Consider the following 55,396-nt stretch of genomic DNA (forward strand, 5'->3'; position numbering starts at 1 on the left):
CTCGCTCGGGACCGCGCTGGTCTTCTGGCTCGGCCTCGCGCTCGGCATCCTCGTGAAGGGGCCGATGGTGCCGCTCTTCGCCGGGCTTGCCGCCCTCGTCCTCTCGATCCGCGAGGGTTCGGCCCGCTGGCTGCTCGATCTGCGCCCGCGCCTCGGCCTCGGCCTCACCCTGCTCGTCGTGGCGCCGTGGTTCCTGGCGATCGCCTGGAAGAGCGGCGGCGCCTTCTTCGGCGAGGCCGTCGGGCGCGACATGCTGGGCAAGGTCGGCTCCGGGGCCGAGAAGCACTGGGGCCCGCCCGGCGCCTACGCGCTCGCCTTCTTCGCCACCTTCTGGCCCGGGGCGGCCTTCGCGGCGCTCAGCATCCCCTTCGCCTGGGCGCGGCGGGGCGAGGATGCGGTGGCGCTGCTCATCGCCTGGATCGTGCCGATGTGGCTGATCTTCGAGGCGGTGCCGACCAAGCTCCCCCATTACGTCCTGCCCCTGATGCCGGCGGTGGCGATCCTCATCGTGCTGGCGCTCACCCGCGGCGGGCTCGATCCGCGCCGGAAGGGGGCGCGCTGGGTCGCGGGCCTCGTGGTGCTGATCCCGGTCGGGCTCACCCTCGGCCTGAGCTTCGCCGCGTGGCGCCTCGATCACGCGCTGCCGCTGGCCGCCCTGCCGCTGCTGCTGGCGGCTTGCGCCCTGGCCGTCCTCGCCTGGATCGCCTTTTCGCGCAGGGCCGGGGAGGGGGCGCAGGAGGGGGCTCTGACCCTCGCCGTCGCCGCCTCTGTGCTGCTCTCGGGCGCCGTGTTCGGCCTGACCCAGCCGGTGCTGCAGAGCCTCAAGGTCTCGCCGCGGCTGGCCGCGATCCGCGATGCCCTGCCCTGCGAGGCTCCTCGCGTCGCGAGCCTGGGGCTCCGCGAGCCGAGCCTCGTCTTCACCATCGGCACGGATCTGGCCATGCTGAATTCCGGCGCGGAGGCCGTCGCCTTCCTGCGCCGGGGGAGCCGCGAAGACGGCTGCCGCCTCGTCCTGGTCGAGGACCGGTTCGCGGCCGATTTCGCCGCCGCGCAAGGGGGGCAGCCCGCCGCGGCCGCCGGCCGGGTCACCGGGTTCAACATCAATGGCGGCAAGCCGGTCGGGGTCTCGGCCTATGTCGCGCTGCCGGGTGCCGCACCATGAGCCTGACGATGCAATCCGATCCGCCGCGCCTCAGCGTCGTGGTGCCGGTGAAGAACGAGGCCGGCAACATCGAGGCGCTGGTCGCCGAGATCGGCCATTCCTGCGCCGGTCTCGCGCCCTTCGAGGTCATCTACGTCGATGACGGCTCGACGGACGCCACCCTCGCCACCCTCCGGGCGCTGCAGGCCAGGAACCCCTGGCTCCGGGTGGTGCGCCATGCCGGTAGCGGCGGCCAGAGCGGAGCGGTGCGCAGCGGCGTGCTGCGCGCCCGCGCGCCGGTCGTCGCGACGCTGGACGGCGACGGCCAGAACGACCCGTCCTTCATCCCGATCCTCTACGCCGCCCTCGATCAGGGCGGCCCGGATGTGGGCCTCGCGCAGGGTCAGCGGATCGGCCGCAAGGGCGCCTGGAAGCAGTTCCAGTCGCGCATCGCCAACGGTGTGCGCGGAAAAATCCTGAAGGACGCCACCCGCGATACCGGCTGCGGGCTCAAGGTGTTCCGCCGCGAGGTCTACCTCGCGCTGCCCTATTTCGACGCGCTGCACCGCTTCATGCCGGCGCTCGTCACCCGCGAGGGCTTCGGCGTGGTCCACCGCGACGTGGTGGACCGGCCGCGCTTCACCGGCCGCTCGAATTACGGGATGTTCGACCGGCTCTGGGTCGGCATCCTCGATCTCGCCGGCGTCTGGTGGCTGATCCGGCGGCGGCGGCCGGCCCCGCGCGCCGAGGAAGTGGGCGGAACCCCGAGACAGAGCGAGGGCGCCTAGAGCCATGCTGATCCAGCTCGCCGAGGACCTGCCGGCCTATTTCTACGACGTGTTCGTCACCCGCTTCGATTTCTGGCTGGTGTTCGGCATCGGCGCGCAGCTCGTGTTCGGCTCGCGCTTCATCCTGCAATGGATCGCCAGCGAGCGGGCCGGCAAGAGCGTGATGCCGCTCTCGTTCTGGTTCCTGTCGATCCTGGGCGGGCTGATGACCCTGGTCTACGGCTTCGTGCGCCGGGAGCCGGTGATCATCATCGGCCAGGGGCTCTCGACCGTGATCTACCTGCGCAACCTCGCCCTGATCTTCAAAGAGCGGCGCCGCGCCCGCGCCAAGGCCTGAGGGCTCGGCGCGACGCATGTTCCCGAACGGCATGTTTCCGAACGGATCGGGCGCGGGCGACCCCGAGAGCATCGCCCACATCATCCAGGTGGCGCTCGCCCCGGCCTTCCTGCTCTCGGCGCTGGCGACCCTGCTCAACGTGTTCTCGACCCGCCTCGGCCGCGTCGCCGACAAGGTCGATGCCCTCTCCGCCGGCCTGCCGGGAGCGGATGAAGAGGCGCGGGCGACGCTCCTGCGCCGCCTCGCCTACCTGCGGCGGCGCTCGCTCCTGCTCGACGGCGCCGTGGTGCTGGCGAGCTTGGGGGCCGTGATGACGGGGGCGGCGGTGCTGACCCTGTTCGTCGGCGCGCTCCGGGACGCCTCCGCGGCCTCGGTGCTGTTCGCCTGCTTCGGCCTCGCGCTCGGCTGCACCATCCTGGCGATCCTGGCCTTCCTCGCCGAGATCCTGCTCGCGGGCCGGGGCGTGCGCCTGGAGGTGGAGCGCAAGCAGGACCGGGCGGGCTGAGCGCGCCGCCGGCCCCGCTCCCGCACGAAAGCTCTACGGCGACAGCTTCTCGATCAGCCCCTGGATCTTCCCCGGCAAGGGGCCGCCCTCCTGCCGGGCGTAGAGGTCGCGCAGCTGCCGGCCGATGTCGGACAGGCTCATCGAGCCCTTGATGATGAGCCGGTCGGCCTGGGCGCCCAGGCTCTCCTTCTCCGAGGGCGTGATCTCCTTGGCGGTGAGCACCACCACGGGGATGCTGTCGCCGTCCGGGCGTCCGCGCAGCGCCCGCAGGAAGGCGAAACCGTCCATCACCGGCATCATCAGGTCGAGCAGGATCAGGCTCGGGCGCTCCTGATCGAGTCTCTCCAGGGCGGCGGCGCCGTTCTCGGCCTCGCGCACCTGCCAGCCGTCGCGCTCCAGCGTGCGGCGGACGCGCTCGCGGGCATCCGCGTCGTCTTCGACCACGAGCACGCTGCCCTCGCGGTCCACCGGGCGGTAGCGCTCCATCGCGTCCTTGAGGGCGCCCCAGTCGATCGGCTTGACGATGTAGTCGGTGGCGCCGAGCACGTGGGCGAGGCTGAACTCGTTGACGACGCTGGTGATGATGACCGGCGTCTCGGCGATCTCAGGGTCCGTGCGGATCGCGTGCAGCACCGCCCAGCCGTCCATGCGCGGCATCTCGATGTCGAGCAGGATCGCCCGGGGCTTCAGGGCGCGGGCGAGCGTCAGCCCGGCGCGCCCGTCATTGGCCGTGCGCACCCGGAACCCTTCGCGCTCGAGGAAGCGCTGGAGCAGGTCGCGGGCGGCCGGGTCGTCGTCGACGAGCAGCACCACGTCGTGCAGGTGCGCCTCGCCGTCGGTGATCTCCTGGACGCGGGCGGCGACGCTTTCCGCCTCCACCTCCTCCTCGTGGGCGTCGATCTCGGCGGGCAGGCGGATCGTGAAGGTCGCGCCCTTGCCGAAGGTGCTCTCGACGCCGATCGTGCCGCCCATGCGCTCGATGAAGGCGCGGGTGATGGCAAGCCCGAGGCCGGTGCCGCCGAACTGGCGCGTGGTCGATTCGTCGGCCTGCGAGAAGCGCTCGAACAGCCGGCCGATCTGCTCCCCGGTCAGGCCGATGCCGGTATCGGAGACGGAAAAGCGCAGCCAGTCGGCCCCGTCCTGCCGTTCGCGCCGCACCGTGAGCGTGATCTCGCCCTCTTCCGAGAACTTGGCCGCGTTGCCGATCAGGTTGATCAGCGACTGGCGCAGCTTCAGCTGGTCCTGATGCATCGCGCCCAGATCGCCGTCGTGGTCGAGGCGGAAGCGGTTGCGCTTCTTCGTGATCAGGCTCTGCGTCGCGGCGGTGACGTCCTCGATCAGCGTGGCCACGTCGAAGGTCTCGGCCGCCAGCGTCAGGCGGCCGGCCTCGATCTTGGAGATGTCGAGCACGTCGTTGATGAGGCCGAGCAGGTGGCGGGCGGCCGACTCGATCTTGCGCAGGTCCGGCAGCAGCTCGGCCTGGCCCAGATCCTCCAGCTCCTCGCCCAGCATCTCGGAATAGCCGATCACCGCGGAGAGCGGCGTGCGCAGCTCGTGGCTCATATTGGCCAGGAACTGGCTTTTCGCGAGGTTGGCGGCCTCGGCGGCCCCGCGCGCCCGCTCGATCTCGGCCTCCGCCTCCTTGCGCGCGGTGATGTCGATGTTGAGCCCGACCCATTCGCGGATCGTGCCGTCCTCGGCGAGCACGGGCACGCCGCGCACCTCCATGTCGCGCCAGACGCCGTCGTGGCGGCGCAGGCGGTACTCGACCTCGAAGACCCTCACCCGCTCGACGCATTCCGCCCAGACCTCGGCGACCCGCGCCCGGTCGTCGGGATGGATCACGTCGATCCAGCCCCAACCCTGATAGGCCTCGTCGCTCTGGCCGGTATAGGCGGCCCAGCGCGGCTGGGGCGGCATCAGCTCGCCCTGCGCGGTCGTGCTCCAGATCACGGCCGCCGAGGCATCGACCAGCGCGCGGAAGCGCTGCTCGGAATGGCCGAGCGCGTCCTGGGCGAGGCGCGTCTCGGTGACGTCGGTGTTGGTGCCGTACCAGCGCACGACGGTGCCGTCCGGGCCGCGGACCGGCTCGGCCATCGACAGGAACCAGCGGTACCCGCCGTCCCGGCCCCGCAGGGGGAAGGTGTCCTGCCACGACTCGCCCGCCGCGATGCAGGCGGAGAAGCGCTTGGCCGCGCGCTCCAGGTGATCGGGGTGGTGCAGCTTGCGCCAGCCGTGATCGGCCATCTCGGCGGGCATCGTGCCGGTGTAGTCGTACCAGCGGCGATTGTACCAGACGATGTTGCCGTCGGCCTCCGCGATCCAGGCGAGCTGGGGCAGCGCGTCGGCGAGATTGCGGAAATCCGCCATGGTCGGCCCGGAGGCCGGCACCTTCCCGTCCTGTACGGTCACGGCGATGTCTCCCGTCATGGCAAGGTCGATGGCAACGTCGATGGCATCGTGGTCATGGCGATCCGCCCGACCGGTGTGGCCGGCTTTCGGGCGGATGCGAAATCAAAAGTCAGCGGCGCAGGCGGTTGCCGAGAACGAAGCCGAACAGCCCCATCAGCACGATGCCCGCCGCCCCCTGGAGCCCGACCAGCAGGTTGGTGACCCGGCCCAGCGGCTTCACGCCGATCTCCGGCGGATTGGCGGTCATCATGTTGAGCGCGCTGTAGCTCACGAGGTCGAGCGGATTGTAGGTCGGCACGTTCTCGCCCTCGTGGAAGAGGCCGCCGGTCGCCCCGTAGGCTCCCGCGAACAGGAAGATGCCGATGAGGAAGGCCCGGGCGATCCGCGACAGGCTCTCGCCGTAATCGCACAGCCACTCGACGAAGCGGTCGGCGATCCAGCGGTAACCGTGGCTCACCGTGCCCCGCAGGTCGCGGCCGGACAGAGCCTCGCGGGCGCGCACGCCGGCGTGGCGGCGGCCCATGCGGCGCCCGCGCTTGTAGGCCCAGCTCGCTCCCTCGGGACTGCCGATGCTCTGGAGATTGCGCTCCAGCGCGAGGTAGCTCGCCTGCGCCGCCTCGTACTCGCCCGCGATCTCCTCGCCGACCGCCCCGCCGATCTGCTCCACCGAGAGGCGCACGCCTTCCAGCCACGCGCCCGCGAAGCGCGCGTGACGCAGCTTGCACGAGGTCAGGTCGAGCCGCACGAGGCTGGTGCGGGAGAAGTCGGCCCCCGACAGGTCGGCCCCGTCGAGCCGCGCGCCGGTGAAGGTGGCGCCGCGCAGCCGCGAGCCGACGAGCCGCGCCTTCTTGAGGCTCGCGCCCTCGAAATCCGCGCCGGTCAGGTTGCAGTCGGAAAGGTTCGCCTCGTCGAGCCGGGCCCGGCGGAACACGGAATCGTCGGCATCCGCGCCCGTGAAGTCGGTGCCCCAGAGGTCGGCGCCCTCGAAGCGGGCGCCGTCGAGCAGCGCCTTGTCGAGCCGGGCAAAGCGCATGGTCGCGCCGGAGAAGTCGGCATCCTCCAGCATCGCCTCGCGGAAGGCGGCCTGCCCGCCGGTGATCCCGGCAAAGCGCGCTCCGCTGAGGTCGGCGCCGGAGAAATCCGCCTCCTCCAGGCAGGCCCCCTCGAACCGGGCCGAGCGGGCGAGCGCCCCGGCGAGCGAGGCGCGCCGCAGGTTGGCCCCCGACAGGTCCGTCTCCTCGAGCCGCCCGTCGGCGAGGTCGGCCCGGGCCAGATCGAGCCCGCCCGCCTCTTGCGCCCACCAGCGCGGGGGCGCCTGCGGGTCGATCCGCCGGCCCAGAGCCGTGCGGCCGAGGTCGAGCCCGGCCAGCTCGTCGCGCTCGCGCAGCGAGAACGGCGCGTCGCGCTCCGCGAGGCGCGCGAGCAGATCCGCGACGCGCGGATGGCCCGGCTCCGCATCGCCTTGTTGCACCGCACCGCCCCGCGCCATATCGAACTCCCGCTTCCCTTAAGCCGCTGCGCCCGAGCGAGACAAGGCGCGCCGATCGTTTCGGGAGAGCGCAGCGTTTGCGGCGGAGCCGATGCCACCGCAACGGCTTTCCGCGCGTTAGGTCGCGGAGCGCGTGTCGGCGCGAGGAAGAGGTTCGGGCGTGTCGGGAAAAATCCTGCTGGTGGAAGACCACGAGGAGATCTGGGACTTCCTCTCCCGCCGGCTCAAGCGCCGCGGCTACGAGGTGGTGCTCGCCCATGACGGCGAGGCGGGCGTGCAGCAGGCCCGGGCCGCCCAGCCCGACGTGATCCTGCTCGACATGAACCTGCCGATCCTCGACGGCTGGTCGACGGCCCGGGCACTCAAGGCCGCCGCCGACACCCGCGCCATCCCGATCATCGCGCTCACCGCCCACGCCATGTCGGGCGACCGCGACAAGGCGATCCAGGCGGGCTGCGACGACTACCATCCCAAGCCCATCGATTTCCCCAAGCTGCTCACGCAGATCGGCACGGCGATCGGGGCGGCCGACTGAGTGTCGCCCGGCCCGGCTCGGTTCCCCCTCGATGCCTCACCTGAACGGGCCGCGCTGCCCATGAGGACGCCATGACCACCGATCCGGTCACCACGCGGCTCCTGCGCCAAGCGCTGCCGGTGGTGACGACGCTCGCCTCGCTGCTGCTCGTGGTGACGCTCGCGAGCGCGCTCTATTTCGGCCGCGACATCCTTGTGCCGGTGGCGCTCGCCATCCTCCTGAGCTTCGTCCTGCTGCCGGCCGTGCGCGCCCTGCGGCGGCTGCGGGTGCCGCGGGCGGCGGCCGTGCTGCTCGTGGTGCTGCTCGCCTTCGGCATGCTCGGGGCGGTGGGCAGCCTGATCGCCCGCGAGGCGGCGCAGCTCGCCTCCGACCTGCCGCGCTACTCACTGACGCTGCGCGACAAGATCACGGCCCTGCGCACGGCCACGGCCGAGCGGGGCGGGCTCTCGGACACCTTCTCCGGCTTCTTCGACATGGCCGAGGAGATCGGCAAGGAGCTGCAGCCCCCCGTCGCCGAGACCGACACCGACACGCCGCTCGGCACGGCGGATCGGCCGATGCAGGTCGAGATCCACGCCCCCCGCTCCGGCCTCCTGAAGACGCTCGGCAGCGTGGCCGGCGGGGTGCTGCATCCCCTGGCCACGCTCGGCCTGATCCTGCTGTTCACGATCTTCATCCTGCTCCAGCGCGAGGATCTGCGGAACCGGGCGATCCGGCTCGCGGGATCGAGCGACCTGCGCCGCACCACCGCGGCGATCGACGACGCCACGAGCCGGCTGAGCCGGTTCTTCGTGGCCCAGCTCATCCTCAACGTCGCCTTCGGCCTCGTGATCGGCGTCGGCCTCTGGTTCATCGGCGTGCCGAGCCCGATCCTGTTCGGCGTCATCGCCGGCATCACCCGGTTCGTGCCCTATGTCGGCGCGGTCATCTCGGCGGTGCTGCCGCTGGCCATCGCGGTCGCGGTCGATCCCGGCTGGTCGATGGCGATCCAGGTCGCGATCCTGTTCGCCATCGTCGAGCCGATCGCCGGCCACGTGGTCGAGCCGCTGCTCTACGGCCACTCCACCGGCATCTCGCCGGTGGCGGTGATCCTGGCGGCGACGATCTGGACCTTCCTCTGGGGCCCGATCGGCCTCCTGCTCGCCACGCCGCTCACCGTCTGCCTCGTGGTGCTCGGGCGCCACGTCGAGCGGCTCTGGTTCCTCGACGTGATCCTCGGCGACCGGCCTGCGCTCGGGCCGCAGGAGATCTTCTACCAGCGCATGCTCGCGGGCGATCCGGCCGAGGCCATCGATCAGGGCCGGCTGTTCCTGAAGGAGCGGGCGCTCGTCACCTATTATGACGAGGTCGTGCTGCCGGGCCTGCGCATGGCGCAGGAGGATGCCGCCCGCGGCATGCTCGACCGGGAGCGGCAGGGCGAGGTCGGCGCCGGCTTCCGCGCCGTGGTCGAGGCGCTGGGGCAGGCGCGCAAGCGCGGCCTGCCGCGGCGCTCGCGCAAACCCGTCGGCGCCGAGGCCGAGGCCGCCTTCGCGGCGGTGGGGCCGGACCGCCGCGCGGCGGGCATCGTCCTGGGGCCGGAGGATCTCGCCCCTGCCTGGCGCGGTGGGACGCCGGTTCTGTGCGTGGCGAGCGGCGGCGCCTTCGACGAGGCGGCGACCCTGATGCTGGCCCAGACGCTCTCCCGCCACGGGCTCGGCGCGCGGGTGGCGGGAAGCGACGTCCTGCGCGACGGCCTTCCCGAAGGCGAGCGGCCGGCGATGATCTGCTTCTCCTATCTCGACCCGATCAGCCTCTCGCAGATCCGCCTCACCATCCGCCGGGCGCGCAAGGCGGTGCCGGGTGTGACGATCCTCGTCGGCTTCTGGCGCGAGCGTGACCCGGCCTCCCTCGGCCGCCTGCGCCGGGCGACCGCCGCCGACCTGCTCGTCACCTCGCTCAGCGACGCCCTCGACGCGGCCCTGGATCGGGCGAAAGCCGAGAAAGCCGCCCCGGTGCTGCGTGCGGCCGAGTAGCCGCCCCGCCTCAGAACAGGGCCACCAGCGCCACGCCCGCGATCATCAGTGCGCCGCCGGCGAGGCGCGCGGGGCTGGCGGCGTGAACGCGAAATCCCTCGAGACCGAAATGGTCGAGGGCGATCGAGGTGATGACGCCCGCGGTCACGAGGAGGCCGAGGAAGGCCGCGGCGCCGATGCGCTGGGCGACGAAGAGCTGGGAGAGGATGACTCCGGCCCCGAGCGCCCCGCCGCCCCAGGCCCACCAGGGCGTCGCGGCCACCTGCTGCAGGCTCGGCAGGTGCAGCCGGCCGCTCACGAGGCCGACGGCTAGCATGGTGGAGGTGCCGACCAGCATCGAGACGAGGCCCGCGGCGAAGGGCTGATCGCCGAAGGATTTGGCGAGCTGGGTGCTCTGGCCCGGCTGGACCGCGTTGGCGATGCCCGCGAGCAGGGCGATGCCGTAGAGGACGATCATCGGTGGGAACCTCGGAGCGTGGCGGGGGAGGCGAGTCCGAGGTGGAGGACGCCCGATGGTGTGACGGGCCGGCTCAGTTCTTCGGCACCTTCTCCTTGCCCTTGCCGGGGTTGGAGGTGTTCACGAGCTCCGGTGCGGCTTGCGCCGACAGGGTCTGCTTCTGCGCCGCGGTGTCGATGCGCCGCGCGCGGGTGAACGGCTCCAGCCGCACCGGGCCGCCGCTCTCCAGGGCCTTCAGGATGCCCTCGATCACCCGCACGTCGGCATAACCCTCCTCGCCGTCCGGCTCCGGGTCCGTGCCGTTCAGGATGCAATCCGAAAAGTATTTCAGCTCGCCGCCGAAATGGTCGGTGTTCTTGAAGCTCTCGTGGCTCTTGCTCTCGCCGAGCGTCACCGTGCGCTCCAGCGGCTTGCCGTACATGTAGGCCGGATTGACCTCGACGCTGCCCTTGGTGCCGACCACCGCGTAGGTGTCGAGCACGTTGCCGTAATAGGACAGCACGAACTGCGCGAGGCGATTGCCGGGAAAGCGCAGGGTGACGGCGACGGTGTCGTCGAAATCGCCCAGACCCGCCTCGGGGTGGCGCACGCCGACCGCCGAGACCACCTCGGTCGGCTCGTCGCCGAAGAGCATGCGGGCGGCGTTGATCGGGTAGGGGCCCATGTCGAAGATCGGTCCGGCCGCCACACCGCTCTTGGCCCGGTGGTTCTCGGGGGAGACCATCTGCGTGAAGGTCGAGGTGAAGGTCAGGATCTCGCCGAGATCGCCCGAGCGGATCAGGTCGATGGTGGCGAGCGTCGCCGGCTCGAAATGCAGCCGGTAGGCGGTCATCAGCTTGGCCGAGGAGCCGGCCTGCGCCGCCATGATCTCCCGGCATTTTTCGCCCGAGATTTCGAGCGGCTTTTCCGCCAGCACGTGGATGCCGGCCCTGAGCGCCGGCACGGCGAATTCCGCGTGGCGCCAGTTCGGCGTGGCGAGGTAGATCGCGTCGATCTTGCCCGAGGCCAGCAGCTCGCCGAACTGCTCGTAGCCGTAGGTGTCGGTGACGCCGTATCGCTCGCCGACCCGGCGCGCCTTCTCGGGATCGCCCGTGACGAAGGCCGTGACCTCGGAATTGCCGGTATGCGCCACCCCCGGCAGCATGGCCTCCTGCGAAATGTCGCCGAGCGCCACGACGGCGTAGCGGACCTTCTTACCCGAGGTCAGGCCGAGTGCGGACAGGACGCTCATGCGGACATCTCCTGGAAGCGCGAGCGCGCGGCCCGAATCGCTCGACCCGGGTCGTCACGGAGGATGGGAAGGGGAGGGTGGTCGGCGGCGCACCGGTCGCCCGATGCGCCGGACCCGCTCAGGCGGCGGCGCGCTCGGCGCTCTCGGCCAGCCGGCTGGCGACCTCGTCGACCCGGTAGATCTCGGAGACGGCGCTCTTGAGCCGGTTCTCCTGATCCGTCTTTCCGAGCGCCCGGGCGTAGGCCGCGGCCGAGCCGAAGCCGGCCAGCCCGTAATGCGACATGCGCTGGTACTGCGCGATGATCTGCACGTCGCGCAGGCGCCCGTCGCTCGGCGCCTCCTTGATGCCGTGCTTGAGCGCCTCGGCCACGAGGCCCTCCATGCCCTTGCAATGCTCGGGCGAGGTCTGGCCGCCGTTCTCCTCGATGAGGCTTTTGAGAACATCGGTGTGCTTGGCGATGCCGCCGACGGAATCCTGCAGCATCTGATTCAGCTTGGGGTCGCTGGCCTGCTCGCTGAGCTGCTGCACGGCGCGGCTCATCTGGTCGTTGGCCGACCAGAGATCCTTCATCTCGTCGAGATAGACGTCCTTGAGGCTATCGGGTGCCGACATGGGACTCTCCTTGGGTAGCGGGCCGCTTGCGGGATGCCCGGGAAACCGAGGGCTGCCGGCCCTGTTCCGTGGTCCGGGACCATCAGCCGCGGTTCATCGAGCGTGGCTTAGACGACGAGCCTCACGCCGCCCGGGCGCCGATTCCGGCCCCGTCCGGCGTTCCTGATCGGCCTTCCCCGGAGCCCGTCCGTGCCGCCCGTATCCCTCGACCCCGTACCGCCGGGGACCGCGCGTCCCGACACCGTGATCGCCATTCCCGTGCGCAACGAGGCGGAGCGGATCGCCCGCTGCCTGCGGGCGATCGACGCGCAGGCGGGCCTCGCGCCGGGGCGGCTCGGGCTCGTGCTGTTCCTCAACAACTGCACGGACGACACCGCCGGGATCGTCGCCCGCGTCGTGCCGGGGATGTCGATCCCCGTGCGGGTGATCGAGCAGACTTTCGCGGGGGCGCATGCGGGCTGGGCGCGCCGGCGGGCGATGGAGGCGGCCGGCATGTGGCTGGACGAGGCGGCGGTGGCCTCCGGCGCAGCCGGCACGCTCCTGACCACGGATGCCGACAGCCTCGTGCCGCCGAACTGGGTCGCGGCCAACCTCGCCGCCCTGGAGGCGGGGGCGGACGCCGTCGCCGGCCGGGTCGAGCTGATTCCGGAGGAGGCGGCCCTGCTGCCGCCCTCGCTCCCCGCGCGGGGCCGGCTGGAGGACAGCTACGACGCGCTGATCACCGAGATGGAGGCGCGCATCGATCCCGATCCGCACGATCCCTGGCCCTGCCACCGCACCACGATCGGTGCCTCGCTGGCCGTGCGGCTCGACGCCTACCGACAGGTCGGCGGCATGCCGGAGATCCCGCTCGGAGAGGACGGCGCTTTCGTCGGCGCCCTGCTCCAGCGGGGCTTTCGCGTGCGCCACGACCGCGCGGTGCTGGTGCTGATCTCGGCCCGGCTCACCGGCCGGGCGGCGGGCGGGGTCGCCGACACGATCCGCTCCCGCTGCGAGGAGCCCGACGCCCTGTGCGACGCCCGCATGGAGGCGGTGCCCCGGGCGCTCCACCGCTACGCCTGGCGCGCGCGCCTGCGCCGCCTGCACGGGGAGGGGCGGCTCGCCCGCGATCTCGCCTGGGCCCGCCGCCTCGGCATCCCGGAGGCGGAAGCCCTGCGCATCGCCGCCCTGCCGCGGGTCGGCGAGATCGTCGCCGCGGTCGATCGCGCCAGTCCGCGCCTCGCCTACCGCCCGCTGATGCCGCGGCAGTTGCCCGGCCAGATCCGCCTCGCGCGCCTCGTCCTACCGCTGTTGCGCGTGGGCCTGCGCCTGCGCCGGGCCGCGTCGACGCCGCCGCTCCCGGTCGTGCCGACGGCGACCGCCGACGCGTAAGTCCGGGTTCCCAAAGGGATCATCCCTTTGGCGGGGCATCGGGGCAGCGCCCCGATCTCCCTTCACCAGGGCTCCGCCCTGGACCCGCGAAAGGACGCGTCCTTTCGAAACCCAGACTTATGCCGCGATGCCCTACGGGGCCTCGTCGCGGGTGGGGCCGAAGATCGGCTCGAAGGCGGCGCGCAGCGCCATGTCGGTCTCGGGCAGGCTGACGATGCGGCCGAGATCGACCAAGCTCGTCACGCCGTGCCGGCGCACGCCGCAGGGCACGATGCCGGAGAAATGGGTGAGGTCCGGCTCCACGTTGAGGCTGAGGCCGTGCAGGCTCACCCAGCGCCGCACGCGGATGCCGATGGCCGCGATCTTGTCCTCGACGCCCTCGCCCTTCTCCGGCCTGCGCACCCAGACCCCGACCCGGTCCTCCCGGCGCTCGGCCCGGACGTTGAAGGCGTCCAGCGTCGCGATCAGCCACGCCTCCAGGCTCGCCACGTAGGCCCGCAGATCGGGCCGGCGCCGGTTGAGGTCGAGCATGACGTAGGCGATGCGCTGGCCCGGTCCGTGATAGGTGTATTGCCCACCCCGTCCCGTGCGGTGGACGGGGAAGCGGTCCGGCTCGACGAGGTCGGCCTCCCGCGCCGAGGTGCCCGCCGTGTAGAGCGGCGGATGCTCCAGCAGCCAGACCAGTTCGTCCGCCTCGCCCCGGGCGATGGCCGCGGCCCGGGCCTCCATCGCGGCCACCGCCTCGTCGTAGGCCACCAGCGCGTCGCTCACGCGCCACGCCACGGGCGGCGCGCCGTCCCGCGGCAGGAATGTCACGGGTGCGATCGAAAGCCGGGAGGCGGGCGCTTCGGAAGGTTCGTTTACCAAGGCTTCACCATCACGCGCGGAAGGTTTTCCGTGGGTTGAAAAACGGAGAGGCCACGCGTGGCGGTCCTGGACGAACTGCAGGTCGATCTCAAGGTCGTGCTGGGGCGCAGCCACATGCCGCTGCACATGCTGCTGCGCATGGGCCGCGGCGCCGTGATCGAACTGGAATCGACCGACACCGACATGGTCGAGATCCTCGCCAACGACCACCCCATCGCCCGCGGGCAGATCGTGGTGACCGGCAACCGCATCTCCGTGGAGGTGACCGAGCTGATCCGCAAGGCCGAGGTGGTGCGCACCCCCGGCGTGACGATCGGCGAGGGCGCCGTGCCGATCCTGGACAACGTGGACGCCGCCTGAAGCCCTTTCGGAGGCGGCAAAACGCGAAGAAGCGAATCCGGCGCTTGTGCCCGCCCCGGGCATCTGTTATCCGCTGCGCCGCCCACACAAGACACCGGCCGCGCACAGCGGCACGGCGGCAAGGGCGGCCATGGCGGAATTGGTAGACGCGCTAGCTTGAGGTGCTAGTCCCGCGAGGGGTGGAGGTTCGAGTCCTCTTGGCCGCACCAACCTACTTCCTGTTGGAAGTCAAAAGGTTGGTCCTGACGATGGGTTGGTGAAGACCGCACTTTCACACAGCGGTTTCACGTATGGTCCTCATGACAGCCCGACCGTGGAAGCACCCGAAGACCGGGATGCTCTCCCTATGTCACGGTGCAGCTCGGCAGCGCCATTCAGGCATTCCTTCTGACCTGGGACATCGCCGAAGCCCGTAAGAGTGCCTCACGAAACTCCCGATCACAGGCCGTTCTCGCTCTGACGACGACAGCGCAGCGGGAGTTTTGTGAAAGACACTAAGCCGCCACGCGGTCGCTGACGGGGCATGCCTGATGGGCCGGGGCCGTCCGGAGCCTGCGCAGAGGGGCTGCGCCGTCACGCGCAAGCTCGACAAAGGGGTCGGTCCCTCCGTGGCCGCGATGCTCCGCACGGAGTGAGGCTCAGAACCCCGACAATCCTCGGCAGCGAGAGAGACCGCTCCGCACAATCCCACCCCTGCCTCCCGCCAGTGCGCTTCGGAGGCATCGGGGGTGTCGGCAGCGTGACCGTTTGACGTGGCCGGGTCGGTTTGCTCTGTTTCGTATCCCGGCCACTGCCAAGGATGCCTTGATGCCCCGTCTTCTGCCCGTGATCCTCGCGGCTGCGCTGATTCCCCTCGGCATCGCGCGAGCCGATGAACTCACCATCGAAGGGGTCGGGATCAGCCGCGATGTGGACTGTCACGGGAAGGACGTGGGGGTCTACGGCGCGCAGAACGAGATCGCGTTGACAGGCACGTGCGGCCTCATCAGCGTGCACGGCTCGAACCACAAGGTCAGCTTCGAAGAGGGACGCGCGCTGTCCGTCTCCGGTATCGACAACACGGTGAAGGGCGGCAAAGCCCAGGACGTCACCGTCAGCGTAACGCAGAACACCGTCACGGCGACGCTGGGCGGCGGCACCGCACCCGGCCGGCTGGATACGTCCGGCGCAAACAACCGTGTCTCGCTCGTCCTCGCCGGCCCGACGCGGCTGGACGTGAACGGCGCGGACCACGTCGTGGAGTGGACGCGCAGCGAGGGCGCCCCGAACCCCGAGGTGACGGCATCGGGAGCCAAGAACGTCATCAAGAGGAAGCCGTAGGGCACGGTAGGCGTGCAGGGTTAGCTTCTGGCTTTCGGCACCATCGCCGATCTCGGCCGTTGATCCCTCGAAGCGCGGCGGACTGCCCGCGCACCAGATCCAGGAGCCAACCTCATGAAGCGGCTATTGCTCGTCTCTGCCCTCGTTCTCACCCCGCTCGCTCTGTCGGCCGGCGCACAGGCTCAAGGCACGGTCCGTGGCGCTGAGCGTGGCGTGGAAGACGGCAACCGCGCAGCCGGCCCGGTGGGCGGCGTTGTCGGTGGTGCCGTAGGGGCCGCAACCGGCACCGTGGGCGGCGTGCTCGGCGTCGATCCCGATCCCCGCCGCGAAGAGCGCATCGAGCGGCGCGAAGAGCGGACGATCGTCCGCGAGCGTCCGGCGCGGTAATCGAAATCGAGAGAGCCGGGAGTGATCGCCGCTCCCGGCGCCTTGAAGGGACCGCCCGGCGGCTCTGAGAGGCCCCTTGGTGGACCTCATGCCGACGTGAGAGCGCGCTCGCTGTCGGCTTCTCCGGTATACCGTTGCGCCCTTTCGTGAGTCTCGACGCGGCGGGAGCGGCCGGGCTCGGCACGCGCCCCCCTCCCGATATCCAGCTTCGGGGCGATGGCGCCCATGCGCAGGCCCTGTTCGGCAAGCGCCCCGATCTCTTCCGAGCACGCCCGGATGATCGGCTTGCGGCCCTGGTCCACGCCCTCCGCCATGGCCTTGGCGCGGTTCTCGCGCCGGCGCTCCAGTATCATCTCCTGTTCGAACTGAGCGACGCCGCTCAACACGTTAAGCATCATTCTTGCCGGTGGGCGTCGAGGTGTCCGCGCCCAGGTCCGGGCGTGCAGAGCCAGGCCCTTGCGCCTTCAAGAACTCGATGATCGTGCTCAGGTCGGCCTCAAGCCACCCCCGCGATTCCGGCGCGTGCCATCGCGAGGCCATTCCGCCGCCGCGGCGCCCGAGTCGCGGGCCTTCCTCCGCGAAATCCCTCAAGTTGCAGGGGACACTGTGAATATCCTTCGAGAATTGCATGTAAAGGCGCAGAGTAAATTGCCGAAACATCCCGGTCAATTTGCCTAAAACACTGAATCTCACGGATCTGTGATGGATTAAAGTTGCAAAATCGGCACACAGCTTTCCGATCGTGAGACGACTCTAAGTTCCCGGGCCAAGTGCGCGCCCTGATGGATTGTCGAGATCGCAAGTTCCCATCATGGCTAGTGCGTGACTGAAGCGAAGGTCGTGGAAGCCAAATCTCGAGACCGTGGGGCGGCCGAGATTCGAGCACTGACCTTGCAGCTCGTCGCAGGCATACGGCTCGGCGCAAATCATACGAGAGAACGCGTCGGCTGAACTCGGGAGGAAACCGCCATGGCTCTGCCGATTACGTTCAACAACACCATTTACCCGCCCGGCTTCCTCGGAACCGATGATGGCGGTGCATCCGGAAACTTCCAGGTCGATACGGCCTCGACCTATTCCGTCCGCATCACCGGCACCGTCAATGCCGTGGGTGATGCGGTCACGCTGACCTATGGCGCCGATGCTCCGGCCGGCTTTGCCAATACCTCCATTCAGTTGACCTCGACGCAGTTCGACAATTCGGGCCAGATCCTGTTCACGAGCCGGGCCATCCCGCCCGGGGAGACGGCGGTCGGCAACTATCGCTACCTCCTCTCGAACACCCAGGTCGTCGGCTCGAACCCGCCCGCCGGTTCCACCCGGACGCGCTTCCTTGCCGACGACAACGGCGCGGCCGGCGATTACAACGTGCAGGCGGCGCCCTGCTTCACGACCGGCACCCTGATCCGCACCGCGCGGGGCGAGGTCGCGGTCGAGGATCTGCGCGTCGGCGATCGGGCCGTCACCGCCTCGGGCCTGCTGCGCCCGATCACCTGGATCGGCAACCGCGATCTCGATGGCGAGGGGACGGCGCTGCCGCACGATCAGCAGCCCGTGCGCATCCGCGCCGGCGCCTTCGGTCCGGGCCTGCCCGCCCGGGACCTGCGCCTCTCGCACGGCCATCCGGTGCTCGTCGGAGCCGACGCGAACGGCGAGGGCGGGGCGCTCGTGCCGGTCATGTGCCTGATCAACGGCACCACCATCGTCCGCGAGCCGGCAACGCAGGTGACCTACTGGCACGTCGAGCTGGATGCCCACGACATCCTGCTGGCCGAGGGTCTGGCCGCCGAGAGCTACTACGACATGGGCAGCCGCGTGTGGTTCGCCGGCGAGAACGGCCCGCTGACCGATCCGGACTTCGTGCCGGCCGGCGCCTACGGCCGCTGCCGCCCGGTGGCGGTGGACGGCGCTCCGGTCGAGGCGGAACGGCGGCGGCTCGACGCCGTGTTCGCCGCCGAGCTCGACGGCCACGGCGCCTGGACCGACGGCCAGGACTGGCACGCCGCGTAAAGCGCGCCGATCCCGAACGAAACACGCCCCCGCCGAGATCCGGCGGGGGCGTGTTTCGTGTTCGCAAGAAGCCTACCCCTGGGATGAGCCTACCCCTGGGATGAGCACAACGCCGTGCCGCCGCGGGCCCGCGGCGCCTATATGAGGGCCGTCCCCTTCCGCGGAGATGGCTCATGCACCTCGACGTTTCGCTTCACATTGCCGGCCGCTGGCGCTCGGGGAGCGGCGGCGAGACGCTGGCCATCCTCAACCCGGCCACGGGCGAGCCGGTCGGGCAGGTGGCGGTCGCGACACGGGCCGATCTCGACGAGGCGCTGGCGGCGGTCGAACGCGGATTCTCCGCCTGGCGGCGCGTCTCCGCCTACGACCGCGCCAAGGTGCTGCGCCGGGCCGCCGCGCTGATGCGCGAGCGCGCGGACGACATCGCCCGCACCATGACCCTGGAACAGGGCAAGCCGCTCGCCGAGTCGCGGATCGAGACGGCGGTGGCCGCCGACATCATCGAGTGGTTCGCCGAAGAAGGCCGGCGCGCCTACGGCCGGGTCATCCCCGCCCGCGCCGAGGGCGTGCTGCAGATCGTCACCCGCGAGCCGGTCGGGCCCGTGGCGGCCTTCACGCCCTGGAACTTCCCGATCAACCAAGCGGTGCGCAAGGTCTCGGCGGCGCTCTGCACCGGCTGCCCGGTCATCCTCAAGGGCCCCGAGGACACCCCGGCCTCCTGCGCCGCGCTCGTGCGCGCCTTCCTCGACGCAGGCGTGCCGGGTGACGCGCTCGCCCTCGTCTACGGCGATCCCGCCGAAATCTCGGGCACCCTCATCCCGCACCCGGTGATCCGCAAGATCACCTTCACCGGCTCGACCGCGATCGGCAAGCAGCTCGCGGCTTTGGCGGGCCAGCACATGAAGCGGGCGACGATGGAGCTCGGCGGCCACGCCCCGGCCATCGTCTTCGACGACGCCGATGTCGAGACCGCCGTGCGGGTGCTGTCCGCCAACAAGTACCGCAATGCGGGCCAAGTCTGCGTCGCCCCGACCCGCTTCCTCGTGCAGGAGCGCGTCTACGACCGCTTCGTCGACGGCTTCGTGGCGGCCTCGAAGGCCCTCAAGGTCGGCGACGGGCTCGATCCCGAGACGCAGATGGGACCGCTGGTCCACGGCCGCCGGGTCGAGGCGATGGAGGCCTTCGTGTCCGATGCCGAGGCGGCGGGTGCGCGGCTCCTCACCGGCGGCAGCCGCATCGGCAACCGCGGCAACTTCTTCGAGCCGACCGTCTTCGCCGACGTGCCGCTCGATGCCCGCATCATGAACGAGGAGCCGTTCGGGCCGATCGCGGCGATCCGGCGCTTCTCCGACGACGAGGAGGCGCTGAGCGAGGCCAACCGCCTGCCCTACGGGCTCGCGGCCTACGCCTATACCCGTTCGGGGGCCCGCGCAGCCCGGATCGGGGCGGGGGTCGAGGCCGGCATGGTCTCGATCAACCACCACGGCATCGCGCTGCCCGAGACGCCCTTCGGCGGCGTCAAGGATTCCGGCTACGGCAGCGAGGGCGGCTCCGAGGCGATCGAGGCCTATCTCACGACGAAGTTCGTGACGCAGGCCAGCGCCTGACGCTCCGCGACGGGGCAAATCCGACGAGGGGAGGGGTGCGGCATCCGCCCCGCCCCACCTCCCGCCGGACCGGGGAGGGCGGGAACAGGCCAAGGCAGAGGTCGCGGCCAAGTCTGGCTTTGAAGAAGCTTCGTCCACAGCCCATCTTGGGCAAACGAAACCTTTTCTCATCCGGGGGAGTTTAGTCCCTCACCAACGGAAGAAAAGGACAGCTTGGTTCAAGCGAGCTGCTCCAGGAGAAGCGCTCGCATGCTGTATCCTCTTTACGAGGTCGGCCACTTCATGCTCGCACCGATGCGGCTGATGGCGGAGGCCACCCGGATCGCCTGCGAGAACCCGTTCAACCCCCTTGCCTACGCCCCCCAGAGCCGGGCGGTGGCGGCGGGCTGCGAGATGTTCGAGCGCACGACCCGCGTCTACGCCAAGCCGGCCTTCGGTCTCGGCGTGCCGGAGCGGATCGTCTGGGAGCGCCCGTTCTGCCGCGTCATCGCCTTCGGCGAACCCTCCGCCGAGCTGGAAGCCAAGCCCAAACTGCTGATCGTCGCGCCGATGTCGGGCCATTACGCCACGCTTCTGCGCGGCACGGTCGAGGGCTTCCTTCCCAGCCATCAGGTCTTCATCACCGACTGGACGGATGCCCGGCAGGTGCCGGCCTGCGCCGGCCGGTTCGGACTCGACGATTACATCGACACCTGCATCGCCCTGTTCGAGGCGCTGGGGCCGGACCTTCACGTCGCGGCCGTCTGCCAGCCCTCCGTGCCGGTGCTGGCCGCCATCGCCCGCATGGAAGCGGAGGACCGCCCCCTCGTGCCCCGCTCGGCCGTGCTGATGGGCGGCCCCGTCGATACCCGCCGCTCGCCGACCGCCGTCAACGCGCTCGCCCAGGAGAAGGGGTTCGCCTGGTTCGAGCGGCACTGCATCCATACCGTGCCCGGCGGCTATCCCGGCGCCGGCCGCTCGGTCTACCCGGGCTTCCTGCAGCTCGCCGGCTTCATGGGCATGAATTTCGACCGGCACGCGGATGCGCACCACGCCATGTTCGACCATCTCGTGCGGGGCGACGGCGATTCGGCGGCCCGGCACCGCGCCTTCTACGACGAGTATCTCGCGGTCATGGACCTGACCGCCGAGTTCTACCTCGAGACGATCGAGCGCGTCTTCGTGAACCACGACCTGCCGCGCGGCACCCTGCGCCACCACGGCCGGCCGGTCGATCTCGGCGCGATCCGCCGCTGCCACCTGATGGCGGTGGAGGGGGAGAAGGATGACATCACCGGCATCGGCCAGACCCGGGCCGCGCTCGAACTGGCCGTGAACCTGCCGGATTCGGCCAAGCGCTACCATCTCCAGCCGGGCGCCGGGCATTACGGCATCTTCAACGGCTCCCGCTTCCGCCAGGACATCGTGCCGCTGGTGCGGGACTTCATGGAGCACAGCCTGCGGCCCGCCGCCCTGCGGCAGGCGCCGGTCGTGCCGGTCGAGGAGCCGCATCCTATCCTGCTGCGCGAGCCCGCCGCCATCCAGCCCCCGCGCGCGGCGCCCACGCCGTCACCCATCGTGCTGCCCCTGGCCGCGATCCCGGATCGGCGGGCGCCTCAAGCGCCGATCCCGCAGCGCCTCGCCCTGTAGCGGCCAGACGCCCCACACTCCCGAGCGGCCGCCGATGGACAATCGGCGGCCGTTCTGTCGTGAGGGAGCCCTGCGGCTCCGCAGCGTTTGACCCGCCCGACGACAAGAATTATGAATTCAAAAAGGTCTCGATCCCGCTCAGGGCGAGGCCGGGGGCGGGAGATTCCACTTGGGCGCGAGCGCGAAACCGGCCGGGGCGGCGGGCGAGGCACCGGCTTCGAGCGCGCGGGCGAAGGCCCGCAACGATGCGGGGTTGCCGCGCAAGCTCGCCGAGGTGCTGCAGGGCGAGGCCCGCTTCGACGCCTTCACCCGCGGGCGCTACGCCACCGACGCCTCGATCTACCAGATCATGCCGGCCGGCGTCGTCTTCCCCAGGAGTGCGGCCGACATTGCCGCGACCCTGAAGGTCGCCGCTCAGTTCGACCTGCCCGTCATCATGCGCGGCGGCGGCACCTCGCAGAACGGCCAGCCGATCGGCTCAGGGCTTGTCGTCGATTGCTCGCGCCATTTCAACGGCGTCATCGCCTACGACGCCGAGGGCGGCACGGTCACCGTCGAGCCGGGCCACGTGCTGGAGCGCCTGAACGCGCGGGTGAAGGCCGACGGCTGGTTCTTCCCCGTCGAGCCCTCGACCGCGACCCGCTGCACCATCGGCGGCATGGCCGGCAACAATTCCTGCGGCGCCCGCTCGCTGCGCTACGGCAAGATGAGCGACAACGTCCTCGCCCTGGAAGCCCTGTTCCACGACGGCGCCGCCTTCGGCTTCGGCCTGACCGGCAACGAAGCGAGCGCCGTGACAGGCGGGGCGCGGGCGGACGACCTCGCCCGGCGCATGCTCGCCCTGGCTGCCGAGAACCGCGATGAAATCGAGAAGATGTATCCGCGGGTACAGCGGCGGGTCGGCGGCTACAACCTCGATTCGCTGATCGAGCCGCGTCCGAACCTCGCCCATCTGCTGGTGGGTTCGGAGGGGACGCTGGCGGCCACCACCGCGGTGACGCTCAAGCTATCGCGCCTGCCGGCCCACCGGGTGATGGGTGTGTGCCACTTCCCGTCGTTCCGCGCGGCGATGGAGACCACGCGCCACATCGTCGATCTCGACCCCGTGGCGGTCGAGCTTGTCGACAACAACGTGCTCGTGCTCGGCGCCGACATCCCGCTCTTCCGCACCACGCTGGCCGACATCACGCGGGGGCAGCCGAACTGCCTGCTGCTGGCCGAGTTCGCGGGCGACGATCTCGCGGCGCTGAAGCGCGACCTCAAGCGCCTCGACCAGTGCATGGCCGATCACGGTTTCTCCGACGCCGTGGTCGAGGTGGTGGAGCCCAACCGCCAGAAGGCGGTCTGGGAGGTGCGCGAGGCCTGCCTCAACATCATGATGTCGATGAAGGGGGACGCCAAGCCCGTCTCCTTCATCGAGGATTGCGCCGTCCCCCTGGAGCATCTGGCCGATTACACCGACGCGGTGACCGAGGTGTTCACGCGGCACGGCACCCGCGGCACGTGGTACGCCCACGCCTCCGTCGGCTGCCTGCACGTGCGCCCGATTCTCGACATGAAGCAGGGCGGCGACGTCAAGAAGATGCGCGCCATCGCCGAGGAGACGGCGGAACTGGTGCGCCGCCACAAGGGCTCCTATTCGGGCGAGCACGGCGACGGCATCTCGCGCTCCGAGTTCGTGGAGCCGCTGTTCGGTGCGAAACTCACCCGCGCCTTCGAAACGGTGAAGGACGGCTTCGACCCCGACAACCGCCTGAACCCGAACAAGATCGTCCGCCCGCTCAAGATGGACGACCGCTCGCTGATGCGCTTCGGCCCCGACTATGCCGTGAGCGAGCCGCGGAAGACGGCGCTCGACTGGTCCGATTGGGGCGGGTTCGGCCCGGCGGTCGAGATGTGCAACAACAACGGCACCTGCCGGAAGCTGGCCGGGGGCGCGATGTGCCCCTCCTACCGCGCCACCCGCGACGAGCAGCACCTCACCCGGGGCCGCGCCAACTCCCTGCGCCTCGCGATCTCGGGCCAGCTCGGCAAGGACGCGTTCCTGTCGCCTGAGATGAAGCGCACGATGGACCTGTGCGTGTCCTGCAAGGCCTGTCGCCGGGAATGCCCGACCGGCGTCGACATGGCCAAGATGAAGGTCGAGTTCCTGCACCACTACCACGCCCGGCACGGCCTGCCGCTGAAGGAGCGGCTGGTCGCCGAGATGCCGCGCTACGCCGGCCTCGCCGCCGCACTCGCGCCGCTGCTCAACCTGCGCAACCGCTATCCCGCACTCGCCCGCCTCGGCGAGACCTGGGCCGGCTTCTCGGCCCGCCGCTCCCTGCCCGAATGGCGCCGGCCCTGGCGCGAGGACGGCGAGACCGCCCATCCCGAGGACGTGACCGGGGACTTCCGCGACATCGTCCTGTTCGGCGACACCTTCAACCGCGCCTTCGAGCGCGAGAACCTGGAGGCGGCCGAGCGGGTGCTGCGGGCGGCCGGCTACCGCCTGCACCGCGTCTCGGCCCAGACGGGCCGCCGCCCGCTCTGCTGCGGCCGGACCTATCTCGCCTCAGGCCAGACCGACCGCGCCCGCGCGGAGGCGCGACGCACGCTCGACGCATTGTTGCCCTTCGTGCGGGCCGGCGCCCGGGTGGTGGGCCTGGAGCCCTCCTGCCTCTTCACCTTCCGCGACGAGTTCCTGTCGCTGCTGCCGAAGGAGGAGGCGGGTGAGCTGGCGGGGCAGGCCCTTCTGTTCGAGGAACTCCTCGCCGCCGATCTCGCGGCGGGCCGCATCAGCCTGCCGCTCCAGGACCAGGGGGGCCGCGTGGCGCATCTGCACGGCCATTGCCACCAGAAGAGCTTCGGGGCGATGGGCGCCGTCGAGACGGTGCTGCGCTCCGTGCCGGGGCTCGATCTGCGCGTCATCGAGTCGAGCTGCTGCGGCATGGCCGGGGCCTTCGGCTACGGCCGGGACACCATCGACGCCTCCTTCGCCATGGCCGAGCTGTCCCTGTTCCCGGCCCTGCGCAAGGCGGGCGCCGACGACCTCGTGGTCGCCGACGGCACCAGTTGCCGCCACCAGATCCACGACGGGCTCGGGCGCGACGCGATCCACGTCGCGCGGGTGCTCGACGCGGCCCTCGGGCCTGCGGGCTGACCGCGGCTCAGGGTCGCCACTTCGGAACGGCGGCCCTCGCATCCGGTTGTCGCGGCAATCCCCCAAAGGAGCCGTGATGACCGATCCGCTGACGAAGTATCCCCGCCCGCCCTTCGAGTCGCCGGGCCAAGGCTTTCCGGGCATGACCGACAGGATGGCGCCGGAGCCCGACCACGGCGAGGAGAGCTACAAGGGTTCGGGCCGGCTCGCCGGCAAGGCTGCCCTCGTCACCGGCGGCGACAGCGGCATCGGCCGGGCGGTGGCGATCGCCTATGCCCGCGAGGGCGCGGACGTGGCGATCTCCTACCTCCCCGACGAGCAGCGGGATGCCGAGACCGTCGGGGCCTGGATCGAGCGGGCGGGCCGGCGCGCCCTGCTGCTCCCCGGCGACATCAAGGACGCAGCCTACGCCCGCGAGATCGTCGAGCGCACCGTCAAGGAGTTCGGCCGGCTCGATATCCTGGTGAACAACGCGGCCTTCCAGCAGCCGAACCAGGGCGTCACCGACATCGACGACGCAATCTTCGAAAAGCACTTCCAGACCAACATCTTCGGCCCGTTCTACGCCACCAAGGCGGCGCTGTCGCATCTCAAGCCCGGCGCCTCGGTGATCTTCACCTCCTCGGTCAATTCCAAGCACCCGGTGCCGACGCTCTTCGCCTACAGCGCCACCAAGGGCGCGCTGAGCAACATGGTGCTCGGCCTCGCCCAATTGCTCGCCGACACCGGCATCCGCGTGAACGGCGTGCTGCCCGGCCCGATCTGGACGCCCTTCATCCCCGCCGGAATGAGCCAGGATTCGGTGAAGACCTTCGGCAGCCAAGTGCCCTTCAACCGCCCCGGCCAGCCAGCGGAACTCGCCTCCGCCTACGTGATGCTGGCGGCCGAGGAGAGCAGCTACACCTCCGGCGCGCTGATCACCGTCGCCGGCGGCATGCCGATCTTCTGAGGACGAGGTTTCGGAAGGACAGGTCCTTTCGCGGGTCCAGGGCAGAGCCCTGGTTGAGGGGAGATCGGGGCGCTGCCCCGATACTCCCGCCAAAAAGCTGATCCCTCTGGGATTCCTTGGATTACGAGCGGTAGGCTGCCATCCAGCCGAGGCCTGCCTGCGTGCCCGAGGCGGGCAGGTACTCGCAGCCGATGACGCCGTCGTAGCCGATGCGGTCGAGAGCGTCGAACGCGGCCGGGAAATCGATGGCGCCGCTGCCGGGTTCGTGCCGGCCGGGGGCGTCGGCGATCTGGACATGGGCGATGCGGGCGCGGTGCGCGCTCAGCGCCTCCGGCAGACCCTCGCCCATCCTCGCCATGTGGTAGAGGTCGGCCTGGATGAAGAGGTTGTCGGAGTTGACTGCCTCGATCACCGCCGCGGCGTCGGCGAGGCGGTTGAGGAAGAAGCCCGGCATGTCGCGGTCGTTGATCGGTTCGATCAGCAGGCGAAGGCCCGCCATTCTCAATTCATCGGCGGCGTAGGCGAGGTTTTCGGTCAGCGTCGCCAGAAGCCGCGCCCGCTCGATCCCCGCCGGCGCGAGCCCGGCGAGGCAGTTGATCTGGCGGCATCCGAGCGTTCCGGCATAGTCGATCGCCCGCGCCACCCCCTCGCGGAACTCGGGCACCCGGTCGGGCAGGATGGCGATGCCGCGCTCGCCCGCCGCCCAATCCCCCGGGGGCAGGTTGTGCAGGACGAGCGGCAGGCCCGCCTCGGCCCGGCGTGCAGCCAGCGTCCGCGCGTCCTCGGCATAGGGAAACTGCATCTCCACCGCCGCGAACCCGGCCGCGCGCGCGGCCGCGAAGCGGTCGAGCAGCGGAACCTCCGTGAACAGAAGGCTCAGATTCGCGGCGAAGCGGGGCATACCGGTGGGATTCGACCGTGAAAATTGCATTCAAAAATGGCGAGCAGCGGGAGCTTACGCAGTCTCCGCGGCCACGATCTCGCCGGGCGGGGTCACCGCCGCCTCCTGGCTCGCGGCGGCCTGTCGCTTGTTGCGCAGGTGGCGGAACAGGATGTCGCCGAGTTCGGCCCCGGCCCGGCGGCGCAGGGCGTCGAGGATCTCCTCGTGCTCGCGCATCGCCTCGCCCCAGCGGTCGCGGTTGTCGTCGAGATTGGCCGAGTAGCGCACGCGCCGCAGCCGCCCGGCAAAGCCCGCATAGGTGGCGCTCAGGGCGGCGTTGTCGGCCGCTCCGACGATGCGGTCGTGGATCGCCTGGTTGCAGGCGAAGTAGCCGTGCAGGTCCCGCCGCAGGTAGTGGCCGTACATCTCGTGATGGAGCCGCTCGATCTCGGCGAAGGCCGGATCGCTGATGCGCTCGCAGGCGAGCCGGCCGGCCAGCGCCTCCAGCCCGCCCATCACGTCGAACAGCTCCACGATCTCCCGCTCGCCGATCCGGCGCACCCGCGCGCCGCGATTGGGCAGAAGCTCGATCAGCCCTTCGGAGGCCAGCACCTTCAGGGCCTCGCGCAGGGGCGTGCGCGAGATGCCGAAGCGCTCGCAGAGCAGCCGCTCGGGCACCCGCGCGCCCGCGGCGAGATTGCCCTCGACGATGAACTCGCGAAGCCGCGCCAGCACCTCGTCGTGCAGCGAATGCACGAGGCTTTCGCGCGGCTTGGAGGGGAGGGGGATCGGGCCGTTCGCGGGGTCCGATTCACGTGTGGCGAGTGTCATGGATGAATCGTAGCAGCGAGCCCGGCCCGCGTCGACGGGATGAGTGAAGACATGATACCGCTTGTCTCATCCAATTTTGAATGCAATTTGACGAGCGAGACCGGGGCGACACGACCGGCCGCCGCATGGAGCGGCCGGCACACGGCCCGATGGGAGGGATCATGACGAGCCGCACCGGACGACATTTTCTGCACATCCCGGGGCCGAGCCCCGTGCCCGAGCGCGTGCTGCGCGCCATGGACCGGCAGGTGATCGACCATCGCGGGCCGGAATTCGGCGTGCTGGGCCGCGAGGTGCTGGAGGGCTGCCGCACCATCTTCCGCACCAAGGGCCCGGTGGTGATCTATCCCGGCTCCGGCACCGGCGCCTGGGAGGCGACCATCGTCAACACGCTCTCCTCCGGGGATCGCGTGCTGATGTTCGAGACCGGCCACTTCGCCACGCTCTGGCGGCAGATGGCGGCGCGCTGGGGCATCGAGGTCGATTTCGTGCCCGGGGACTGGCGCCGCGGCGTCGATCCGGCCGTGGTCGAGGCCAAGCTCGCCGAGGATCGCGGCCACGCGATCAAGGCGGTGATGGTGGTCCACAACGAGACCTCCACCGGCGTCACGAGCCGCATTCCGCCGATCCGCAAGGCGATCGACGCCGCCGGCCACCCGGCGCTGCTGCTCGTCGACACCATCTCCTCGCTGGGCTCGGTCGATTACCGCCACGACGAGTGGGGTGTGGACGTCACCGTCAGCGGCTCGCAGAAGGGACTGATGCTGCCGCCGGGCCTCGGCTTCACCGCGATCTCGGACAAGGCGCGGGCGGCTGCCAAGTCCAACAACCTCCCCCGCTCCTACTGGGATTGGGAGGAGATGCTGAAGCCCAACGCCAACGGCTACTTCCCCTACACGCCGGCCACCAACCTGCTCTACGGCCTGCGCGAGGCGGTGGCGATCCTGCTCGAGGAAGGGCTCGACAACGTCTTCGCCCGCCACCAGCGGCTCGCCGCCGCGACCCGCGCCGCGGTCGAGGCCTGGGGCCTGGAGGTGCTGTGCCAGAACCCGGACGAGCACTCGCCGGTGCTCACCGCCGTGATGATGCCCGAGGGCAGGGGGGCGGACGCCTTCCGGGCGCTCGTGCTGGAGAAGTTCGACATGTCCCTCGGCGCGGGCCTGTCGAAGCTCGCCGACAAGATCTTCCGCATCGGCCATCTCGGCGAGACCAACGACCTGACGCTGATGGGCGCCCTGTCCGGCGTCGAGATGGGATTGGCCGCCGCCGGCGTGCCGCACAAGAGCGGCGGCGTGCTCGCCGCCATGGCGCGCCTGCGCTCCGGCCTCGACGGCTGATCCCGTCGATCGCCCGCGCCCCGGGAAGCTGCGCATCAGACGCGGATTCGGGGCGCGGTGACCCAGAAGAAGAATATCGGAGGAGATTCCCGATGATCACGATCCCACGCCGCGTGACGGCGCCGGGCATGGTGCTGTTCCTGCTGTGCCTGATGTACTTCATCACCTATGTCGACCGGGTCAATGTCGGCACCGCCGGACCGGCCATCAAGGGCGAACTCGGGCTCAGCAACACCGAGCTCGGCCTCGTCTTCTCGGCCTTCGCCTACCCCTACGCGGTGTTCCAGATCGTCGGCGGCGCCATGGCCGACAAGTGGGGCGCGCGGCGCACCCTGCTCATCTGCGGCCTGATCTGGGCGGCGGCCACCGTGGCCACCGGCTTCGTCGGCGGCGTGGTCTCGCTGTTCCTCGCCCGCTTCGCTCTGGGCTTCGGCGAGGGTGCCACCTTCCCCACCGCGACGCGCGCGATGCAGTCCTGGGTGGCCAAGGACCAGCGCGGCTTCGCGCAGGGCATCACCCACTCCTTCGCCCGCTTCGGCAACGCGATCACGCCGCCGATGGTCGTGCTGATGATGGCCTATGTCGGCTGGCGCGGCGCCTTCGTGGTGCTCGGCATCGTCAGCTTCGTCTGGGTCCTGGTCTGGGCGTTCTACTACCGGGACGACCCGCGCGAGCATAAGGGCGTGACGAGCGAGGATCTGGAGCGGCTGGCGATCCACGACCGGGCGGCCGAGGCCACCGTCAAGCCCGCCGCCAAGCCTCCGGTGCCGTGGCGGCGCCTCATCCCGCGCATGGCGCCGGTGACGCTGACCTATTTCTGCTACGGCTGGTCGCTGTGGCTCTACCTCAACTGGCTGCCCTCCTTCTTCAAGGACGGCTACGGCCTCGACATCAAGAACTCGGCGCTGTTCGCCTCGGGCGTGTTCTTCGCGGGCGTGATCGGCGATACCCTGGGCGGCGTGGTCTCGGACCGCATCCTCAGGAAGACCGGCGACCTGCAGAAGGCGCGCCGCAACGTCATCAGCTTCGGCATGCTGGGGGCCGCGGCCTGCCTCGCGGGCGTGTTCTTCACCAAGGAACTCTCCCTGGTGGCGCTGCTGCTCAGCGGCGGGTTCTTCTTCCTCGAACTGGTGATCGGCCCGATCTGGTCGGTGCCGATGGACATCGCCCCGCACTATGCGGGCACCGCGAGCGGGCTGATGAATTTCGGCTCGGCGTTTGCCGCGATCGTCTCGCCGCTCACGTTCGGCCTGATCGTGGATCTCACCGGCAACTGGATCCTGCCCTTCGCCGGCTCGATCGGGCTGCTCCTGCTCGGCGCGGGCCTCGCCTTCACCATGCACCCGGAGCGTCCCTTCGAGGATCACCCCGAGGCGCCGGCGCCGCGGGCGATGGCGGCGGAGTGATCTCGTCTCCGGTCCATCGCCTCGGCGTTCACCCCTACTCCGTGACGACGGGAGAGACCGAAGCGATCAAGCGGAAATCGTACGAGAACCGCTTGCGCCGCCGCACAGGCGGTCAGGGGGAGGGGAACCGGTTCTGGAGGCGGGAGAGCATGTCGACCGCCTCCTGCGAGATGCCGGCCTCCCGCGCGGCCTTGAGGCTCTGATCCTCGGGTTCGGCGGCACGTCTCGCCGGCTCGAACTGGCGGCGGTGGGCCTGATCGAGGATCTCGGCGATCCGGTCGCCGACCGCGATGGCGATGGCGGTCGAGTCCGGCCCTTCCGAGCGGTGGACGTGCATGCGCTGGAGCGCGTCGGCGATCTGCCGCTCGAAGGCCTGGAACAGGGCCTCGGAGGCCTTCGGGTTCATGCGCATCAGGGCACCCGCGGCCGCGCAGTAGGTCTCCTTGAGCATGTAGAGGGTCAGGCGATCGATGGCCTGCTCGTCCTCGTCCACCGGCTTCGACATCGCGACGGGTCCTGAACGCTCGCGGCCCTCCGCCGGGCGGAGGGCCGGGGCCGTCCCGGCCGCGCGAGGCGGCGGGCCGGCCGGGGTTGGTGCCCTTTCGGGCAAAGGGCGGTCCGCGGCGGCTCAGCCGGCGGGTGGCGTGAGAATGACCTTGCCCTCGAACGGGTTGCTCCGGCTATTGGCGCCGGTGCAGCCGAAGGACTTCTCCCCTGCCGAGACGGTGCGCAGCCGCAGGGTGCCGCGCCCCTCCCGCTTGACCGTGTAGCCCTTCTCGCTCGCCACGTGCACGAGGTCGCCGTCGGCGTGCAGCACGCGGCCGTTCTCGAACTGCCCGGGCATGGTGATCGTCACGGGCTGGTCGGCCCGGCTGACGACGTTGAGCGCCACGTTGGTGTCGGCGGGCAGGCGCAGTTCGGCGGGCTGGCAGACGGGATGCCCGTCGCGCATCTCGACGGTCAGCTCGACCGGCGGCATCACGTCGCTCGCCGGCGGCGGCAGGGGCTTGCCCTGCGCCAGGGCGGCGGCGGGCAGGCCGAGCGCGGCGCCGGCCGCGAGCAGGAGGGCCGGGGCGAGACGGCGGGACGGGCGGTGACGCATGCGCAAGGTCCTTCGCGGAGGCTCGTGGCCTCGCCGGACGCGCCGGCCCCGCGCCCGGTCGGCGGGGGAAGGTGGGCGTCATCCGGCGGGGCAACGGTTCGCCGGGGGAAGGAGGCGGACACCCGCCGCGTTCCGCGCCGCGACGCCGCGCCGCGCATGGTGTCGCAAGGAGAGAGGCGGGTTGCCGGGCTTTCGCGGCACCGGCTCGGCGGTGTCCTCGGGGGTCGCCGGCCTCCCCGCCATCCGCAATGGGGATGGCGGGGGGGTTGTCGTTCGCACGACCGAGCCGATACGCAACGTGGCTCCCCATCAGAATGACCGGGGCCGGTTAGCCGACGGTCAATGGCGGCGCGCGTCCCGGTGCCGGAATGGGACGGACCTCACCCCTCCGGTCCCGCCGGACGCGCGGCGGGGGCGAAGACGAGGCGCTGGTAGACGAGGCCGATGGCGATGAGGCAGGCGCCGAGGCCCAGGAACGACAGGGCGCGCAGCGGTCCCTCCAGCCCGGAGAGGTCGAGCAGGAACACCTTGAGCGTCGCGAGCCCCACCAGCACGGCGGAGGCCAACCGCGCGGTCGCCGACCCGCGCAGGATGCCGTAGCCCAGGGCCAGGAGGCCGAGGCCGAGCCAAGCCGCGGAATAGGCGTACCACTCCGCCTGCCCCGTTTCCCGGTCGAGCCCGAGCCGCTCGCCCTGGAAGCCGTGCCGCACCGCGAGGCAGAGCGCGAGGAAGCTCAGGGCGAGACCGAGCGACGCCGCCGCGCGCACGAACCAGGCGGGCCGCACGGCCCGGCTCGCCCGGGCCAGCGCGAAGGCGGCAGCCGCCGGCAGGCCGTAGGCGAGCACGGCGTCGTTCAGGATGGGACCGCCCGCGACCGGCTCGTCCGTGAGCAGGGGGTTGGCGGCGAGCCCCAGGCCCAGCGCGCCCTGGAGGAGGCCGAGGCAGGCGAAGGCGAGCCCGCCGAAGCGGATCACCGGCGAGGCGGCGGAACCGGACATCCGCGTCAGCACGAGGGAGAAGCCCAGAGCGGTCAGGGTCGTGAGGCCCTGCTCCAGCACGGTGGTGCCGGGCGCGGCGAGGTCGCCGCCGTGGAGCGCGTGGCGGATCTCGAGGAAGACGAACAGGCCCGAGAGGAGAAGGGCCAGGGCCTGGGCCACCTGCTCGGGCACGTCCGCGCGGCGGCCGGGCAGGCGGATCGCCAGAGCCGCGAGGCCGAAGCAGAGGGCCGGCAGGCCGTAGGCGGTGATCAACCCGTTGAGGATCGGCGTGCGCGAGAGGCCCGCCTCCGTGAGCGCCGGGTCCCAGGCGAGGCGCGCGGCGACCACCGCGGCGAGACCGGCGACGCACCAGCGCAGGGCCGGGATGTCGAGGCGGCGCGCGATCAGGCCGGTGGCGAGCGCCGCCCCGGCCAGCGCCGGCGTCAGCGAACCGCCCGCGAGGGCGAAGACGAGGCCGAGGCACAGGCTCGCCACCGCCGCCGAGGCGAAGGCGCCGAGCCCGAGCGCCAGGGCGGGGGAGGGGGTGCGATCCCCCTGCCGCCGGCACAGGGCGGCGAGACCGCAGAATCCCGCCGCCAGGGCGCCCGCGGCGGCGGCGAAGCCCGGCGCGACCGCGCCGCCCGCGATTCGAAGATCCGTTAGCGCCAGGGCGGCCAGCGGCGCGAGGGTCGCGCCCGCGGCGAAACTCAGCGCCGTGGCGTAGGGCAGGCGGCTCCCGCCCAGGAGCCGCAGCGCCCCGAGCCCGGCCACCGTCAGCCCGCCGGCCGCAGCCAGGGCGAGCATGAGTCCCGGATTCTCCGCGCCGTACCAGAGCAGGAAGAAGGACGCGCTCAGCGGGTCTTGCGCCTCTGGCCAGAGCACGAGGGCGCCGGCGAGCGTCAGGGCCGCGACGGGCAGCCCCGCGGCGGCGGGCGCGGCGACGAAGCCGGCGAGGGCGGGCAGGACGATGGCCGCCAGCGCCGCGGCGGCCCAGCCCGTGCCGCCGCCCTCGGGCAGCGTCAGGCCGAGAACCGCCAGGGCGACGCCCGAGGCGGCGGCGAGCGCCAGGGCGGCGGCGCGGTCGAGGCGGGCCGCCTCGTCGGGCACGCCCTGCCCCGGCAGCACCGCGAGCGTGACGATCCAGAGCGCCAGCTGCAGCACGAGATGGACCTGCGCCGCCGTGGCGTCGCTTCCCTGCAGGGCCAGGATCAGGCCCCAGGCCGCGGCACCGACGCCGCCCGCCACCGCGAGCGCGCGCCAGCCCTTCGCCCAGGCGAAGGCGTAGGCGCTGCCGGCCACGACGGGCAGGTAGAGGGCGAGCGGCCACAGGCTCTTTCCCCCGCCTCCCACGAGGAGCGGCGTGGCGAGGGCCCCGACGAGACCGATTCCGGCAAGCGCCGGCCCGTGCAGCAGAGCCGCGACCATGGCGGCGAGGCCGGTGGCCGCCAGCCCGACGAAGGCCGGCGCCGGACCGACGAAACCGTAGAGGGCGTGCGCGGCGTAGACCGTGCCGAACAGGCCGACCGTTCCGGCGGCGGTGACCATGGCCGGGATGTCGGGCCAGGTCGCGGGCACGGGCTCGGCCCCGCGCAAGCGCCGCCGCAGCGCTTCGCCGAGGCCGACGAGACCGAAGGCGAGGGCGAAGCCGCCGACGATGCGCACGCCCGGACCGAACAGGCCGCGCTCGGCCGAGTAGCGCACCAGCAGCGCCGCGCCGAAGGCGAGGGCGAGGCCGCCGACCCAGACGGTCCAGCGCGTGCCGAAGCGCTCCTCGATGGAAGGCCGGGGCGGCCGAGGGACGGCCGCCGGGGCGACTGCCGGAACGGCGCCGCGCCGGGGCGGCTCGGACGAAGGGGAGGGCGCCGGAGGAACGGGAACCGGCGGCGCCTCGGTCGTCGGCTCCGGACGCGCGGGTTCCGGAGGTGGGGCAGCCGCCGATCCCGAGGCCGCGGGGCGGGAAGCCGAGGCCGCCTCGAGCAGGGCGAGGCGCCGCTCCAGCACGTGGATGCGCTGGCGCTGTCCCATCGACAGCAGCAATCCTGCGGGGCCGGCCAAGGTCAGAGCCAGGACGACCAGGGCCGCGAACAGAAAAAAAGAGTCGTCCATAGGCCGGCCGTCCGTTTCGGGAGCGGCGAGACTAGTCTCTGTTCCGGCTGCCGCGGGTGCGGGCCCTCACACGCCCGTGAGTCGTCGCCAGGGAGATCCGACAGATCGGCCGGCAATGCAAATCAGCGGCACGTCAGGTCCGACGAATGCCTGATCCGCTCCCCAGACCTGTCCGTCTCAACGGAGAAAGGCGAGGTGGAGACGGCTTCCCTCCCGTTCGACGACGGCACAGGGACAATCGATCTTCAGGCAGGCGACCGACAACCGAACCGAATCCGGGACGACGACATCTGGGCCGACTTCGACATCGACACCTTCGGGTGTTGTATCCCAAATCAGACAGCCAATATCGCTACGGATACCGGAAGATGAAATCAGTCCTACCGTAAAAGCGTCTTGCAGAAATAAATCACGGGAAGCTTCCAACATTGGTTAACTCCGCGATTGCCTCTAACCCGAGACAGAATTGTACGGTTAACGCTCCTTAAAGGCACGCAGAAAATGTCGCGGCAATGCGCAAAAATCAGGTTGCGAAACCTTCAAATCCATGGAAGCCTGGCCTTGGTTGCTTATTCGTTCTCCGGCTAAGTGTCTCTCGTTTCAAGTGTTCGGCGTTTCGATTCTTCCGAAGAGGGCCGCCCCTCGCGCACCGCCATCCACGCCAATCGCGCCCGCTCCCCGGCCCGGCGACTTGACCCGCCCCGGCCGGAGCCTCACCATTCGCTCTACGCGCGAGGACAAGGTTTAAGAGGCGTGGCGACAGGCCGGTTGGCGACCATCCCGTTCTTCAAGGAACCGGGTGTCGATCTCTCCCCATTCGAGATGCGCTGCCACTGGCGGCGCTTCGACGAGAACGAGACGCTCGTCGATTACGACGACATCTCGACCGACGTGTACTTTCTCGCCATGGGCGAGGTGCGCATCCTCAACCGGTCGCAATCCGGCAAGGAGGTGATCCTCGGCGAGATGCGCACGGGCGCCTTCTTCGGCGAACTGGCGGCGCTGGACGGGATCGGCCGCTCGGCCAACGTCACAGCGCTGACCCGCGGCGAGGTCTGCGTGGTGCCCGCTCCCGTCTTCCGCCAGATCGTGTTCGCCTCCGAAGCCATCGCCGACCGGCTCTTCCGCCTGCTCGCCAAGCGGGTGCGCGAATTGAACACCCGGCTCATGGAGCACGCGCTGCTCGACCTGCGCCACCGGCTCTACGCGGAGCTGCTGCGCCTCTCCGTGCCGCGGGCGGGCCAGGACGGCGAGCGGGTGGTGACGCCGCCGCCCTACCACCACGTGCTGGCCGCCCGCATCGGCTGCCGCCGCGAGCAGGTGACCCGCGAGTTCACGGTGATGGCGGGGGAGGGGCTGATCGACCGCACCCGCGGCGCCCTCGTCATCCGCCGCCCCGATCTGCTGGAAGCACGGGTGCAGGAGGCGCTGCGGGAGGACGCCTGAGGCGTCGTCTCGTCGTTTGCGCGGGCGCATCCGGGCGACGCCGTGCTAAGGGAGTCGCCGGCCCTGCCCCACACGGGCCGGCTCGCATCGCCGCGATGAGACTTTCGCGCTCCAGCCCCGCCCCACAGCGCCGGACGAGACATGGCTCCACTGCCCGGCCCCCGCGCCTCCGCGGCGGCCTACCCGATCCTGACCCTGACCACCCTGCTCTGGGCCGGCAATGCGGTGGCCGGCAAGTGGGCGGTCGGCGCGGTCTCGCCGCAGGTGCTTACCACCCTGCGCTGGGCCTTCGCCTTCGCCCTCCTGCTCGTGATCGCGCGCCGACAGGTGACGGCGGATCGGGACCGGCTCGCGACGCGCTGGTCCTACCTGCTCCTGATGGGGGCCTTCGGCTTCACGATCTTCGCGAGCCTGTTCTACGCCGCGGGCACCTACACCACGGCGGTCAACGTCGCCCTGATCCAGGGCGCGGTCCCGGTCTTCGTGATGCTCCTGAACTTCGTCGTGCGCCGGGCGCCCGTGCGGGCAGGGCAGGTCGTCGGGGCGGGGATCACGCTGGCCGGCGTCGCGGTGGCGGCGACCCACGGCGATCTGGCCCTGTTGCGCAGCCTCGGCTTCAATCTCGGCGACGGGCTGATGCTCACCGCCTGCCTCGTCTATGCCGGCTACACCGTGGCGCTCACCGCGCGCCCGGCGGTCTCGGGCCTTGCCTTCTTCACCGCCCTGGCGCTCGCCGCCTTCGTCACCTCGCTGCCGCCGCTCGCCGCCGAATGGGCGCTCGGGCACGCGATCTGGCCCTCCACCCCCGCGGCCTGGGCCATCGTCGCCTTCGTGGCGCTGGGCCCTTCGCTGCTGGCGCAGCTCTCCTTCATCCGCGGCGTCGAACTGATCGGCCCGAACCGGGCCGGGCTGTTCGTCAACCTCGTGCCCGTCTTCGGCGCGGGGCTCGCCGTCCTGCTGGCGGGCGAGCCCTTCGCGGGCTCCGACGCGCTGGCGCTCGGCCTCGTGCTCGGCGGCATCCTGATCGCCGAGACCGCCGGGCGCCGAGCCGTGCGCAGCGATGAGGGTCGGACGCGCCAAGCAAAAGACGGAAGGTGAGGGGGAGGCCGCATCGTCTTGCCGAAGGAGATCGAAGAGCGACGCGCTCGGATTTTCATCTGCTGATCTTTCGCGAATTCGGCCGAAAACGGCCCGCCGCGGCAGGGGGGCCACAACTTGGACCGGAAGAGGCGCTTAAAGTCGGGCGAATCGCGCTTTCGGATCGTCCGGCCTCATGCCTTCTTCCCTCACCTCCCGGCCCCGGGCGGCCGCCGGCCGGTGGCCCGTGCCGTCCTGGCTCGGTGAACTCGCCGCGCTGGCCGCGACCGGGATCGCCGTCCTCCTGCGCTACGCGCTCGACGACGTGCTGCCGCCGGGCTTCCCGTTCCTGACCTTCTTCCCGGCGGTGATCCTGACGACCTTCTTCTTCGGCCTGAGGCCGGGGATCGTCTGCGCCGCGCTCTCGGGACTGGCCGCGTGGTACTTCTTCATCGGGCCGGCCGGCCTGTTCCTGCTCGACCTGCAGACGGGGTTGGCGCTCGCCTTCTACGCCTTCATCGTCACGGTCGACATCGCGCTGATCCACCTGATGCGCGTGGCGGGCGAGCGGCTGAGCGCGGAGCGGGCGGTCAGCGCCGAACTCTACGAGCAGCAGCGCACCATGTTCCAGGAGCTGCAGCACCGGGTCGCCAACAACATGCAGTTCGTGGCGGCGCTGCTCGCCCTGCAGAAGCGCAAGATCGGCGAGAACCCGGAGGCGGCGCTCGGCGCCTTCGACGAGGCGCAGGCCCGGCTGGAGACGATCGCCCGCATTCACCGCCGCCTCTACGACCCGGCGCGGGCCGACCAGCCCGTGGGCCAGTATCTCCAGGAACTCTGCTCCGACCTGCTCGGCGCCACGGGCGCGCGCAACATCGTCTGCCTCGTGGACGTGCCGCCGATGCGCTTCGATCTCGCCCGGCTGACCACGCTCTCCCTGCTCGTGGTCGAGGTCGTGACCAACGCCCTCAAGCACGCCTTCACGGAAGCCGAGCGCGGCACCATCACCATCCGGCTCGAAACCCTCGACGCGGGGCAGGTGGCGCTCAGCATCGCCGATGACGGCCCCGGCATCCCCGAGAGCTTCGATCCCGCCGCGAGCCGCAGCCTCGGCTTCCGGATCGTGCAGGGACTGGCCGCCCAGCTCGACGGCACGCTGACCTACGCCAATGACGGCGGCACCGTCGTGCGGCTGGTCTTTGCCCCGGGACAGGCGATGCCCCGCCTGGCCGCCGCCTGAGCGGGTAGACGAGGGCAGGGGACGCTCGGCCGATTTTCCCGAGGCTCACCGACAGGCGATTTACCGGCTTCGGTTCTGCCCCCATGGCCGGCGTTTCAGCTGCGGAAACGATCGCCCAAGCCTGTCCCCAAGCCCGTGAAAGCCGTTCGCATAAGATATATTATGGAACCACACGATGGATGCGAGAGGCCATGAAGGCTCGTTAACCATACCGTTCCGGCCGTTTTTGCGGGTTTTCGCTGCAAACCAAGCCGCTGGCGAAACGCCTGCCCACGCCGTTCCTCGCAGCGGCGCAACCCTGCGGTCACCACGATCCTGCATCAAGAATTCATGCTGGCGACGATGGCGGGTACGCCGCCCCTCGCAATCGTCACATTTCTTGGGCAACATCGCGAAACTCACTGGCCGCACAGAACGTTCCGCCATGCTCCTCCGCCCCCTCACCGGCCTGATCCTCGCCGCCGCCCTGGCCGGCCCGCTCGGCGCCGGGCCCGCCCGCGCGCAGCCGGGCGCACCGCCGATCACGGCTCCGCAGCCGCCGGCCTCGGCCGAACGCCTGCCGGTGAAGCTCGCGCGGCTCGCCTCCCTGCTCGGGCGGGACGGCGACGTGCGGATCGTGGCCTTCGGCTCCTCCTCGACGGAAGGGGCGGGCGCCACCTCGCCGGCCATGGCCTACCCTGCCCTGCTGGAGCGTGACCTCGAGGAGCGCCTGCAGATCGGTGCGTCGAGCCGGCGCTCGATCACCGTGATCAACCGCGGCAAGGGCGGCGATACCTCCGAGGCGATGGCCAGGCGGCTGGAGCGCGACGTGCTCGCCGAGCGGCCCGACCTCGTGGTCTGGCAGACCGGCAGCAACGATCCGCTGGCCGGCGTGCCGCTGGAGCGCTTCGTGGAACTGACCCGCGCCGGGCTCCTGGCAATCCGCGCGACCGGGGCCGACGTCGTGCTGATGGACCAGCAATGGTGCAGCAAGCTCTCCGGTCAGGAGGGCGCGGAGCGCTACGGCGAGGCCCTGCACGCCCTGGCGGCCGAGCTCGGCGTTCCGGTGATCCGCCGCCGCGCGCTGATGCAATCCTGGGTCTCGCACGGCCTGATGACCCCGGCCCAGATGATCGGTCCCGACGGCCTGCACATGACCGATGCCGGCTACCGCCAGCTCGCCAAGGCCGCCGCCGCCCAGATCCTCGTCGGCGCCGGCCTGATCCAGCCCGCGCTCGCCCGGAACTGAGCCGGGGCAGGGGCGGCTTTCGCCAGGATGAAGCCCCCTCCCCGCGCGAATGCGTGAATCAGGGCCATGAAGCAGGCCGAACTGACCGAGACGACGCTCGCCGCCTTCCTCGATGCCTTCTACGCCCGGGTGCGCCGCGACCCGCTGATCGGGCCCGTCTTCGCTGAAAAGATCCCGGACGAGGCGTGGCCGCGCCATCTCGCCACGATCCACGACTTCTGGTCCTCGGTGCTGCTCAAGACCGGCCGCTACAAGGGCAACCCCTTCGCGCGCCATCTCGGCATCGCGGGCATCGACCCTGCGCATTTCGCCCGCTGGCTCGGCCTGTTCGAGCAGACGGCGGCGGAGGTCTTCGTGCCGGAGATCGCGCGGGAGATCGTGGAGCGGGCGCACCGCATCGGCGACAGCCTCAAGGCGGGGCTGTTCTTCCGGCCGGAGATGCGCGGCGTGCGACCCTGACAGGCTCAGAGGTCGACCGTCGCGCTCAGCCCGTCATGGGCCGGCACCACGTGGGCCGGCAGCTTCCGCGCCAGCGTCGCGTAGTCGAGATCGGTGTGGAGGTTCGTGAGGATGGCCCGCTTCGGCGCGACCTCCTCGATCAGCGCCAGCGCGTCCGAGACCGAGTAGTGCGAGGGGTGAGGGGTCTCGCGCAGCGCGTCGATGATGAGCAGGTCGAGGCCGTGCAGCCGCGCCTTGGCGGCCTCCGGCATCAGGCTCACGTCGGGGGCGTAGGCGGCCGGGCCGAAGCGGAAGCCGTGGGCGACCTCGTTGCCGTGCTCCATCGCGAAGGCCTCCGCTTCGATCGGGCCGCCCGCACCGTCCAGGATCAGCGTCGCGCCCGGGCGCATCGCGTGCAGGTCGAGGATCGGCGGGTAGAGGCTGCCCGGCGGCGTCTCGAAGGCGTAGCCGAAGCGCGCCACCAGCAGGGAGCGGGTGAGGGGATCGGCGTGGACCGGGATGCGGCGGCGCATGTGGATGACGAGCGGGCGCACGTCGTCGATGCCGTGGGTGTGGTCGGCATGCGCGTGGGTGTAGAGCAGGGCGTCGAGGCGGGTGACGCCGGCATCGATGAGCTGCTCGCGCAGGTCCGGGGAGGTGTCGACGAGGACCGTCGTGGCCTCCCCTGCCCCCTCCGCATCCCCGTCCGCATCCGCATCCCCCTGGCGGCGCTCGACCAGCAGCGAGCAGCGGCGGCGGCGGTTGCGCGGGTCGGCCGGGTCGCAGGCGCCCCAGCCGTAGCCGACCCGCGGCACGCCGCCGGACGAGCCGCAGCCCAGGATGCGCAGGGTCAGGCTCGCCATGCGCCCTCCCCCGGATTCATGGCCCGGCCCTCATGCCGTCACCCCCTCGATCGCCGCGGCCTTCGCGAACAGCCGGTAGAAGTTGGCGGTGGTGGCCGCACAAAAATCTTCGAAGGGCAGGTCGAGGGCCTTGGCCAGCGCCCGGGCGGTGTCGGCGGTGTAGGCCGGCTCGCAGCGCCGGCCCCGGTGCGGCTCGGGCGCGAGGAAGGGCGCGTCGGTCTCGACCAGGATGCGGTCGAGGGGCAGGCTCCGGGCGATGTCGCGCAGCGCGTCCGAGCGGCGGAAGCTGACGATACCGGAGAACGAGACCGACAGCCCGAGTTCGACCCCGACCTGCGCGAGACGCGCGCCGGACGAGAAGCAGTGCAGCACCGCCTTGAAGGGCTGCCGCGCCATCTCGTCGGTGAGCACCGCTTCCATCTGCGCGTCGGCATCGCGGGAATGGATCACCAGCGGCAGGCCGGAGAGGCGCGCGGCCTCGATATGCGCGCGCAGCACCCCCTCCTGCACCGCCTCCGGCGCGGCGTCCTCGTAATGGTAGTCGAGCCCCGCCTCGCCGATGCCGACGCAGCGCGGGGTCTCGGCCAGCGCGGCGATCTCGTCCGCGGGCACGTCCGGCTCCTCGGCGGCCCCGTGCGGGTGGGTGCCCACCGTGTACCAGACCGCCGCGTGCGCCTCGGCCAGCGCCCGGTAGCTGTCGGCCTTGGCGACCCGCGTCGAGATGGTGAGCAGGCGTGTCACCCCCGCCGCCCGGGCACGGGCGATCACGCCGGGAATGTCCTCGGCGAAATCGGGGAAATCGAGGTGGCAGTGGCTGTCGACCAGCATGGTCTCTTCGGGCTGCGTCTCATCGGGCCGGGGGCGTTCGAAGGCAGGGAGGGGCGGACCCGTCAGGCCGCCGCCTCCGGCCGCTCGAAGCGCGGGAAGATCGGGCTCGGCGCCGGCAGGGCCGTGCCGCCCCGAAGGCGATGCTCCTCGCCGGCGAAGGCGAAGCTGCGGCGATCCACCGGCACCGCGAGCAGGTCGAGCAGAGCGGCGCCCGCCGTCGGCACGAAGGGCTGCACCATCAGGCCGACCCGGCGCAGGGTCTCGACCGTGACGTAGAGCACCGTGTTCATGCGCGCAGGATCGCTCTTGCGCAGTTTCCACGGCTCCTCGGACGCGAAGTAGCGGTTGGCCTCGCCGACCACGGCCCAGATCTCGGCCAGGATCGCGTGCAGCGCGAGATTCTGCATCAGCCTCCTCGCCTTCTCCGGCAGGGCGGCGGCAGCGCTGAGCAGCCGCGCGTCGGCGTCGGTGAAGGCTCCCGGCTCCGGTACGGCGCCGGAAGCGTTCTTCGCGATCATCGAGAGCGAGCGCTGCGCGAGGTTGCCGAGATCGTTGGCGAGATCCGCGTTGATGCGGTTGATGATCGCCTCGTGGTCGTAATTGCCGTCGCCGCCGAAGGGCGCCTCGCGCAGCAGGAAGTAGCGCACCGGATCGACGCCGTAGGTGCCGGCGAGATCGAGCGGATCGACCACGTTGCCGAGCGACTTCGACATCTTCTCGCCGCGGCTCAAGAAGAAGCCGTGGCCGAAGACGCGCTTGGGCAGCGGCAGCCCCGCCGACATCAGGAAGGCCGGCCAGTAGACCGCGTGGAAGCGGACGATGTCCTTGCCGATGATGTGCAGGCTCGCGGGCCAGAACCGGGCGTTGGCCGCCCCCGCATCGGGAAAGCCCGTCACCGTCAGGTAGTTGGTCAGCGCATCGACCCAGACGTACATGACGTGGCCCGGCCGGTCCGGCACCGGCACGCCCCAGTCGAAGGTGGTGCGGCTGACCGAGAGATCCTTGAGGCCGGAGCGCACGAAGCTCGCGACCTCGTTCATGCGCGTCTCGGGGCCGAGGAAGTCCGGCTGCTCCGCGTAGAGCTTGAGCAGGGGCTCTTGGTACCTGGAGAGGCGGAAGAGGTAGTTCTCCTCCTCCATCCACTCGACGGGCGTGTCGGTCTTGATCGAGCGGCGGTTGCCGTCGGGGCCAAGAACGGTCTCGGCCTCGTCGTAATAGGCCTCGTCGCGCACCGAGTACCAGCCGGCATACTTGGCGAGGTAGATGTCGCCGTTGGCCTCCATGCGCCGCCACAGCTCCTGCGCGGCGGCGTAGTGCTCGGGCTCGGTCGTGCGGATGAAGCGGTCGTAGGTGCAGTTCAGGGTATCGGCCATCGCCTTGAAGCGCCCGGCCATGTCGTCGACGAAGGCGCGCGGCGTCACGCCGGCCTTGGCGGCCGTCTGCTGGATCTTGAGGCCGTGCTCGTCGGTGCCGGTGGTGAACAGCACCTCGCGCCCGTCGAGGCGGTGGAAGCGAGCGATCGCGTCGCTGGCGATCACCTCGTAGGCGTGTCCGATATGCGGCGCGCCGTTGGGGTAGGAGATCGCCGTGGTGATGAGGAAGGGCGCCTTCGCCGTCTCGCTCGCGCTCACGTCAGAAGATGTCCCGGATGCAAAGGGTCGGACCGAGATGCCTTGTGGCGCGCAACGCCACGGGACGCAACCGGACCGGCAGGGCCTGCGATCGCCGCCCGAAGCACGATGCGGTGCAATCTCGATCCCTCCGCCGCTCTTCGCAGACGCGAAAAAGCCCCGCCGGGGTCCGGCAGGGCTTCATCGAGCGACGGCGTTGGTGCCGAGCGAAGGGTCGCTTAGGCGGCGCGCTTGGCGGCGACCGGCGAGAGGTTCTCGTTGCCGACCTTGACGGCGCCGACCTTCCTGGAAGCCGGGGCGGTGCCGACGGCAGCGAACTCTCCGGCGGAAACGGTGGTGCCGGCCTTCGGACCCAGGCGGTCGGCCATCAGGGTGACCAGGGCGATGTTGGCGGCGCCGGCGGCGGCGGCAGCGAGGAGAGCCAGAGCGATCATGGTGCGCGTCCCGTGCGGTGTGTTGCGTTGCAGCGTATGTGCCACCACGCAGCCCCCTTTGGTATACCAGACACCAAATGCCAGGCATTCGCTGTACGCATGCATCGGGCCCTCACGAGGCTTAGCCCCCAGGTTTTTGCATTATGGTACCTATTATTCCGGTACTCCGTGCTATTTTGCATGGACACGGACTCGGTGATCTGATTAATCCCCCTCAGTAGCGCTGCATTGAACGGCAAGGCTTCGGCCCGTGCCCTCAGCGTTGTCCGCACGCGCCGGCATCTTCGAGGAAAGTCTGCATGTCGATCGCCAAGGTTCGCGAATCCGCAGAACAGTGGATCGAGCTGCCGGAGCCGGATCTTGACCGGTACGTGTTGCGCACACGGCGCCCTGCCGCCAACGACAACGGCCGGATCTCGGCGGAATCCTTTCGCGTCGTACAGATCGGCGCCTGCGTGGCCCTGATCGGCGCCGCCACGCTTCTGAGCGCCCTGGTCTGACGCCGGTCTCCCTGCGGCGTCGATCCGCAAGGCCGCCTTCGCGGAGCCTGGAGGCAGGCCGAGACACGGGTGTGCTGGACGAAAGACGTCGAGAAGGAAAAAGGCGCCTCACGGCGCCTTTCTTCGTTTGAGCGGGCTTCCTCAGGAGGCCTTGCGGCGACCCTTGGCCTTCGTGCCGGCGCCGCCGTCCTCCTCTCCCTCCGAGCCTTCGAGATTGAGGCTCTCGGCGATCCGGGAGAGCAGCTGATCGGTCTTCTTCTCCTCCTGAAGGGTCTCGTCGAGCAGCTTGGCGGCATCCGCGTAGCCGAGCTGGGTGGCCCAGGTCTTCAACGTACCGTAGCGGGCGATCTCGTAGTGCTCGATCGCCTGAGCACACGCCGCCAGCACCGCGTCCGCGGCCGGGCTGTCCTCGAAATCCTCCAGATCCTCCTCCATCTCGGAGGTCAGGCCCTGCATCGCCTCGCAGGTCTTGGCGCGAGACGGCTTACCGATGATCTCGAACACCTGCTGCAGCCGCTCGACCTGACCGGCGCTCTCCTCGGCATGCGTCTCGAAGGCTTGGCGCAGCTCCTCGTGCTCGGCCGCCTTGGCGGACTTCTTCAATGCACGAACGGACTGCTTTTCCGCGTAATAGACATCTTTCAGGGTCTCGTAGAAGGCGTCCTGCAAGGTCTTCGTCTTGGTAGCCATGGTGGTCCGTCCCCGGATTGTTGAACGAGTAGGCTGCGGGAGCGAACTCACCGGCAGCCTGTCCCGTCGAAACGCCCCGCTTGGCGCCCGGGTCCGCAAATTACTGCGGGGAAGACTGCAAAATTCCGGGAACCTTCGACAGCTTGGACCGCGCAGCCAGCCCCTCAGGACCGCGCCGGCCCCACCGTCGCCTCCGCCAGTTCGCGGAAGGCCGTGAGGATCAGGGGCCGGCGGTCGAGATTGTACACGGCGGCCTCGCGGGCGGCCGTGGCGATCCGCTCGGCGGCCTCCACCAGTCCCAGCAGCCGGGCCGGGCCCTCGCCCTGGCGGCGGTCGATCTCGGCGGCGACGTGGCGCTGCATCGCGTCGAGCGCGGTGGCAAGCAACGGCTCGGCATCGCGGCCGGCCAGCGTCTCGGCGAGCTTGAGCACGCGCCGCCCGTCGGGCTCGGGCAGGCCGGCCAGCAGGGCGGAGACCTCGGCCTCGACCGCGGCGGTGGCGGGATCGAGCAGAGCCACGGCGCGGGCGACCGAGCCCTCGCTGAGCGCCACTGCCCGGGTGAGGGCGGCCCCGTCGGGCGGGGGGAAGGGCGGCGGGAAGCCCTCGATCACGGCGCGCACGTCGGCCTCCGGCAGGGAGCGGAGCGTCAGCGCCCGGCAGCGGGAGCGGATCGTCGGCAGGAGCCGGCCCGGCGCGTGGGAGACGATGAGGAAGAGGGCGCGGGGAGGCGGTTCCTCGATCATCTTCAGGAGCGCGTTGGCGCTGTTGGCGTTGAGATCCTCGGCGCTGTCGACGATGCAGACGCGCCAGCCCCCCTCCCCGCCCGCCGTGGTGCCGAACAGGGCGAGCGCCGCGCGGGCGGCATCCACCGAGATGCGGGTCGGCAGCGTCTTGGCGCCGGGCGCCTGGACCCGGCGGAGCGCGATCAGGTTCGGGTGCGAGAGCGCCGTCACCTGCCGCGCGGCCGCGTGATCCTCCGGCACGTCGAGGGTGTCGGGGGAGGGGAGCGTGCGCGGATCGGCCACCAGCCGGCGCGCGACCCGGTAGGCCAGCGTCGCCTTGCCGATGCCGGGCGGGCCGCCGATCAGCCAGGCGTGGTGGAGCCGGCCCGCGGCCAGCGCCCCGGCGAAGGCAGCCTCGGCCGCCGCATGGCCGAGGAGGCGGGTCTGCTCGCGCGGGCGCGGGACGTTGGCGAGATCCCCCGCCTCGGCCTCCGTGCGGGCCGCCTCGCGGGCGGCGCGGGCGGAATCAGGCCGCATGACCCTGTCCCTCCCGGCCCTGCCCCTCCCCGAAAGCGGGGATCAGGTCCGGCCGCCGGGCGGCGAGGCCGGTGCGGATGGCGGCCTCGACCGCATCGGGATCGGGGCTGGCGTCGATCACGAGGCAGCGCTCCGGCTCGGCCTCGGCGATGGCGCGGAAGCCCGCCCGCAGGCGCTCGTGGAAGCCGAGCGCCTCCGCCTCGAAGCGGTCGGTCTCGCTCCCCTCCCCGCGCCGACGCGCCCGTGCGAGCCCGGATTCGGGGGGGAGATCGAGGATCAGGGTGAGGTCGGGGCACAGGCCCTCCAGCGTCACCCGCTCCAGGCTGGCGATCAGCGCCGGATCGAGGCCGCCCGCCGCGCCCTGATAGGCGCGCGTGGAATCCGAAAACCGGTCGCACAGCACGATCGCCCCGCGCGCCAAAGCCGGACGGATCAGCTCCTCGATATGGTCGATGCGGGCGGCGGCGAACATCAGCGCCTCGGCGAACGGCCCGTAGGGCTTGGCCACGCCCTCGAGCAGCGCGGCGCGCAAGCCCTCCGCCCGGGGCGTGCCGCCGGGCTCGCGGGTGGTCACGACCTCGCGCCCGCCCGCCCGCCGCAAGGTTTCGGCAAGGCGCGCGATCTGAGTGGACTTGCCCGCCCCCTCCCCGCCCTCGAAGGTGATGAAGACGCCCCGCGGCGCATCGCTCGACATGGAGCCGGGGCTAGCACAGCGGGGGCCGGGGCGCGACTAGGCTGCGCTCGCCTTGCGCCCCGTCAGCCAGGAGGCGGCCAGCACCACGAGGCCGACGCTGGCGATCATCAGCGTCGAGACGGCGTTGATCTCCGGATTCACCCCGAGCCGGACCTGGCTGTAGATCCGCATCGGCAGGGTGGTGGCGCCCGGCCCCGAGACGAAGCTCGCGATCACGAGGTCGTCGAGCGAGAGGGTGAAGGCGAGCAGGAAGCCGGCGGCGACCGACGGGGCGATCAGCGGCAGGGTGATGCCGAAGAAGACGCGGGCCGGGCCGGCGCCGAGATCGGCAGCCGCCTCCTCGAGCGAACGGTCGAGACCCTTCAGGCGCGCGCCCACCACCACCGCGACGAAGCCGGTGGCGAAGGTGGCGTGGGCGATGACGAGGGTGGCGATGCCCCGGTCGAGGCCGATGCCGACGAAGAGCAGCAAGAGCGACAGGCCGGTGATGACTTCCGGCATCACCATCGGCGCGTAGAGGAGCCCGGTATAGGCGCCCCGCCCCCGGAACCGGCCGTGCCGGTCGAGCGCCAGCGCGGCGCAGGTGCCGAGCACCCCGGCGATGGCCGCCGAGAGGGCGGCGACCTTCAGCGAGACGAGCGCGGCGGCGATCAGCGGGCCGTCGGCGAACAGCACCCCGTACCAGCGGGTCGAGAAGCCGCCCCAGACCGTGACGAGCTTCGAGGCGTTGAAGGAATAGGCCACCAGCACCAGGATCGGCGCGTAGAGGAAGGTCAGTGCGAGCGCGAGCGCCGCGCGGGCGAAGAGGCTCATCGTCCCCCCTCCCCCGCGCGCCCCTCGGCGGCCTCCTCGCGGCGCAGCTCCGCCTCGCGGAACAGCACCACGGGTCCGACCACGAGGATCAGCAGCAGCACCGCCACCGCCGAGGCGAGCGGCCAGTCGCGGTTGGAGAAGAACTCGCTCCAGAGCACGCGGCCCAGCATCAGCGTGTCCGAGCCGCCGAGCAGGTCGGGGATGATGAACTCGCCCACCATCGGGATGAAGCAGAGCAGCGCTCCCGCCGCGAGGCCGGGCAGGCTCAGCGGCAGGGTGACCGTGAAGAAGGCCCGCGCCCGCGCGGCGCCGAGATCGGCGGCGGCTTCCGTCAGCGCAGGGTCCAGGCGGCTCATCACCGCGTAGAGCGGCAGAACCATGAAGGGCAGGTAGGCGTAGGTCAGCCCGATCAGTACACCGAAGGGCGAATCGAGGATCGGCAGCGGCGCCCCGATCAGGCCGAGCTTGATCAGGGCGGCGTTGAGAAGCCCCTCCGGCTTCAGGATCGCGATCCAGGCATAGACCCGGATGAGAAAGCTCGTCCAGAACGGCACGATCACGAGGGTCACCAGGATCGGCTGCCAGCGCGCGGAGGCACGGGACATGGCGTAAGCCGTCGGCGTGCCGATCAGGACGAGGATCGCGGTGGCGAGCGCGGCGTAGCCCAGCGAGGAGAGGGCGGCGTCGCGGTAGAGCGCGTCGGCCGCGAGCATCTGGTAGTTCTCGAAGTCGAGCGCTTCCAGGAACTCGCGCCAGCCCTCCAGGCCCCCCTGCCAGTCGAGCACGGGCAGGTAGGGCGGCTGCGCCGTGGCCGGCGAGGAGAAGCTGATCTTCAGCGTGACCGCGAAGGGCACGAGGAAGAACAGCCCGAGCCAGACCAGCGGCAGGCCCCGCACGAGGCCGCGGCCGAGGCGTCCGGCGAGATCGCTCCTGTCGCTGGGTTTCATGCCGGCAGCACCCGTGCGGCGTCGGCGGGAATCGCGACGGTGACGGTCTCACCCACCGACGGGGCCGGGTCGCTCCCCGGCAGGGCGGCGGAGGCGCGCAAAGCCGTGCCGTCGGCCATCGCCACCCGGTAGCGGACGCGGTCGCCCAGGAAGGTCGCCTCGCTCAAAGTGCCGGTCAGGCCTCCTGCGCTCTCACCCCCGATCACCAGTCGCTCGGGGCGGATCGCGACCACGACGGAAGCGCCCGCCTCGCCCGCCCCGCTCGCGCGCAGGGTCCCGAGCGCGGTCTCGACGGAACGGACGCCGCCCGGCTCCGCCGGTCCGAGGCGCCCCGCGATCAGGTTCACGTCGCCGAGCAGGCCCGCGACGAAGCGGCTGGCCGGTCGCTCGTAGAGCGCGCGGGGCGGGCCCACCTGCACGAGGCGCCCGCCCTCCATCACGCCGATGCGGTCGGCGAGCGCCATCGCCTCCTCGGCGTCGTGGGTGACGACGACGAAGCTCGTGCCGAGCCGCCGCTGGATCGCCCGCAGCTCCGCCTGCGTCTCCTCGCGCAGGGCCCGGTCGAGGGCGCCCAGCGGCTCGTCGAGGAGCAGGAGGCGCGGCTGGCGTGCCAGCGCCCGGGCGAGTGCCACGCGCTGGCGCTGGCCGCCCGACAGCGTGCCGGGGCGGCGCCCCTCGAAACCTTCGAGCCGCACCAGCCTGAGCAGATCCGCCACCCGCTCGGCGCCTTGCGCCCGGCTCAGGCCGAGACCCTTCAGCCCGTAGGCGAGGTTGGCCGCCACGCTCATGTGCGGGAACAGGGCGTAGGACTGGAACATCATGTTCACGGGCCGCCGGTGCGGGGGCAGCGCCGTCAGATCCGCCTCGCCCAAGCGGATCGTTCCGGAATCGGGCGCCTCGAACCCGGCCACCAGCCGCAGCAGCGTGCTCTTGCCGCAGCCCGAGGGGCCGAGCAGGCAGAAGAACTCCCCGCCCGCCAGATCGAGGGAGACGGCATCGACGGCCCGGTGGGCACCGAAATGTTTGATGACCCGCTCCAGGCGGAGCAGCGGAGCGGACGCGGTCGGCGGTGCGGGATCGGGCAAGATGGCGGACGGCTTCGGTGAGGACGAATGCTCAAGGTAGCAGAATCGGTGCCGAGCGCATCCGCGTCGCGGGCAGGGATCGACGCCGCCCGCCGCCGGGTTCACCCTTTCGTCGGCTTGACGTTCCGCCTCGCCTGAACGACCTCAGCCCATCCGCGCCGGAGCCTAAGCCCTGTCCGCCGTCAAACCCTCGCGCCGCCACGCCGATCTCGGCCCCGACTTCTACGATGTCGTGGCTCCGGCGGATTTTCCGTCCGCGGTCCCGCGCTACCGCAACCGGGCCTGGGCGCGGCGCGTCGGCCTCGACGACCTCTCGGACGAGCAATGGATCGCGCATTTCGCGCGCTTCGCGCCGCTGCCCGGATCGTTCGAGCGGCCGCTGGCGCTGCGCTACCACGGCCATCAGTTCCGCTCCTACAATCCGGAACTGGGGGACGGACGCGGCTTCCTGTTCGCGCAGGCCCACGATCTGCGGGACGGGCGCCTGCTCGATCTCGGCACCAAGGGCAGCGGGACGACGCCCTGGTCGCGCGGGGCCGACGGGCGGCTCACCCTGAAGGGCGGCGTGCGCGAGGTGCTCGCCACCGCCATGCTGGAAGCGCTCGGCGTCGAGACCTCGAAGTCGTTCAGCCTGATCGAGACCGGCGAGGCGCTGGAGCGGGGCGACGAGCCCTCCCCCACCCGCTCGGCGGTGCTGGTGCGGCTCTCCCATTCGCACCTGCGCATCGGCACCTTCCAGCGCTTTCTGTTCCTCGAACAGCCCGAGCACATCGCCCGCCTCGTCGATCACACGGTCGAAACCTACTACCCCGAGATCCGCGCGGACGAGGGGGCTGAGCGCGCCGCCCTGTTCTTCGAGGCGATGGTGGCGCGGGTGGCCCGGATGGGGGCGCAGTGGATGGCCGCGGGCTTCGTCCACGGCGTGCTCAACACCGACAACATCAACGTCACCGGCGAGAGCTTCGATTACGGCCCCTGGCGCTTCGCGCCGGTGCACGATCCGGCCTTCACCGCGGCCTATTTCGACGAGTGGGGCCTCTACAGCTTCGGCCGCCAGCCCGAGGCCCTGTTCTGGAACCTGAGCCGTCTGGCCGATTGCCTGCTTCCCCTCGCCCCGAAGGAGCGGCTGGAGGCGGGGCTCAAGACCTTCGGGCCCGCGCTTCAGGACGCCTTCGCCGAGGCATTGCTGTCCCGGCTCGGCGTCACGCCCCTGCAAGGGGAGGGCGAGGGGGCGGTCCACCGGCTGGTGGGCGCGTTCTGGGCCTTTCTGGAGACGAGCCGCGCGCCCTTCGAGCAGGTCTTCTTCGACTGGCGCGGCGGCTTGGCGAGCGAGGCGCGCGCCGCCCGCAGCCCGGCGGGCGAGCACTACGCGAGCGACGCCTTCCGCCCGGTCCACGCCGCCTTCCAGGCGATGCGGCCGAGCGCGCGGGCCAATCTCGACCACCCCTACTTCGCGCGGGCCACGCCCTGCACGATGCTGATCGAGGAGGTCGAGGCGCTCTGGGCGCCGATCGCCGAGGCCGACGACTGGTCGGCGTTCCACGCCAAGCTCGCCGCGATCGAGACGATGGCCGCGGCCTACGGCACCGCTCCCCTCCCCCCGGAGGTCTGAAGCGGCATGGCAGGACGCTTCGTTCTGGGAGGAAAGACCGCGCTTCTCACGGGGGCGGCGAGCGGCATCGGCGCGGCGCTCGCACCGGCGCTCGCACGGCGTGGCTGCGCGCTGGCCCTGGCCGACCGGGACGCGGAGGGGTTGGCCGCCACGGCCCGCGCAGCCCGCGCCGCGGGCGTCGCCGTCAGCGAGCACGTCCTCGACCTCGCCGACCGGGCGGCGCTTCTCGCCCTGCCGGAGGCGGTCCGCGCCCGGCACGGCGGCCTGCAGCTTCTGATCAACAATGCGGGCGTGGCGCTCGGCGGACGGTTCGAGGACACGGACCCGGCCGACATCGACTGGCTGATGGACGTGAACCTGCACGCGGTGATGCGCCTGACCCATGCCTGCCTGCCCCTGCTGCGGGCGGAGGCCGAGGCTCAGATCGTCAACCTGTCGAGCGTCTTCGGCATCATCGCTCCGGCGGGGCAGGCGGCCTACGCGGCGAGCAAGTTCGCCGTGCGCGGCTTCAGCGAGGCCCTGCGCCACGAGGTCGAGGGCACCGGGCTCGGCGTGACGCTGGTGCATCCGGGCGGGGTCGCCACCGCCATCGCCCGCAACGCCCGCACGCCCCGGCACATCGACGCCCGCGAGGCCGCCGAGGGTCTGGCCGCCTTCGAGCGCCTGCTCACCCTGCGCCCGGAAACGGCCGCCGAGGCGATCCTGCGCGGGATCGAGGCCCGGGCGCCCCGCATCGTCATCGGCGCGGATGCCCGGCGCGCCCTGCTGATCCAGCGCCTGCTGCCGGTGCGCTACTGGTCGCTCATCCGCCGCGCCGTCCGGGACCGATAATCACCATGGCGAGCCTGCGCGCCCACCTCTTCGACCTCACCATCCGGCTCGCCGTGAAGGCACGGATCGGCCGGAGCGTCGATGTCGACACGATCCGCCGGACCTTCGACCGGGCCGCCTTCCCGGCGCCCGCCGGCGTCGTCTTCACGCCCGGCGAACGCGGCGGCGTGCCCGGCGAGTGGGCGCAGGCCGAAGGAGCGGCGGGGCCCGAGCGCCCTACCCTGCTCTATCTCCACGGCGGCGGCTTCATCGCCTGCTCGGCCGCCCTGTACCGCCCCGTCACCGGGCATTTCGCGCTGGCCGGCTTCCGGGTCTTCGCCCCCGATTACCGCCTCGCCCCCGAGCATCCCTTCCCCGCCGCGATCGAGGATGCCGTCGCCGTCTGGGCCGCGCTGGCGCAGGCGGGGCCGGCCGTCATCGCCGGGGATTCCGCGGGCGGCAACCTCGCGCTGGCGACCCTGGTCGAGGCCCGCCGCCTCGGTCTGACGCTGCCGGCCGCCGCGGCCCTGTTCTCGCCCGCGACCGACCTGATCGGGCGCAGCGACTCCTTCCGCACGAATCGGCGGCGCGACGCGATGTTTCGGCTCGAATCCCTGATGCGGCTCGTGCCCGTCTACCTCGCGGGCGCCGACCCCTGCGACCCGCGCGCCTCGCCGATCGAGGCGGAGCTTGCGGGCTTCCCGCCGCTCCTCTTCCATGTCGGGGCCCGCGAGATCCTGCGCGACGATTCCCTGCGGTTCGCCGAAAAGGCGCGGGCGGCGGGCGTGCCCGTCGAGGTCACGCTGTTTCCCGTGGTGCCGCATGCCTGGCAGCTCGCCGAGAGCTTCCTGCCGGAGGCGCGCCGCTCCCTCGACGAGGCGGCCTCGTTCCTTCGGCGCGCTCTGGAAGCGGCCCGGCCCGTGACGGAGACGGCCGCGTGAGCGAGCCCCCCCTCGATCTGCTCATCGTCGGCGCGGGCTTCTCCGGTCTCGCCATGGCGATCCGCGCGCGGCAGGCCGGCGTCAGGCGCCTGCTCGTGCTGGAGAAGGCCGCGGGCGTCGGCGGCACGTGGCGGGAGAACACCTATCCGGGCGCGGCCTGCGACGTGCCCTCCTATCTCTACTCCCTCTCCTTCGCCCAGAAGCCGGACTGGTCGCATCTCTTCGCCCGCCAGCCCGAGATCGAGGCCTATCTGGAAGGGCTCGTCGCCGAGCACGGCCTCGGGCCGCATCTGCGCCTGGGGACGAATGTGCGCCGGGCCGCGTTCGACGAAGGGGCCGGCCTGTGGCGGGTCGAGACCGACGGGGAGACGTTTGCCGCCCGCGTGCTGGTAGGCGCGCTCGGCGCCCTGCACCACCCCGCCCTGCCCCGCCTGCCCGGCCTCGACCGCTTCGCCGGGGCGGCCTTCCACTCCGCGACCTGGGACCATGCCTGCGACCTGAGCGGCAAACGCGTCGGCGTGATCGGTACGGGGGCGAGTGCGGTGCAATTCGTGCCGGAGATCGTCGGCCGGGTCGCCCACCTCACCCAGTTCCAGCGCTCGGCCCCCTGGATCCTCTCCCGCGGCGACCGCCCGACCGGCGCGGTCAGCCGCCTGCTGCTGCGGGCGGGCCCGCTGCGCCGGCTCTACCGGGCCTCGCTGTTCTGGCGGCGCGAGTTGGCGGCGCTGGCGGGCTTCACTCGGGTCTCGCGGGTGACTGCGCTGGCGGAAGGCCTCGCGCGGCGGCATCTCGAAGCCTCGATCGCGGACCCGGCGCTCCGAACGAAGCTCACGCCCGATTACCGGCTCGGCTGCAAGCGGGTGCTGCTCTCCGACGACTACTACCCGGCGCTGGCCCGTCCGAACGCGAGCCTCGTGACCGAGCCGATCCGCGAGGTCCTGCCCCACGCCGTCGTCACCGCGGACGGGCGCGAGCACGCCCTCGACGTGCTGATCTTCGCCACCGGCTTTTCCCCCGGCGGCAGCGTCCTGCGCACGGAGATCGTCGGGCGCGGGGGCCGCAGCCTGCTGGAAGCCTGGAAGCCCGGCGCGGACGCCTTCCGGGGCGTGTCGGTCGCGGGCTTTCCGAACTTCTTCCTGCTGCTCGGGCCCAATACCGGGCTCGGCCACAACTCGGTGCTCTTGATGGTCGAGGCGCAGGTCGCCCACGTGCTCGACGCCCTGCGCCGCCTTGCCGACCATCCCGACAGCGTGATCGAGGTGCGGCCGGAGGCGCAGGCGCGCTTCCGCTCCGAGGTCGATGCGCGGATGCGGGACAGCATCTGGACGCGCGGCGGCTGCGGCAGCTGGTATCTCGACCGGGCGGGCCGCAACCGCACCCTCTGGCCCGGCACGGTGGGCGATTACGTGCGCGGCACCCGCCGGCTGCGGGCGCAGGACTATCGCCTGACCGGGCCGGAGCGATCCTGAGCCGGCGTCGACGTCGCGGGCCAAGCGGCCTTCCCACGACCCGCACCGAAGGCGACGCCCCTCAGGGCGCGTCGGCTAGCGCCCGCGCCAGCCCCTCGTAGACCCGCGGATCGGACATCTGCGCCACGTTGAAGCGCATGAAGCCGCCGGCCGTCTGCGCCACGCTGAAGACGTTGCCCGGGGCAAGGACGAGATCGTCGCGAAGAGCGCGGCGGGCGATTTCGGCCGCGTCGCGCCCGTCCGGCAGGCGGCACCAGAGCGTGTAGCCGCCGCGCGGCAGGAGCCAGGGTGTGATGCCGAGGCCGGCGAGGCGGGCGGCGGCCTCCCGGCGCGCCCGCGACAGGCGGCGGCGCAAGCCCTCCAGATGCTTGCGGTAGCTGCCGTCGGCCAGCGTCCCGGCAACGAGTTCGGCGGCCACGGGACTCGGGCCGCCGAAGCTCGTCGCGACCTGAAGATCGACCAGGGCCTCGATCCAGTCGGGACGCGCCGCCACGTAGCCGCAGCGGATCGAGGCGGAGAGCGTCTTCGAGAAGCTTCCGACCCGGATCACGCGGTTCAAGCCGTCGAGGGCGGCGAGCCGGGGCGAGGGCTCGGGCTCCAGATCGGCGAAGATGTCGTCCTCGACGATGACGAGGTCGTGGGCCGCGGCCAGCGTCAGGATCCGGTGCGCGATGCCGGGAGAGAGCGTGGCGCCGGTCGGATTGTGGAGCGCGGAATTGGTGAGGTAGAGGCGCGGACGATGCTCGGCCAGCGCCGCGGCCAAGCGCGCGGGATCGGGGCCGGTCGCGGTGTAGGGCACACCGACGATCCGCACGCCGTGCGCCCGCAGCAGGGCCTGGAAGTTGAAGTAACAGGGATCGTCCACGATCACCGCGTCGCCGGGCCGAAGCAGGAGGCGGCCGATCAGGTCGATGGCTTGCGTGCCCGAGCCGGTCAACAGCACCTGCTCCGCGCCCGCCTCGATCCCCTCTCCCGCGAGCCGCCGCACGAGCAGGCGGCGCAGGGCCGGCATGCCGCGGGTCGCCCCGTAATCGGTGAGCACCGCGTCCTCGGCCCGGGCGAGCCCGCGCACGGCCCGGCGGATCGCCGCGTTCGGCATCCACTCGGCGGGAAGCCAGCCGCAGCCGGGCTTGAGCGTGCCGGGCCCGGCATCGAGCGACTGGCGCGAGATCCAGAGCGGATCGATCGCCCGGTCCCGCCGGGGCTCCGCCTCGGTCAGCGCCAGGGGCGAGACCGCCCCGCAGACGTAGAAGCCCGAGCCCGGGCGGGGCCGGATCAGCCCCTCCGCCGCCAGCCGGTCGTAAGCCTCGACCACCGTCGAGGGCGAGACGCCCATGATCGCGGCCAGGCGCCGGATCGAGGGCAGCCTTTCCCCCGGTGCCAGACTGCGCGCGGCCAGCCTCTGGCGGATCGCCGCCATCACCGCCCCGGTACGGCCGCCCGCGACTTCCGTCTCACGATCCATCGGGTGTGCGGGTCCGCCGAGCCATACAGTTCGGCGCAAAGCGTACGGGACCGTGCCTGTCGCCGCCAGCGCCCGCCTCCTACCGTCGCGCCGAATCCGGGAACGAGCGATGCGGCGAGACGAGA

51 protein-coding genes and 1 tRNA gene (2 of these 52 running past the window's edge) are annotated in these 55,396 nt (G+C 71.2%); 29 read left to right on the top strand and 23 right to left on the bottom strand.

What is annotated here, in order from left to right; all coding sequences use genetic code 11:
* The 4 genes in view from ACPCJR_RS15690 to ACPCJR_RS15705 are tightly spaced (at most 16 nt apart) and all read left to right on the top strand, a layout consistent with a single transcriptional unit that may run on beyond the window.
* Positions 1–1,162: the 3' portion of an ArnT family glycosyltransferase gene (locus tag ACPCJR_RS15690; RefSeq protein ID WP_391515659.1), read on the top strand. The gene continues 647 nt to the left of window position 1, outside the view; the window shows 1,162 of its 1,809 coding nt (coding positions 648–1,809); its start codon lies off the left edge, out of view; its stop codon occupies positions 1,160–1,162.
* Positions 1,159–1,929: a glycosyltransferase family 2 protein gene (locus tag ACPCJR_RS15695; RefSeq protein WP_391515657.1), complete on the top strand. Its 771-nt coding sequence runs from the start codon at positions 1,159–1,161 to the stop codon at positions 1,927–1,929. The genes ACPCJR_RS15690 and ACPCJR_RS15695 overlap by 4 nt, the downstream gene beginning before the upstream one ends.
* A gap of 4 nt (positions 1,930–1,933) precedes the next feature.
* Positions 1,934–2,266, top strand: a complete 333-nt coding sequence (locus ACPCJR_RS15700) for a lipid-A-disaccharide synthase N-terminal domain-containing protein (protein ID WP_110353547.1) — start codon at positions 1,934–1,936, stop codon at positions 2,264–2,266.
* Between the two features lie 16 nt (positions 2,267–2,282).
* Positions 2,283–2,771, top strand: a complete 489-nt coding sequence (locus tag ACPCJR_RS15705) for a DUF2721 domain-containing protein (protein ID WP_391515655.1) — start codon at positions 2,283–2,285, stop codon at positions 2,769–2,771.
* Positions 2,772–2,804: 33 nt separating this feature from the next.
* Here ACPCJR_RS15705 and ACPCJR_RS15710 read toward each other — a convergent pair whose 3' ends face one another.
* Positions 2,805–5,201, bottom strand: coding sequence for a response regulator (locus ACPCJR_RS15710; RefSeq protein ID WP_391515653.1), 2,397 nt, complete (start codon positions 5,199–5,201; stop codon positions 2,805–2,807).
* Between the two features lie 91 nt (positions 5,202–5,292).
* Entirely contained in the window at positions 5,293–6,654 is a 1,362-nt protein-coding gene (locus tag ACPCJR_RS15715; protein WP_391515730.1) for a pentapeptide repeat-containing protein, read from the bottom strand.
* Positions 6,655–6,832: 178 nt separating this feature from the next.
* On the opposite strand from ACPCJR_RS15715, the gene ACPCJR_RS15720 reads away from it, so the two are divergent.
* Positions 6,833–7,207 carry a response regulator gene (locus ACPCJR_RS15720; protein ID WP_110353546.1) on the top strand — a complete coding sequence of 125 codons (375 nt, stop codon included), beginning with the start codon at positions 6,833–6,835 and terminating at the stop codon, positions 7,205–7,207.
* Positions 7,208–7,278: 71 nt separating this feature from the next.
* Positions 7,279–9,219, top strand: a complete 1,941-nt coding sequence (locus ACPCJR_RS15725; RefSeq protein ID WP_391515652.1) for an AI-2E family transporter — start codon at positions 7,279–7,281, stop codon at positions 9,217–9,219.
* 10 nt (positions 9,220–9,229) lie between these two features.
* On the opposite strand, the gene ACPCJR_RS15730 is transcribed toward ACPCJR_RS15725, so the two are convergent.
* The 3 genes from ACPCJR_RS15730 to ACPCJR_RS15740 all read right to left on the bottom strand — a co-directional run bounded on the left by ACPCJR_RS15730 (position 9,230) and on the right by ACPCJR_RS15740 (position 11,520).
* On the bottom strand, positions 9,230–9,676 hold the full coding sequence (locus tag ACPCJR_RS15730) for a DMT family transporter (RefSeq protein ID WP_391515650.1): 447 nt from the start codon (positions 9,674–9,676) through the stop codon (positions 9,230–9,232).
* Positions 9,677–9,749: 73 nt separating this feature from the next.
* Positions 9,750–10,907: a Gfo/Idh/MocA family protein gene (locus tag ACPCJR_RS15735; RefSeq protein ID WP_391515649.1), complete on the bottom strand. Its 1,158-nt coding sequence runs from the start codon at positions 10,905–10,907 to the stop codon at positions 9,750–9,752.
* Between the two features lie 118 nt (positions 10,908–11,025).
* On the bottom strand, positions 11,026–11,520 hold the full coding sequence (locus ACPCJR_RS15740; protein WP_391515647.1) for a ferritin-like domain-containing protein: 495 nt from the start codon (positions 11,518–11,520) through the stop codon (positions 11,026–11,028).
* 189 nt (positions 11,521–11,709) lie between these two features.
* Here ACPCJR_RS15740 and ACPCJR_RS15745 point away from each other — a divergent pair, with 189 nt between their 5' ends.
* Complete coding sequence (locus ACPCJR_RS15745) at positions 11,710–12,891, top strand: glycosyltransferase (RefSeq protein WP_391515645.1); 1,182 nt, start codon at positions 11,710–11,712, stop codon at positions 12,889–12,891.
* A gap of 132 nt (positions 12,892–13,023) precedes the next feature.
* Here ACPCJR_RS15745 and lipB read toward each other — a convergent pair whose 3' ends face one another.
* The gene (lipB, locus tag ACPCJR_RS15750) at positions 13,024–13,707 is read right to left on the bottom strand and encodes a lipoyl(octanoyl) transferase LipB (RefSeq protein ID WP_391515643.1); all 684 of its coding nucleotides are present in this window, start codon (positions 13,705–13,707) and stop codon (positions 13,024–13,026) included.
* Positions 13,708–13,815: 108 nt separating this feature from the next.
* Between lipB and ACPCJR_RS15755 the strand changes: the two genes are divergently transcribed.
* From ACPCJR_RS15755 to ACPCJR_RS15770, 4 genes are all read left to right on the top strand, one after another.
* Positions 13,816–14,118, top strand: a complete 303-nt coding sequence (locus ACPCJR_RS15755) for a FliM/FliN family flagellar motor switch protein (protein ID WP_391515642.1) — start codon at positions 13,816–13,818, stop codon at positions 14,116–14,118.
* Between the two features lie 124 nt (positions 14,119–14,242).
* Positions 14,243–14,327, top strand: a tRNA-Leu gene (locus ACPCJR_RS15760).
* Positions 14,328–14,925: 598 nt separating this feature from the next.
* Entirely contained in the window at positions 14,926–15,438 is a 513-nt protein-coding gene (locus ACPCJR_RS15765) for a DUF3060 domain-containing protein (protein WP_391515640.1), read from the top strand.
* Positions 15,439–15,552: 114 nt separating this feature from the next.
* Positions 15,553–15,825: a hypothetical protein gene (locus ACPCJR_RS15770; RefSeq protein WP_391515638.1), complete on the top strand. Its 273-nt coding sequence runs from the start codon at positions 15,553–15,555 to the stop codon at positions 15,823–15,825.
* A gap of 86 nt (positions 15,826–15,911) precedes the next feature.
* On the opposite strand, the gene ACPCJR_RS15775 is transcribed toward ACPCJR_RS15770, so the two are convergent.
* Positions 15,912–16,277: a recombinase family protein gene (locus tag ACPCJR_RS15775; RefSeq protein WP_391516806.1), complete on the bottom strand. Its 366-nt coding sequence runs from the start codon at positions 16,275–16,277 to the stop codon at positions 15,912–15,914.
* 517 nt (positions 16,278–16,794) lie between these two features.
* On the opposite strand from ACPCJR_RS15775, the gene ACPCJR_RS15780 reads away from it, so the two are divergent.
* The 5 genes from ACPCJR_RS15780 to ACPCJR_RS15800 all read left to right on the top strand — a co-directional run bounded on the left by ACPCJR_RS15780 (position 16,795) and on the right by ACPCJR_RS15800 (position 25,162).
* Positions 16,795–17,835, top strand: a complete 1,041-nt coding sequence (locus tag ACPCJR_RS15780) for a Hint domain-containing protein (RefSeq protein WP_391516804.1) — start codon at positions 16,795–16,797, stop codon at positions 17,833–17,835.
* A 173-nt stretch (positions 17,836–18,008) separates the two neighbouring features.
* On the top strand, positions 18,009–19,442 hold the full coding sequence (locus ACPCJR_RS15785) for an NAD-dependent succinate-semialdehyde dehydrogenase (protein WP_391513742.1): 1,434 nt from the start codon (positions 18,009–18,011) through the stop codon (positions 19,440–19,442).
* Positions 19,443–19,691: 249 nt separating this feature from the next.
* Positions 19,692–21,071 (top strand): polyhydroxyalkanoate depolymerase, encoded by a 1,380-nt coding sequence (gene phaZ, locus ACPCJR_RS15790; protein ID WP_391513741.1) that lies wholly within the window; start codon positions 19,692–19,694, stop codon positions 21,069–21,071.
* Between the two features lie 169 nt (positions 21,072–21,240).
* Positions 21,241–24,213 carry an FAD-binding and (Fe-S)-binding domain-containing protein gene (locus ACPCJR_RS15795; RefSeq protein WP_391513739.1) on the top strand — a complete coding sequence of 991 codons (2,973 nt, stop codon included), beginning with the start codon at positions 21,241–21,243 and terminating at the stop codon, positions 24,211–24,213.
* A 76-nt stretch (positions 24,214–24,289) separates the two neighbouring features.
* Complete coding sequence (locus ACPCJR_RS15800) at positions 24,290–25,162, top strand: SDR family oxidoreductase (protein WP_391513737.1); 873 nt, start codon at positions 24,290–24,292, stop codon at positions 25,160–25,162.
* Positions 25,163–25,283: 121 nt separating this feature from the next.
* Here the strand turns inward: ACPCJR_RS15800 and hyi are convergent, their stop codons facing one another.
* Both hyi and ACPCJR_RS15810 read right to left on the bottom strand, forming a co-directional pair.
* Entirely contained in the window at positions 25,284–26,063 is a 780-nt protein-coding gene (gene hyi, locus ACPCJR_RS15805) for a hydroxypyruvate isomerase (RefSeq protein ID WP_391513736.1), read from the bottom strand.
* Between the two features lie 54 nt (positions 26,064–26,117).
* Complete coding sequence (locus ACPCJR_RS15810) at positions 26,118–26,873, bottom strand: GntR family transcriptional regulator (protein WP_391513734.1); 756 nt, start codon at positions 26,871–26,873, stop codon at positions 26,118–26,120.
* A gap of 161 nt (positions 26,874–27,034) precedes the next feature.
* Here ACPCJR_RS15810 and ACPCJR_RS15815 point away from each other — a divergent pair, with 161 nt between their 5' ends.
* Positions 27,035–28,210 (top strand): pyridoxal-phosphate-dependent aminotransferase family protein, encoded by a 1,176-nt coding sequence (locus ACPCJR_RS15815; protein WP_391513732.1) that lies wholly within the window; start codon positions 27,035–27,037, stop codon positions 28,208–28,210.
* A gap of 92 nt (positions 28,211–28,302) precedes the next feature.
* Positions 28,303–29,616, top strand: coding sequence for an MFS transporter (locus ACPCJR_RS15820; protein WP_391513730.1), 1,314 nt, complete (start codon positions 28,303–28,305; stop codon positions 29,614–29,616).
* Between the two features lie 112 nt (positions 29,617–29,728).
* On the opposite strand, the gene ACPCJR_RS15825 is transcribed toward ACPCJR_RS15820, so the two are convergent.
* From ACPCJR_RS15825 to ACPCJR_RS15835, 3 genes are all read right to left on the bottom strand, one after another.
* Complete coding sequence (locus ACPCJR_RS15825) at positions 29,729–30,121, bottom strand: hypothetical protein (protein WP_391513728.1); 393 nt, start codon at positions 30,119–30,121, stop codon at positions 29,729–29,731.
* 123 nt (positions 30,122–30,244) lie between these two features.
* Positions 30,245–30,718: an anaerobic typically selenocysteine-containing protein gene (locus ACPCJR_RS15830; RefSeq protein ID WP_391513726.1), complete on the bottom strand. Its 474-nt coding sequence runs from the start codon at positions 30,716–30,718 to the stop codon at positions 30,245–30,247.
* Between the two features lie 380 nt (positions 30,719–31,098).
* Positions 31,099–33,801, bottom strand: a complete 2,703-nt coding sequence (locus tag ACPCJR_RS15835) for a DUF2339 domain-containing protein (protein ID WP_391513725.1) — start codon at positions 33,799–33,801, stop codon at positions 31,099–31,101.
* A 753-nt stretch (positions 33,802–34,554) separates the two neighbouring features.
* Here ACPCJR_RS15835 and ACPCJR_RS15840 point away from each other — a divergent pair.
* From ACPCJR_RS15840 to ACPCJR_RS15860, 5 genes are all read left to right on the top strand, one after another.
* Positions 34,555–35,247 (top strand): Crp/Fnr family transcriptional regulator, encoded by a 693-nt coding sequence (locus ACPCJR_RS15840; protein WP_110351524.1) that lies wholly within the window; start codon positions 34,555–34,557, stop codon positions 35,245–35,247.
* Between the two features lie 141 nt (positions 35,248–35,388).
* The gene (locus tag ACPCJR_RS15845; protein ID WP_391513723.1) at positions 35,389–36,345 is read left to right on the top strand and encodes a DMT family transporter; all 957 of its coding nucleotides are present in this window, start codon (positions 35,389–35,391) and stop codon (positions 36,343–36,345) included.
* A gap of 175 nt (positions 36,346–36,520) precedes the next feature.
* Positions 36,521–37,564: a sensor histidine kinase gene (locus ACPCJR_RS15850; RefSeq protein ID WP_391513721.1), complete on the top strand. Its 1,044-nt coding sequence runs from the start codon at positions 36,521–36,523 to the stop codon at positions 37,562–37,564.
* A gap of 424 nt (positions 37,565–37,988) precedes the next feature.
* Positions 37,989–38,792 carry an SGNH/GDSL hydrolase family protein gene (locus tag ACPCJR_RS15855; RefSeq protein WP_391513719.1) on the top strand — a complete coding sequence of 268 codons (804 nt, stop codon included), beginning with the start codon at positions 37,989–37,991 and terminating at the stop codon, positions 38,790–38,792.
* 66 nt (positions 38,793–38,858) lie between these two features.
* Positions 38,859–39,251 carry a group III truncated hemoglobin gene (locus tag ACPCJR_RS15860; RefSeq protein ID WP_391513718.1) on the top strand — a complete coding sequence of 131 codons (393 nt, stop codon included), beginning with the start codon at positions 38,859–38,861 and terminating at the stop codon, positions 39,249–39,251.
* 5 nt (positions 39,252–39,256) lie between these two features.
* Here the strand turns inward: ACPCJR_RS15860 and ACPCJR_RS15865 are convergent, their stop codons facing one another.
* The 4 genes from ACPCJR_RS15865 to ACPCJR_RS15880 form a co-directional block, all read right to left on the bottom strand.
* Positions 39,257–40,093: an MBL fold metallo-hydrolase gene (locus ACPCJR_RS15865; protein WP_391513716.1), complete on the bottom strand. Its 837-nt coding sequence runs from the start codon at positions 40,091–40,093 to the stop codon at positions 39,257–39,259.
* Positions 40,094–40,123: 30 nt separating this feature from the next.
* Complete coding sequence (locus tag ACPCJR_RS15870; protein WP_391513715.1) at positions 40,124–40,921, bottom strand: TatD family hydrolase; 798 nt, start codon at positions 40,919–40,921, stop codon at positions 40,124–40,126.
* Between the two features lie 62 nt (positions 40,922–40,983).
* Positions 40,984–42,552, bottom strand: a complete 1,569-nt coding sequence (metG, locus tag ACPCJR_RS15875; RefSeq protein ID WP_391513713.1) for a methionine--tRNA ligase — start codon at positions 42,550–42,552, stop codon at positions 40,984–40,986.
* 218 nt (positions 42,553–42,770) lie between these two features.
* Positions 42,771–42,986: a hypothetical protein gene (locus ACPCJR_RS15880; RefSeq protein WP_391513711.1), complete on the bottom strand. Its 216-nt coding sequence runs from the start codon at positions 42,984–42,986 to the stop codon at positions 42,771–42,773.
* A gap of 299 nt (positions 42,987–43,285) precedes the next feature.
* On the opposite strand from ACPCJR_RS15880, the gene ACPCJR_RS15885 reads away from it, so the two are divergent.
* A complete protein-coding gene (locus ACPCJR_RS15885; protein WP_391513709.1) occupies positions 43,286–43,486 on the top strand; it encodes a hypothetical protein in 201 nt (66 codons plus the stop codon).
* A gap of 141 nt (positions 43,487–43,627) precedes the next feature.
* On the opposite strand, the gene ACPCJR_RS15890 is transcribed toward ACPCJR_RS15885, so the two are convergent.
* From ACPCJR_RS15890 to ACPCJR_RS15915, 6 genes are all read right to left on the bottom strand, one after another.
* On the bottom strand, positions 43,628–44,176 hold the full coding sequence (locus ACPCJR_RS15890) for a ferritin-like domain-containing protein (protein ID WP_391513707.1): 549 nt from the start codon (positions 44,174–44,176) through the stop codon (positions 43,628–43,630).
* Positions 44,177–44,340: 164 nt separating this feature from the next.
* Positions 44,341–45,435 carry a DNA polymerase III subunit delta' gene (locus tag ACPCJR_RS15895; RefSeq protein ID WP_391513705.1) on the bottom strand — a complete coding sequence of 365 codons (1,095 nt, stop codon included), beginning with the start codon at positions 45,433–45,435 and terminating at the stop codon, positions 44,341–44,343.
* Positions 45,425–46,129 carry a dTMP kinase gene (gene tmk / locus ACPCJR_RS15900; protein WP_391513703.1) on the bottom strand — a complete coding sequence of 235 codons (705 nt, stop codon included), beginning with the start codon at positions 46,127–46,129 and terminating at the stop codon, positions 45,425–45,427. Before tmk ends, ACPCJR_RS15895 begins: the two co-directional genes overlap by 11 nt.
* 36 nt (positions 46,130–46,165) lie before the next feature.
* Entirely contained in the window at positions 46,166–46,942 is a 777-nt protein-coding gene (locus ACPCJR_RS15905) for an ABC transporter permease subunit (protein ID WP_391513701.1), read from the bottom strand.
* Positions 46,939–47,889, bottom strand: a complete 951-nt coding sequence (locus ACPCJR_RS15910; RefSeq protein WP_391513699.1) for an ABC transporter permease — start codon at positions 47,887–47,889, stop codon at positions 46,939–46,941. Before ACPCJR_RS15910 ends, ACPCJR_RS15905 begins: the two co-directional genes overlap by 4 nt.
* Positions 47,886–48,977 carry an ABC transporter ATP-binding protein gene (locus tag ACPCJR_RS15915; protein ID WP_391513752.1) on the bottom strand — a complete coding sequence of 364 codons (1,092 nt, stop codon included), beginning with the start codon at positions 48,975–48,977 and terminating at the stop codon, positions 47,886–47,888. The genes ACPCJR_RS15910 and ACPCJR_RS15915 overlap by 4 nt, the downstream gene beginning before the upstream one ends.
* A gap of 169 nt (positions 48,978–49,146) precedes the next feature.
* On the opposite strand from ACPCJR_RS15915, the gene ACPCJR_RS15920 reads away from it, so the two are divergent.
* Genes ACPCJR_RS15920 through ACPCJR_RS15935 form a run of 4 tightly spaced genes read left to right on the top strand, consistent with a single transcriptional unit; the run spans position 49,147 to position 53,806 of the window.
* Positions 49,147–50,586 carry a protein adenylyltransferase SelO gene (locus ACPCJR_RS15920; protein WP_423451674.1) on the top strand — a complete coding sequence of 480 codons (1,440 nt, stop codon included), beginning with the start codon at positions 49,147–49,149 and terminating at the stop codon, positions 50,584–50,586.
* Positions 50,587–50,592: 6 nt separating this feature from the next.
* On the top strand, positions 50,593–51,417 hold the full coding sequence (locus ACPCJR_RS15925) for an SDR family NAD(P)-dependent oxidoreductase (protein ID WP_391513695.1): 825 nt from the start codon (positions 50,593–50,595) through the stop codon (positions 51,415–51,417).
* Between the two features lie 5 nt (positions 51,418–51,422).
* Complete coding sequence (locus tag ACPCJR_RS15930) at positions 51,423–52,337, top strand: alpha/beta hydrolase (RefSeq protein ID WP_391513694.1); 915 nt, start codon at positions 51,423–51,425, stop codon at positions 52,335–52,337.
* On the top strand, positions 52,334–53,806 hold the full coding sequence (locus ACPCJR_RS15935; RefSeq protein WP_391513693.1) for a flavin-containing monooxygenase: 1,473 nt from the start codon (positions 52,334–52,336) through the stop codon (positions 53,804–53,806). Before ACPCJR_RS15930 ends, ACPCJR_RS15935 begins: the two co-directional genes overlap by 4 nt.
* Before the next feature lie 61 nt (positions 53,807–53,867).
* Here the strand turns inward: ACPCJR_RS15935 and ACPCJR_RS15940 are convergent, their stop codons facing one another.
* A complete protein-coding gene (locus ACPCJR_RS15940; protein ID WP_391513691.1) occupies positions 53,868–55,271 on the bottom strand; it encodes a PLP-dependent aminotransferase family protein in 1,404 nt (467 codons plus the stop codon).
* Positions 55,272–55,380: 109 nt separating this feature from the next.
* Here ACPCJR_RS15940 and ACPCJR_RS15945 point away from each other — a divergent pair, with 109 nt between their 5' ends.
* Positions 55,381–55,396 carry the start of a DMT family transporter gene (locus tag ACPCJR_RS15945; protein WP_391513690.1) on the top strand. 860 nt of this gene lie beyond the right edge of the window, so 16 of the gene's 876 nt are visible here — the first part of the coding sequence; its start codon is at positions 55,381–55,383; the stop codon falls past the right edge of the window.

Source organism: Methylobacterium sp. NPDC097929 (assembly GCF_049543375.1).
Taxonomy (GTDB): domain Bacteria; phylum Pseudomonadota; class Alphaproteobacteria; order Rhizobiales; family Beijerinckiaceae; genus Methylobacterium.

Excerpts from the sequence above, each read along its gene's own strand:
- ACPCJR_RS15740 (WP_391515647.1), bottom strand. The coding sequence starts at position 11,520 with ATGTCGGCACCCGATAGCCTCAAGGACGTCTATCTCGACGAGATGAAG.
- ACPCJR_RS15865 (WP_391513716.1), bottom strand. The coding sequence starts at position 40,093 with ATGGCGAGCCTGACCCTGCGCATCCTGGGCTGCGGCTCGTCCGGCGGC.
- ACPCJR_RS15905 (WP_391513701.1), bottom strand. The coding sequence starts at position 46,942 with ATGAGCCTCTTCGCCCGCGCGGCGCTCGCGCTCGCACTGACCTTCCTC.
- ACPCJR_RS15895 (WP_391513705.1), bottom strand. The coding sequence starts at position 45,435 with ATGCGGCCTGATTCCGCCCGCGCCGCCCGCGAGGCGGCCCGCACGGAG.
- ACPCJR_RS15810 (WP_391513734.1), bottom strand. The coding sequence starts at position 26,873 with ATGACACTCGCCACACGTGAATCGGACCCCGCGAACGGCCCGATCCCC.
- ACPCJR_RS15835 (WP_391513725.1), bottom strand. The coding sequence starts at position 33,801 with ATGGACGACTCTTTTTTTCTGTTCGCGGCCCTGGTCGTCCTGGCTCTG.
- ACPCJR_RS15800 (WP_391513737.1), top strand. The coding sequence starts at position 24,290 with ATGACCGATCCGCTGACGAAGTATCCCCGCCCGCCCTTCGAGTCGCCG.
- ACPCJR_RS15735 (WP_391515649.1), bottom strand. The coding sequence starts at position 10,907 with ATGAGCGTCCTGTCCGCACTCGGCCTGACCTCGGGTAAGAAGGTCCGC.
- ACPCJR_RS15815 (WP_391513732.1), top strand. The coding sequence starts at position 27,035 with ATGACGAGCCGCACCGGACGACATTTTCTGCACATCCCGGGGCCGAGC.
- ACPCJR_RS15780 (WP_391516804.1), top strand. The coding sequence starts at position 16,795 with ATGGCTCTGCCGATTACGTTCAACAACACCATTTACCCGCCCGGCTTC.
- ACPCJR_RS15700 (WP_110353547.1), top strand. The coding sequence starts at position 1,934 with ATGCTGATCCAGCTCGCCGAGGACCTGCCGGCCTATTTCTACGACGTG.
- ACPCJR_RS15850 (WP_391513721.1), top strand. The coding sequence starts at position 36,521 with ATGCCTTCTTCCCTCACCTCCCGGCCCCGGGCGGCCGCCGGCCGGTGG.
- ACPCJR_RS15770 (WP_391515638.1), top strand. The coding sequence starts at position 15,553 with ATGAAGCGGCTATTGCTCGTCTCTGCCCTCGTTCTCACCCCGCTCGCT.
- ACPCJR_RS15855 (WP_391513719.1), top strand. The coding sequence starts at position 37,989 with ATGCTCCTCCGCCCCCTCACCGGCCTGATCCTCGCCGCCGCCCTGGCC.
- ACPCJR_RS15705 (WP_391515655.1), top strand. The coding sequence starts at position 2,283 with ATGTTCCCGAACGGCATGTTTCCGAACGGATCGGGCGCGGGCGACCCC.
- ACPCJR_RS15930 (WP_391513694.1), top strand. The coding sequence starts at position 51,423 with ATGGCGAGCCTGCGCGCCCACCTCTTCGACCTCACCATCCGGCTCGCC.
- ACPCJR_RS15885 (WP_391513709.1), top strand. The coding sequence starts at position 43,286 with ATGTCGATCGCCAAGGTTCGCGAATCCGCAGAACAGTGGATCGAGCTG.
- hyi (WP_391513736.1), bottom strand. The coding sequence starts at position 26,063 with ATGCCCCGCTTCGCCGCGAATCTGAGCCTTCTGTTCACGGAGGTTCCG.
- phaZ (WP_391513741.1), top strand. The coding sequence starts at position 19,692 with ATGCTGTATCCTCTTTACGAGGTCGGCCACTTCATGCTCGCACCGATG.
- ACPCJR_RS15910 (WP_391513699.1), bottom strand. The coding sequence starts at position 47,889 with ATGAAACCCAGCGACAGGAGCGATCTCGCCGGACGCCTCGGCCGCGGC.
- ACPCJR_RS15695 (WP_391515657.1), top strand. The coding sequence starts at position 1,159 with ATGAGCCTGACGATGCAATCCGATCCGCCGCGCCTCAGCGTCGTGGTG.
- ACPCJR_RS15820 (WP_391513730.1), top strand. The coding sequence starts at position 28,303 with ATGATCACGATCCCACGCCGCGTGACGGCGCCGGGCATGGTGCTGTTC.
- ACPCJR_RS15710 (WP_391515653.1), bottom strand. The coding sequence starts at position 5,201 with ATGACGGGAGACATCGCCGTGACCGTACAGGACGGGAAGGTGCCGGCC.
- ACPCJR_RS15765 (WP_391515640.1), top strand. The coding sequence starts at position 14,926 with ATGCCCCGTCTTCTGCCCGTGATCCTCGCGGCTGCGCTGATTCCCCTC.
- ACPCJR_RS15940 (WP_391513691.1), bottom strand. The coding sequence starts at position 55,271 with ATGGATCGTGAGACGGAAGTCGCGGGCGGCCGTACCGGGGCGGTGATG.
- ACPCJR_RS15870 (WP_391513715.1), bottom strand. The coding sequence starts at position 40,921 with ATGCTGGTCGACAGCCACTGCCACCTCGATTTCCCCGATTTCGCCGAG.
- ACPCJR_RS15845 (WP_391513723.1), top strand. The coding sequence starts at position 35,389 with ATGGCTCCACTGCCCGGCCCCCGCGCCTCCGCGGCGGCCTACCCGATC.
- ACPCJR_RS15785 (WP_391513742.1), top strand. The coding sequence starts at position 18,009 with ATGCACCTCGACGTTTCGCTTCACATTGCCGGCCGCTGGCGCTCGGGG.
- ACPCJR_RS15825 (WP_391513728.1), bottom strand. The coding sequence starts at position 30,121 with ATGTCGAAGCCGGTGGACGAGGACGAGCAGGCCATCGATCGCCTGACC.
- tmk (WP_391513703.1), bottom strand. The coding sequence starts at position 46,129 with ATGTCGAGCGATGCGCCGCGGGGCGTCTTCATCACCTTCGAGGGCGGG.
- ACPCJR_RS15730 (WP_391515650.1), bottom strand. The coding sequence starts at position 9,676 with ATGATCGTCCTCTACGGCATCGCCCTGCTCGCGGGCATCGCCAACGCG.
- ACPCJR_RS15925 (WP_391513695.1), top strand. The coding sequence starts at position 50,593 with ATGGCAGGACGCTTCGTTCTGGGAGGAAAGACCGCGCTTCTCACGGGG.
- ACPCJR_RS15880 (WP_391513711.1), bottom strand. The coding sequence starts at position 42,986 with ATGATCGCTCTGGCTCTCCTCGCTGCCGCCGCCGCCGGCGCCGCCAAC.
- ACPCJR_RS15860 (WP_391513718.1), top strand. The coding sequence starts at position 38,859 with ATGAAGCAGGCCGAACTGACCGAGACGACGCTCGCCGCCTTCCTCGAT.
- ACPCJR_RS15830 (WP_391513726.1), bottom strand. The coding sequence starts at position 30,718 with ATGCGTCACCGCCCGTCCCGCCGTCTCGCCCCGGCCCTCCTGCTCGCG.
- ACPCJR_RS15890 (WP_391513707.1), bottom strand. The coding sequence starts at position 44,176 with ATGGCTACCAAGACGAAGACCTTGCAGGACGCCTTCTACGAGACCCTG.
- ACPCJR_RS15725 (WP_391515652.1), top strand. The coding sequence starts at position 7,279 with ATGACCACCGATCCGGTCACCACGCGGCTCCTGCGCCAAGCGCTGCCG.